At 46.8% G+C, this 57,671-nt stretch carries 55 protein-coding genes (1 of these 55 cut by a window edge); 20 read left to right on the top strand and 35 right to left on the bottom strand.

Translation table 11 applies throughout. The features are described from left to right. From P8H32_RS10075 to P8H32_RS10090, 4 genes are all read right to left on the bottom strand, one after another. Positions 1-606: the 5' portion of a class II aldolase/adducin family protein gene (locus P8H32_RS10075; protein WP_297291237.1), read on the bottom strand. Its footprint begins 183 nt before the window's first position; the window shows 606 of its 789 coding nt (coding positions 1-606); it begins with the start codon at positions 604-606; its stop codon lies off the left edge, out of view. Between the two features lie 165 nt (positions 607-771). Continuing rightward, entirely contained in the window at positions 772-1,545 is a 774-nt protein-coding gene (locus tag P8H32_RS10080; RefSeq protein WP_301089314.1) for a glucosaminidase domain-containing protein, read from the bottom strand. A 61-nt stretch (positions 1,546-1,606) separates the two neighbouring features. Next, the gene (locus tag P8H32_RS10085; protein WP_301089315.1) at positions 1,607-4,099 is read right to left on the bottom strand and encodes an FtsX-like permease family protein; all 2,493 of its coding nucleotides are present in this window, start codon (positions 4,097-4,099) and stop codon (positions 1,607-1,609) included. Next, positions 4,099-4,806 carry an ABC transporter ATP-binding protein gene (locus P8H32_RS10090; protein ID WP_297291595.1) on the bottom strand — a complete coding sequence of 236 codons (708 nt, stop codon included), beginning with the start codon at positions 4,804-4,806 and terminating at the stop codon, positions 4,099-4,101. Before P8H32_RS10090 ends, P8H32_RS10085 begins: the two co-directional genes overlap by 1 nt. 29 nt (positions 4,807-4,835) lie before the next feature. Here P8H32_RS10090 and P8H32_RS10095 point away from each other — a divergent pair, with 29 nt between their 5' ends. Then, complete coding sequence (locus P8H32_RS10095; RefSeq protein ID WP_297291594.1) at positions 4,836-5,495, top strand: arylesterase; 660 nt, start codon at positions 4,836-4,838, stop codon at positions 5,493-5,495. 156 nt (positions 5,496-5,651) lie between these two features. Here P8H32_RS10095 and P8H32_RS10100 read toward each other — a convergent pair whose 3' ends face one another. Together P8H32_RS10100 and recQ are read right to left on the bottom strand one after the other, a co-directional pair. Then, the gene (locus P8H32_RS10100; RefSeq protein WP_301089316.1) at positions 5,652-6,386 is read right to left on the bottom strand and encodes a M48 family metallopeptidase; all 735 of its coding nucleotides are present in this window, start codon (positions 6,384-6,386) and stop codon (positions 5,652-5,654) included. Further along, a complete protein-coding gene (recQ, locus tag P8H32_RS10105) occupies positions 6,383-8,203 on the bottom strand; it encodes a DNA helicase RecQ (protein WP_301089340.1) in 1,821 nt (606 codons plus the stop codon). The genes P8H32_RS10100 and recQ overlap by 4 nt, the downstream gene beginning before the upstream one ends. Before the next feature lie 141 nt (positions 8,204-8,344). On the opposite strand from recQ, the gene bioA reads away from it, so the two are divergent. The 5 genes from bioA (at position 8,345) to fadB (ending at position 16,075) form a co-directional block, all read left to right on the top strand. Beyond that, on the top strand, positions 8,345-9,640 hold the full coding sequence (gene bioA, locus P8H32_RS10110; protein ID WP_301089317.1) for an adenosylmethionine--8-amino-7-oxononanoate transaminase: 1,296 nt from the start codon (positions 8,345-8,347) through the stop codon (positions 9,638-9,640). A gap of 28 nt (positions 9,641-9,668) precedes the next feature. Then, entirely contained in the window at positions 9,669-10,754 is a 1,086-nt protein-coding gene (locus P8H32_RS10115) for an SMP-30/gluconolactonase/LRE family protein (RefSeq protein ID WP_301089318.1), read from the top strand. Positions 10,755-10,866: 112 nt separating this feature from the next. Then, positions 10,867-11,940, top strand: coding sequence for an AraC family transcriptional regulator (locus tag P8H32_RS10120; RefSeq protein WP_301089319.1), 1,074 nt, complete (start codon positions 10,867-10,869; stop codon positions 11,938-11,940). Between the two features lie 155 nt (positions 11,941-12,095). Beyond that, entirely contained in the window at positions 12,096-13,886 is a 1,791-nt protein-coding gene (locus tag P8H32_RS10125) for an acyl-CoA dehydrogenase C-terminal domain-containing protein (RefSeq protein ID WP_301089320.1), read from the top strand. Positions 13,887-13,930: 44 nt separating this feature from the next. After that, positions 13,931-16,075, top strand: coding sequence for a fatty acid oxidation complex subunit alpha FadB (gene fadB, locus P8H32_RS10130; protein WP_301089321.1), 2,145 nt, complete (start codon positions 13,931-13,933; stop codon positions 16,073-16,075). A 29-nt stretch (positions 16,076-16,104) separates the two neighbouring features. Here fadB and P8H32_RS10135 read toward each other — a convergent pair whose 3' ends face one another. The 16 genes from P8H32_RS10135 to P8H32_RS10210 form a co-directional block, all read right to left on the bottom strand. Beyond that, positions 16,105-16,281, bottom strand: coding sequence for a hypothetical protein (locus tag P8H32_RS10135; protein ID WP_297291587.1), 177 nt, complete (start codon positions 16,279-16,281; stop codon positions 16,105-16,107). Positions 16,282-16,517: 236 nt separating this feature from the next. Then, complete coding sequence (locus P8H32_RS10140; protein WP_297291586.1) at positions 16,518-16,958, bottom strand: thioesterase family protein; 441 nt, start codon at positions 16,956-16,958, stop codon at positions 16,518-16,520. A gap of 172 nt (positions 16,959-17,130) precedes the next feature. Further along, the gene (gene der, locus P8H32_RS10145; protein ID WP_297291585.1) at positions 17,131-18,543 is read right to left on the bottom strand and encodes a ribosome biogenesis GTPase Der; all 1,413 of its coding nucleotides are present in this window, start codon (positions 18,541-18,543) and stop codon (positions 17,131-17,133) included. Between the two features lie 40 nt (positions 18,544-18,583). Then, complete coding sequence (bamB, locus tag P8H32_RS10150; RefSeq protein ID WP_301089322.1) at positions 18,584-19,762, bottom strand: outer membrane protein assembly factor BamB; 1,179 nt, start codon at positions 19,760-19,762, stop codon at positions 18,584-18,586. Positions 19,763-19,765: 3 nt separating this feature from the next. After that, positions 19,766-20,491 (bottom strand): tetratricopeptide repeat protein, encoded by a 726-nt coding sequence (locus P8H32_RS10155; RefSeq protein ID WP_297291583.1) that lies wholly within the window; start codon positions 20,489-20,491, stop codon positions 19,766-19,768. A gap of 61 nt (positions 20,492-20,552) precedes the next feature. After that, entirely contained in the window at positions 20,553-21,842 is a 1,290-nt protein-coding gene (hisS, locus tag P8H32_RS10160; protein WP_301089323.1) for a histidine--tRNA ligase, read from the bottom strand. 27 nt (positions 21,843-21,869) lie between these two features. After that, complete coding sequence (gene ispG / locus P8H32_RS10165) at positions 21,870-22,985, bottom strand: flavodoxin-dependent (E)-4-hydroxy-3-methylbut-2-enyl-diphosphate synthase (protein WP_297291581.1); 1,116 nt, start codon at positions 22,983-22,985, stop codon at positions 21,870-21,872. Between the two features lie 25 nt (positions 22,986-23,010). After that, the gene (locus tag P8H32_RS10170; protein ID WP_301089324.1) at positions 23,011-23,868 is read right to left on the bottom strand and encodes a RodZ domain-containing protein; all 858 of its coding nucleotides are present in this window, start codon (positions 23,866-23,868) and stop codon (positions 23,011-23,013) included. Continuing rightward, the gene (gene pilW, locus P8H32_RS10175; RefSeq protein ID WP_297291579.1) at positions 23,861-24,649 is read right to left on the bottom strand and encodes a type IV pilus biogenesis/stability protein PilW; all 789 of its coding nucleotides are present in this window, start codon (positions 24,647-24,649) and stop codon (positions 23,861-23,863) included. The genes P8H32_RS10170 and pilW overlap by 8 nt, the downstream gene beginning before the upstream one ends. A 25-nt stretch (positions 24,650-24,674) precedes the next feature. Beyond that, the gene (gene rlmN / locus P8H32_RS10180) at positions 24,675-25,832 is read right to left on the bottom strand and encodes a 23S rRNA (adenine(2503)-C(2))-methyltransferase RlmN (RefSeq protein ID WP_297291578.1); all 1,158 of its coding nucleotides are present in this window, start codon (positions 25,830-25,832) and stop codon (positions 24,675-24,677) included. 27 nt (positions 25,833-25,859) lie between these two features. Continuing rightward, positions 25,860-26,288, bottom strand: a complete 429-nt coding sequence (gene ndk / locus P8H32_RS10185) for a nucleoside-diphosphate kinase (protein ID WP_297291577.1) — start codon at positions 26,286-26,288, stop codon at positions 25,860-25,862. A gap of 310 nt (positions 26,289-26,598) precedes the next feature. Further along, positions 26,599-27,015, bottom strand: coding sequence for a SufE family protein (locus tag P8H32_RS10190; RefSeq protein ID WP_297292599.1), 417 nt, complete (start codon positions 27,013-27,015; stop codon positions 26,599-26,601). Between the two features lie 50 nt (positions 27,016-27,065). Further along, complete coding sequence (sufT, locus tag P8H32_RS10195) at positions 27,066-27,599, bottom strand: putative Fe-S cluster assembly protein SufT (RefSeq protein ID WP_297292598.1); 534 nt, start codon at positions 27,597-27,599, stop codon at positions 27,066-27,068. A 25-nt stretch (positions 27,600-27,624) separates the two neighbouring features. Then, positions 27,625-27,981, bottom strand: a complete 357-nt coding sequence (locus P8H32_RS10200; protein ID WP_301089325.1) for an iron-sulfur cluster assembly accessory protein — start codon at positions 27,979-27,981, stop codon at positions 27,625-27,627. Between the two features lie 107 nt (positions 27,982-28,088). Then, positions 28,089-29,240: a PilT/PilU family type 4a pilus ATPase gene (locus P8H32_RS10205; RefSeq protein WP_297292360.1), complete on the bottom strand. Its 1,152-nt coding sequence runs from the start codon at positions 29,238-29,240 to the stop codon at positions 28,089-28,091. A gap of 27 nt (positions 29,241-29,267) precedes the next feature. After that, positions 29,268-30,302 carry a type IV pilus twitching motility protein PilT gene (locus P8H32_RS10210; protein ID WP_297292361.1) on the bottom strand — a complete coding sequence of 345 codons (1,035 nt, stop codon included), beginning with the start codon at positions 30,300-30,302 and terminating at the stop codon, positions 29,268-29,270. A gap of 182 nt (positions 30,303-30,484) precedes the next feature. On the opposite strand from P8H32_RS10210, the gene P8H32_RS10215 reads away from it, so the two are divergent. The 7 genes from P8H32_RS10215 to rdgB all read left to right on the top strand — a co-directional run bounded on the left by P8H32_RS10215 (position 30,485) and on the right by rdgB (position 35,645). Further along, positions 30,485-31,171, top strand: coding sequence for a YggS family pyridoxal phosphate-dependent enzyme (locus P8H32_RS10215; protein ID WP_301089326.1), 687 nt, complete (start codon positions 30,485-30,487; stop codon positions 31,169-31,171). A 67-nt stretch (positions 31,172-31,238) separates the two neighbouring features. Then, on the top strand, positions 31,239-32,069 hold the full coding sequence (proC, locus tag P8H32_RS10220) for a pyrroline-5-carboxylate reductase (RefSeq protein WP_297292363.1): 831 nt from the start codon (positions 31,239-31,241) through the stop codon (positions 32,067-32,069). Between the two features lie 40 nt (positions 32,070-32,109). Further along, positions 32,110-32,697, top strand: coding sequence for a YggT family protein (locus P8H32_RS10225; RefSeq protein WP_297292364.1), 588 nt, complete (start codon positions 32,110-32,112; stop codon positions 32,695-32,697). A gap of 34 nt (positions 32,698-32,731) precedes the next feature. Next, complete coding sequence (locus P8H32_RS10230; protein WP_297292365.1) at positions 32,732-33,889, top strand: homoserine O-acetyltransferase; 1,158 nt, start codon at positions 32,732-32,734, stop codon at positions 33,887-33,889. After that, positions 33,889-34,479 carry a methionine biosynthesis protein MetW gene (metW, locus tag P8H32_RS10235; RefSeq protein WP_297292366.1) on the top strand — a complete coding sequence of 197 codons (591 nt, stop codon included), beginning with the start codon at positions 33,889-33,891 and terminating at the stop codon, positions 34,477-34,479. Before P8H32_RS10230 ends, metW begins: the two co-directional genes overlap by 1 nt. A 19-nt stretch (positions 34,480-34,498) precedes the next feature. Further along, positions 34,499-34,936: a DUF4426 domain-containing protein gene (locus P8H32_RS10240; protein WP_297292367.1), complete on the top strand. Its 438-nt coding sequence runs from the start codon at positions 34,499-34,501 to the stop codon at positions 34,934-34,936. 124 nt (positions 34,937-35,060) lie between these two features. Beyond that, entirely contained in the window at positions 35,061-35,645 is a 585-nt protein-coding gene (rdgB, locus tag P8H32_RS10245) for an RdgB/HAM1 family non-canonical purine NTP pyrophosphatase (RefSeq protein ID WP_297292368.1), read from the top strand. On the opposite strand, the gene P8H32_RS10250 is transcribed toward rdgB, so the two are convergent. The 4 genes from P8H32_RS10250 to P8H32_RS10265 all read right to left on the bottom strand — a co-directional run bounded on the left by P8H32_RS10250 (position 35,642) and on the right by P8H32_RS10265 (position 38,792). Continuing rightward, positions 35,642-35,848, bottom strand: a complete 207-nt coding sequence (locus tag P8H32_RS10250; protein ID WP_297292369.1) for a YdcH family protein — start codon at positions 35,846-35,848, stop codon at positions 35,642-35,644. The two genes, rdgB and P8H32_RS10250, sit on opposite strands and share 4 nt — an antisense overlap. Before the next feature lie 78 nt (positions 35,849-35,926). Next, positions 35,927-37,018 carry an adenylate/guanylate cyclase domain-containing protein gene (locus tag P8H32_RS10255; protein ID WP_297292370.1) on the bottom strand — a complete coding sequence of 364 codons (1,092 nt, stop codon included), beginning with the start codon at positions 37,016-37,018 and terminating at the stop codon, positions 35,927-35,929. 343 nt (positions 37,019-37,361) lie between these two features. Then, on the bottom strand, positions 37,362-38,066 hold the full coding sequence (locus tag P8H32_RS10260) for a UPF0149 family protein (RefSeq protein ID WP_297292818.1): 705 nt from the start codon (positions 38,064-38,066) through the stop codon (positions 37,362-37,364). A gap of 78 nt (positions 38,067-38,144) precedes the next feature. After that, positions 38,145-38,792, bottom strand: a complete 648-nt coding sequence (locus P8H32_RS10265) for a riboflavin synthase subunit alpha (protein WP_297292817.1) — start codon at positions 38,790-38,792, stop codon at positions 38,145-38,147. A 109-nt stretch (positions 38,793-38,901) separates the two neighbouring features. Between P8H32_RS10265 and P8H32_RS10270 the strand changes: the two genes are divergently transcribed. From P8H32_RS10270 to P8H32_RS10295, 6 genes are all read left to right on the top strand, one after another. Beyond that, on the top strand, positions 38,902-39,039 hold the full coding sequence (locus P8H32_RS10270; RefSeq protein WP_297292816.1) for a hypothetical protein: 138 nt from the start codon (positions 38,902-38,904) through the stop codon (positions 39,037-39,039). Positions 39,040-39,461: 422 nt separating this feature from the next. Then, positions 39,462-40,301 (top strand): hypothetical protein, encoded by an 840-nt coding sequence (locus P8H32_RS10275; RefSeq protein ID WP_301089327.1) that lies wholly within the window; start codon positions 39,462-39,464, stop codon positions 40,299-40,301. Between the two features lie 395 nt (positions 40,302-40,696). Further along, positions 40,697-42,046: a CmpA/NrtA family ABC transporter substrate-binding protein gene (locus P8H32_RS10280; protein WP_297292820.1), complete on the top strand. Its 1,350-nt coding sequence runs from the start codon at positions 40,697-40,699 to the stop codon at positions 42,044-42,046. Between the two features lie 84 nt (positions 42,047-42,130). Then, entirely contained in the window at positions 42,131-43,060 is a 930-nt protein-coding gene (locus P8H32_RS10285; RefSeq protein WP_301089341.1) for an ABC transporter permease, read from the top strand. A 61-nt stretch (positions 43,061-43,121) separates the two neighbouring features. Then, on the top strand, positions 43,122-43,964 hold the full coding sequence (locus P8H32_RS10290) for an ABC transporter ATP-binding protein (protein WP_301089328.1): 843 nt from the start codon (positions 43,122-43,124) through the stop codon (positions 43,962-43,964). A gap of 58 nt (positions 43,965-44,022) precedes the next feature. After that, positions 44,023-45,267 carry an alginate export family protein gene (locus P8H32_RS10295; RefSeq protein WP_301089329.1) on the top strand — a complete coding sequence of 415 codons (1,245 nt, stop codon included), beginning with the start codon at positions 44,023-44,025 and terminating at the stop codon, positions 45,265-45,267. A 99-nt stretch (positions 45,268-45,366) separates the two neighbouring features. Here P8H32_RS10295 and P8H32_RS10300 read toward each other — a convergent pair whose 3' ends face one another. The 8 genes from P8H32_RS10300 to P8H32_RS10335 form a co-directional block, all read right to left on the bottom strand. Next, a complete protein-coding gene (locus P8H32_RS10300; RefSeq protein WP_301089330.1) occupies positions 45,367-47,154 on the bottom strand; it encodes a sugar phosphorylase in 1,788 nt (595 codons plus the stop codon). A 6-nt stretch (positions 47,155-47,160) separates the two neighbouring features. Next, entirely contained in the window at positions 47,161-48,384 is a 1,224-nt protein-coding gene (locus tag P8H32_RS10305) for a glycosyl transferase (RefSeq protein ID WP_301089331.1), read from the bottom strand. Between the two features lie 15 nt (positions 48,385-48,399). After that, positions 48,400-49,245: a mannosyl-3-phosphoglycerate phosphatase gene (locus P8H32_RS10310; RefSeq protein WP_297291516.1), complete on the bottom strand. Its 846-nt coding sequence runs from the start codon at positions 49,243-49,245 to the stop codon at positions 48,400-48,402. Next, positions 49,238-50,209 (bottom strand): phosphoribulokinase, encoded by a 972-nt coding sequence (locus P8H32_RS10315; RefSeq protein WP_301089332.1) that lies wholly within the window; start codon positions 50,207-50,209, stop codon positions 49,238-49,240. Before P8H32_RS10315 ends, P8H32_RS10310 begins: the two co-directional genes overlap by 8 nt. A gap of 272 nt (positions 50,210-50,481) precedes the next feature. Further along, positions 50,482-52,365 (bottom strand): DNA topoisomerase IV subunit B, encoded by a 1,884-nt coding sequence (parE, locus tag P8H32_RS10320; protein ID WP_301089333.1) that lies wholly within the window; start codon positions 52,363-52,365, stop codon positions 50,482-50,484. A gap of 70 nt (positions 52,366-52,435) precedes the next feature. Further along, positions 52,436-53,017 (bottom strand): YqiA/YcfP family alpha/beta fold hydrolase, encoded by a 582-nt coding sequence (locus tag P8H32_RS10325; protein WP_297292320.1) that lies wholly within the window; start codon positions 53,015-53,017, stop codon positions 52,436-52,438. A gap of 74 nt (positions 53,018-53,091) precedes the next feature. After that, positions 53,092-53,952 carry a 3',5'-cyclic-AMP phosphodiesterase gene (gene cpdA / locus P8H32_RS10330; protein ID WP_301089334.1) on the bottom strand — a complete coding sequence of 287 codons (861 nt, stop codon included), beginning with the start codon at positions 53,950-53,952 and terminating at the stop codon, positions 53,092-53,094. A gap of 123 nt (positions 53,953-54,075) precedes the next feature. Beyond that, a complete protein-coding gene (locus tag P8H32_RS10335) occupies positions 54,076-54,543 on the bottom strand; it encodes a DUF1249 domain-containing protein (RefSeq protein ID WP_297292318.1) in 468 nt (155 codons plus the stop codon). 259 nt (positions 54,544-54,802) lie between these two features. Between P8H32_RS10335 and P8H32_RS10340 the strand changes: the two genes are divergently transcribed. Further along, the gene (locus P8H32_RS10340) at positions 54,803-56,215 is read left to right on the top strand and encodes a TolC family outer membrane protein (RefSeq protein ID WP_297292317.1); all 1,413 of its coding nucleotides are present in this window, start codon (positions 54,803-54,805) and stop codon (positions 56,213-56,215) included. Positions 56,216-56,288: 73 nt separating this feature from the next. Here the strand turns inward: P8H32_RS10340 and waaA are convergent, their stop codons facing one another. After that, a complete protein-coding gene (gene waaA / locus P8H32_RS10345) occupies positions 56,289-57,584 on the bottom strand; it encodes a lipid IV(A) 3-deoxy-D-manno-octulosonic acid transferase (RefSeq protein ID WP_301089335.1) in 1,296 nt (431 codons plus the stop codon). Between the last annotated feature and the right edge of the window lie 87 nt (positions 57,585-57,671).

Genomic DNA, 57,671 nt, shown 5'->3' on the forward strand with positions numbered 1-57,671 from the left:
AAACCACCAGGCCGCCGCTTCAACGGTATCTGCCACAGTTAGCAAGCCATGGTTCTGTAGAATACAGGCCTTTTTGTCACCCAAAGCCGCAGCTATACGGTCTCCCTCGCTTAGGTCCAGTACCACACCGGTAAAATCTTCAAACACCGCATGATCATTATAAAAGGCGCAGGCATCCTGGGTGATAGGATCTAACAAGCGCCCTAAGGTTGACCAGCTCTTGCCATAAATCGAATGGGAGTGAGCCGCGGCAGTGACATCAGGGCGATGCTCATGGATTTTTGAGTGGATGGTAAACGCAGCACCATTGAGCAGCCCTTCACCCTCTATCACCTCACCCAGATGGTTCACCAACAATAACTGCGACATTTTAATTTGCTTAAACGAAACCCCCAACGGGTTAACCCAAAAATGATCAGGACGCTCAGGATCGCGAACGGTGATATGCCCAGCCAAGCCTTCATCAAAACCAAACTTGCCAAACAGCCTGAACGCAGCCGTCAAACGCTGCTTGCAGTGCAGTCGCTCTGCGGCTGGATTATCAAAGGTTTCCGGGCCAAAGTTATTGGATCGGTTCATTACAATATCGCTAGTAATATCAGTCATAATTTTTATACCTGTTCTTCTCTATTAATAAGAAGCTAGCTGACGAAGCTTGATAATCCAGATAGGCCAACTGCAGGACAACCAGGAATTTATTGCCTGTATTATTCGCCTACCTACAGCGACAACAACTCCGCCGGGAAGCCCGCATTACTTAGCCTATGCTTACTACTCAAGGTTATTGATCCTGATCATCTGCTGCAATTCATCCACATAGGCCTCACCGCGACTGGAATACCTGAGCAAGCCCTGGGCTAATAAGTTACCAGAAAATAGCTTATCCTGATTTCGCTTACTGGCCCTCAGGGCGCGCAATTCACGGTAGGCTTGGTTGGTATTAAGGTTATGGATATAGCTTTGTACCGACTGCCGTGGGTTGGCAAATCTGGCCACTTCATGGGAGGCATTTGTATCACGACTGCCAGGTACAATCCCGCAACCTTTTTTAAAGCACCACTGGCCAAATAAATTATTGCCCTTAACCGCAAAACGCGATGTCCCCCAAGCTGATTCGTTAGCTGATTGTGATAGCGCCAAAGAAGGTGGAATAGTATCAACCTTGATCAGTAGATCTTCAATCACAGCGGCATAATCAGCAGAGGCATCTTTTATACGATAAAACCCTGCCAACTCTTGCAACCAGTCCTGCTCATCGCGGGTTAAGTTGTCCACCTTATTTTGCAAACTGGCAAGTTCAACTCGCAAAGCCGTTATACGTTGATTTTCCTGCTCGACCAACGGTAAGACAAAAGCGAAGAAGGCTGATTTTTTTTCTTTGACTTGAGTGTATTGACTAAAGTCAGGAAGCGTTGGCTCACCGATAAAAGCCGTTTTGGGTGCCACATCGGGCAGTGAAGTTTTGTCGACGTTTGATACCAAATAAAAACCGATGGCACACGCTAAAAGAACAACAACAAAGAAAACCTGATTATGGCGAGACATTATCTACCGTCCGTTAGAATGAAGTCGCGATGGTACTGAATTTGCCAGTACCGCTCAACTGTTATATCTCCCTCAAGACTTCTACTGGTGGTGTATTAACCACTTTACGGCAAGTGACATAACCGGCGGTGCCTATGAGTATCGCCCCGAATAAGGGACCAACCAACCAGACCCAGGGATGAAAGACATAATCCATACGCAACAGGTATTCTTGCAAGCCATAGACTGACAATTCAGCCGAGAACGCTGCCAGAAAACCAGCCAATAAACCCAGTGAAGAAAATTCAATCACCAGGCTGCCCAAGACTAATTCTCTTTTTGCACCCAGAGTTCTTAAAACAGCGCTTTCCTGATAGCGGCTATCAAGACTGGCCTGCACACTGGCAATCAATACCAATAAGCCGCTGACAATAATTAGACCCAACACTAATTCAACCGCACTACTGACCTGAGTAATAATGCTACGGATTTGCTTAATCACCGAATCCATTTCAATCACAGTAATAGTGGGAAATTCTCGCAGAAACTGATTTAAAAAATGCTTTTGTCCCGACGGTAAATAAAAGCTGGTCATATAAGTAGCGGGATACTGGTTGAGCAAACCAGGGGGAAACAGCATATAGAAATTAGGCTTCATGGTATCCCAATCCAGCTCGCGAATACTGGTGACTGTTACCACCAGGCGCTCACTGCCAATAAGGAATTCCATTTTGTCGCCAGTATTAATTTGCAAACGCTGGGCCAGATTTTTTTCCATGGAGACTTCCGCCGCGGTAGAGCCTTCGCTCCACCACTCCCCTTCCACAATAATATTATCGTTAGGCAAAGTTTTCGACCAGCTTAAGCTCAGTTCACGATCAAGACTATTTTGCGCAGTAGGGTCAGTCCTGCTGGCACGTTTAGCCACAGTTTCATCATTCACTCGGGTTAAGCGGCCCCTTACCATTGGGTAGATGGGCTCAGTTTCCAATTGGTTCGTAGCCAATAGGGTTCGTAGCGAAGTGACTTCGTGTTTGGCAACATTGACCAAAAAATGGTTGGGTGTACCTTCAGGTAGTTGTACCTGCCACTCTTCGATTAAAGAGCTGCGTATCAATGCCAGCAATAACAACAGCATAATGGCCAAAGAAAAAATCACCGACTGCACCGCATTTTGAAAACCGCGACGACGCATGGAAGCAAGGGCCAAACGCCAACTGCTACCCGCCTGCATACCTACCCTGGCAGTGCCCCGCAGTAAATACCAGGCAAACACACCAACAATCACAAAGGTTAAACCAACGCCAGCCAACACCGCCATAGTCAAGGTGAGGTTGCCGCTATACCAGAACATAAGCAGGCCAATGCCGGACACGCCAATGCCGTAGGTAAGCACATTGCCAAGGCCACTATTAGGCAGGTCCCGGCGCAATACGCGCAGTGGTGAAGCTCCCTGTAAACTTAATAACGGCGGTAAAGCAAAAGCCAGCAAACAAACCAATGCCGTGACTGAACCGATAATAAACGGACGCAGGGTAATCTCCGGCGTTGAAGTTACATCAAAATAGTCCTGCAAAATCAGGATAAACATTTCCTGTATTAACCAGCCAAAAGCACAACCAACTAACAAAGCGATCGTAGCGAGTAACAGTAAATTACCGATATAAATTCTCATTACCCGGGCAGAGGTGGCGCCCAGGGATTTCATTATTGCCACATAGTCATAGTGGCGCTCGCTGTAACGCCTGGCGGCAAGCGCAATGGCGATACCCGCAAGCCCTACCCCCAGTGCCCCCGCCAACAGTAAAAATTGCTCTGCCCGCTGCAGGGACTGGGATATTCCAGGTTGGGTATCTTTAAGGTTTAACCATTTATGGGAAGGCTGCATTTGCCCCTTGACCCATTCCCCATAGCGGGATAATGCGTCGGCCTCACCGGCAAAGAGATAGCGATATTCAACAAGACTACCCGGCTGGACAATATCCGTGGCGGGAATATCCGCAATATTCATCAATACACGGGCGCCCAAAACAAAACCATTGCCACCACGGTCCGGTTCATTAACGACAACTTTGCTGATAAGTAGTTTGGCTTCGCCAACATATAGAGCATCGCCAATTTCAAGGTTCATTAAAGGTAATAAACGAGGGTCTAACCACACTTCCCCCCGGGGAGGTGATGCGGTGGTTTTAATACTGCTACCAAAAGCCTCATCACTGACTTCCAACTGCCCTCGCAGCGGATAATGGTTACTAACCGCTTTAACAGAGGTGAGCTGCATGGTGGCATCTACCTCTTCTCCTGCATACACCATTGACTGAAAGCTTAAGATCTCGGCTTGCTGTAAGCCCTCTCTTTCAGCCTGCTGCAGCCAAAGATTATCAACAGGGGCCGGGCTTTGCAGCACTCTATCGGCAGCGAGAAAGCTGCTGCTCTGGGCGACAATACCCTGCTGTAAACGGTCGGCAAATAGTGAAATACCGGTAACAATAGCCACGGCAAGAACAATGGACGACGCTAATATACCGAGCTCACCGCCTCGCCAATCGCGCCATAATAAACGCAAGGCAAACATTAATTTTGGCCCGAAGCTGAAACTACAACACTGGGTTTATTACGCTTATCGGCAACAATTTCACCGCCCTCTAACTGTATGCTGCGCTGGCAGCGATCAGCTAAACGCTGCTCATGGGTAACCAGCACCAGCGTTGCGCCCTCTTCACGATTGAGCTCAAACAATAGGTCAATCACCTGAGTCCCGGTGGCGGTATCCAAATTACCGGTGGGTTCATCGGCAAATAAAATGTGTGGCTGTGAAGCAAAGGCCCGGGCTAAAGCTACCCGCTGCTGCTCACCGCCGGACAGTTGTTTGGGGTAATGATTAAAGCGATGATCAAGGCCAACACGCTGTAGATATTTTTCAGCCAGACCGCGAGCACCCGCCACACCCTTTAACTCGGCGGGCAACATAACATTTTCTAAAGCCGTTAAACTGGGTAACAACTGGAAAGACTGAAAAACAAAACCCACCAAATCCGCGCGGACCGTTGCGCGCTCATCTTCGGTCAAACTGGTAATATCCCTGCCAGCCAGAGTAATAGAACCCTTGCCAGGAACATCCAGCCCTGCCAATAGTCCTAGCAGGGTAGATTTACCGGAACCGGAAGAACCAACAATAGCCAATGTTTCCCCCTGCTTGATTTCCAGATCAATCCCTTTCAATATGCACAGGGAACCTTCGGAGGTTGCTACGGTTTTTTCAATATTTTGTGCGTTTATCATTACAGTCATCTTAATAATTAAGGTTTGCTATGTTGTTTGCTATGTTGCCAGGTTTCAAACAATTCACTAGAAACGCCATTGTAGCCATTAGCCTGTTCGCTCTAACACTGCCAGTATGGGCTAATGATACCGATAAGCCAGTATCAATTATGGTACTTGGCGACAGTATCAGTGCCGCCTTTGGTATCGCCCGTGAAGATGGCTGGGTTCACCTGCTAGACCAACATTTTATCAACGACCACCCTGAAGCTGACTATGAGGTGATCAATGCCAGTATCAGCGGTGAGACCACCGGCGGCGGTCTGTCACGACTACCTAAGCTATTAGCCAACCATCAGCCTAATATCGTGATTATCGAATTAGGGGGCAACGATGGCCTCAGGGGCTACCCTATCAAGACCTTGCGGGGCAACCTCGACCAATTGGTTAGCCTGTCAAAACAGGCCAATGCCAAAGTTTTAGTGGTCGGGATGCAAATACCCCCTAATTACGGACCTCGCTACACTCAACAGTTTTACGATAGCTTTGCCAAAATAGCCCAAAAATATGATGCTGAATTGTTACCTTTTTTGCTTGAGGATATCGCTTTAATACCCGCTTTGATGCAAAAAGACGGCATTCACCCCACCGCCGTTGCTCAGCCACTGATACTGAGAAACGTATTACCTCATTTGAAGGAATTACTGTAGCTATGGCGTTAAGCTATCCCTAACCCCCCGTCATTCCCGCGCAGGCGGGAATCCAGCGCTGTAGATTTCCGCCTTAGCGGAAATAACAGCCTAAGCATGCAGCCTGGATTCCCGCCTGCGCGGGAATGACAGGGGTGGGGGTAGGTATAGGAGTAGTTACGAAAGGTCTTCAATCAGTAACTCACGTTCACGCCAATCTGGCATCACATGGTCTAACAGGCGGTAAAAGGTCTTACCGTGGTGGAACTCTTCCAAGTGTGATAACTCATGGGTGATCACATAATCAATACACTCAACTGGCATTTTAATCAGTGATAAATTCAATGTAATCTCACCCCTGCTGGAACAACTACCCCAGCGGCGACGCATTTTTCTAACAGTAACCTCCGGCATCACATACTTATCCTGAAACCAGCCTGGAAACGACTCAAAACAGGCGAACAGGCGCTCCTCATAAATCGCTTCCGCCTCCTGCCGATACCAGCGATTCATGGCTTTTTCTATCTGGGCAGGGTTATTTTTATCCCTTACCGACACCACAATAACGCTATCGCTAAAAGATACCTGGGCTCTCGCCCCTTCAATAATATGCAAGGGATAACGCTGGCCTAAATAGGGGTGATACTGACCCTGTTGTAACGTAGGTTCGAGGGCAAGCCTGGCCAAGGCTTCACGGCGTTGTTCAACAATCCAGTCTGAGCGCTGCTCAACAAAATCGACAATCTCATATTTGGGCACCCACTTGGGTGCGCGCACCTCAACCGATGCGTCAGGTAACACATGCAGGGCAATAGTTTTCCTGCGCATCCGTTTAATATGATAATCAAAGGATTGGTCCAGCGATAATTGTTGAGATTGTTGTTGCTGCACTAAACGCTGAAAGAAATTCACGCTAAACCTGCTTCAGCATGACTGCAAATCACATCAATAAAGTCATTGCCGTACTTATCTAATTTGCTTTCACCGACACCAGTAATCGTCAGTAAATCCAACCGCGACATAGGCCTAACTTCCAGCATTTCTTTTAACGTCGCATCATGGAAAATAACATAAGGCGGTACATTATATTCTTCGGCTAAGCGTTTACGGCACTCGCGTAGATCATCAAATAATTGTTGGTGTTCAGGCTTAACCAGTGATTTTTTAGGGGATTTTTTACTGGTTTTTTTCGTCGAAGGCGCTTTAAATTCTTCTTTACGTAAATGCAAAGACTGCTCGCCTTTTAATACTGGCCGACAAATATCGGTCAATTGCAGAGCGCTATAACCTTCAAGATCAACTCGCAATAAACCGCGCACCACCAGCTGACGAACCACTGAGCGCCATTGCGCCTCATGAATATCGCTGCCAATGCCAAAGGTACTCAATTGTTGATGGCCATGCTGTAACACCTTGGCGGTTTCTTTGCCCAACAACACATCCAATACATGCACCACACCAAAACGTTGGCCGGTTCGATAGACGCAGGATAATAACTTTTGTGCTGACTCACTGGCATCCCAGGTTTCGGGGGGGATTTGGCAGTTATCACAATTGCCACAGTGGTCCGGGGCTTCATCAGCAAAATAATTTAATAACACCTGACGCCGACAGCTGGTGACTTCACATAAACCCAGCATCGCATCCAACTTATGCCGCTCAGCCCGTTTAAACTGTTCAGAGCCATTAGACTGCTGCTGCATTTGCTGTAATCGCACCACATCCTGCAAGCCGTAAACCATCCAGGCTTCGGAGGGCAGACCATCGCGGCCTGCCCTGCCCGTTTCCTGGTAATAGGCTTCAATACTTTTGGGTAAATCCAAATGCGCAACAAAACGCACATCCGGCTTATCAATCCCCATACCGAAGGCTATGGTGGCCACAATAATGACACCATCTTCACGTAAAAATCGGCTTTGATGAGTTTCCCGAAGCTGGGGTGACAAGCCCGCATGGTAGGGCAATGCGGTAAAGCCCTGCTGGGTTAACCAGGCAGCGGTATCTTCCACCTTTTTACGGGATAAACAATAAACAATCCCCGCCTCGTTTTTGCGTTGCTGTAAAAACGCCGTTAGCTGCTTACGCGGTGAGGTTTTGTTGGCAATGGCATAGCGGATATTGGGTCGGTCAAATCCACTGATATAGGAATTAGCCTCGGTTAAAGCCAGCCGCTCAATGATCTCCTGCCGAGTGCGCATATCAGCGGTGGCAGTCAGTGCGATTCTGGGAGTCTGGGGAAAACGCTCAGATAACACGCTTAAAGATAAATAATCCGCCCTGAAGTCATGCCCCCACTGGGATACACAATGGGCCTCATCAATAGCCAATAACGCCAACTGGCAACGGCCCAATAAATCCAGCGTACGCTCCTGTACCAAACGCTCTGGGGCGATATAAAGTAAATCCAGCTCCCCAGCTAATAGCTGTTGCTCGATAAAGTTCTGGTCATTGACGGATAAGGTTGAGTTCAAGAACGCCGCCTTTACCCCCAACTGCTGCATAGCATCCACTTGATCCTGCATCAGGGCTATTAACGGGGAAATAATAATCCCGACACCCTCACGCAATAGAGACGGAATTTGATAACACAGCGACTTACCGCCGCCGGTGGGCATAAGGACTAAAGCATCGTGACCCGCGGTGATATGGTCAATAATCTCCGCCTGATGACCGCGAAAGCTGTCATAGCCGTAAAGGCTGTTTAATAGGTCTACTGCGTTTTGCGGCATTGGCGTCTTATTAGTTAAAGTAGGCATAGCGACGGACTCCTTTCCATTGAATTAATCGATATTACTTCCTGAAAGTGATTTAAACAGGCTTCGGCTTTGCCTACAATAGCGCCTCTGATCTTTCTACGGGATGACCCATGCATGAGCGATAACAATACGCTTAGTACCGAACAACTACTCGCTCTTGATAAAGCACATATCTGGCATCCCTATGCCTCTATGATTGATGCGCCGCCGGTTTATCCGATTGTCTCTGCCGAAGGAGTTAGACTGAAAATGGCCGATGGGGCTGAGTTGATTGATGGTATGTCGTCTTGGTGGTCGGTTATTCATGGCTACAACCACCCTGTGCTGAATCAGGCAGCTAAAGATCAACTGGAAGATATGTCCCATGTGATGTTTGGCGGTATTACTCACCCCAGCGCCGTTAAGCTGGCCAAGCTATTGGTCGATATCACCCCAGCTTCGTTAAACAAAGTCTTCTTTAGTGACTCTGGCTCTGTGGCTGTTGAAGTCGCTATTAAAATGGCTATTCAGTATTGGTACTCCGTAGGCCGTAAAGAAAAGCATCAACTGCTCACTCTTAAGAATGGTTATCACGGCGATACTTTTGGCGCAATGGCAACCTGTGACCCAGTAACAGGTATGCACCATATGTTTAGCGAGGTATTGCCCAAGCATCTTTTTGCGGAGAAACCTCGCACGAAATTTGGTGAGGAATTTGATGAAGAGGATATTAGTAGCTTTAAAACCCTGATTGAAGAAAACCATCAATATCTAGCCGCAGTTATTCTTGAACCGATTGTGCAAGGTACTGGCGGGATGAATTTTTATTCGCCGGAATATTTGAAACGGGTACGGCAGCTTTGTGATCAATATGATGTGTTATTGATTGCTGATGAAATTGCTACAGGGTTTGGTCGTACGGGTAAATTATTTGCCTGTGAACATGCCGATATAGAACCCGATATCCTCTGTGTGGGTAAATGTTTAACCGGAGGCTATTTATCGCTAGCCGCAACACTCTGTAACGATAAAGTCACCACCGGTATCTGCGAAGGCGAAGCCAGCGTATTGATGCACGGCCCAACCTTTATGGCCAATCCCCTGGCCACTGCAATTTCTTATGCCAGCGTTCAATTATTATTATCCCAGGATTGGCAATCAGTGGTTAATAATTTAGAAACTCAATTATCAAAAGGGCTTTCACCAGCGAAAGATCTGGATAATGTTGCCGATGTCAGAGTGTTGGGAAGTATCGGGGTGATCGAGCTAAAACAGCCCGTTGATATGGCTGCCATACAGAAGAAACTGGTTGATCGAGGAATTTGGGTACGACCGTTTGGTAAACTGATTTATACCATTCCTCCTTACGTGATTAGCAATGAAGATATTTCCATCCTAACAGCAGGCTTAGTAGACTCGATAGAAAACTAAGCCATCAAAAAATTACAGGAATGTCATTGTGTTAAAAGCCTCCCTGGTCGTTATTACTACCCTATTCACTTATTTATTATTTTGGCCAGTCGCCATAGACCCCGTAAGCTGGGATGCACCGGTCAGTCAGGGCTATACAGGCTCCTTCCAGCAAAACGATCTGCTAAAGGACATAGAAGAAATAGAACTCAGCGATACCCATGGACCTGAAGGCTTAGCCTTAATCAATGGAGAGATCTATATGGCTACCCGTGAAGGCTGGATTCTTCGCTATAATGAAAGTACCGGCGTCATCACCAAAGTCGTTAATACTCTAGGCAGCCCCCTAGGTCTTGCCGTTGATGCTAACAACAATCTAATCATCGCCGATGCCTATAAAGGCCTACTAAGCATGTCATTGGATGGCGAACTCACATTATTAACCAATAGCTACGATGGCCTGCCACTGGAATATATCGATGATCTCGATATCACCGCCGATGGAAAAATCTACTTTAGTGATGCCTCTGGTAAATTTGGCGCAGAAAAATACGGCGGTACTTATCCTTCCAGCTTATTGGATATATTAGAACATGGCGGCCATGGCCGACTGCTGGTTTACAACCCCGCCGATCAAACTACACACGTTGTTATTGACGGTCTTAATTTTGCTAACGGTGTAGCTACTGCGGAAGATAGTAGTTTTGTCTTTGTTGTTGAAACCGGTTCTTACCGGATCCATAAATACTGGCTTCAAGGAGAAAAGGCCGGCACCTCAGATATCCTCATCGATAACTTGCCCGGTTTCCCAGACAATATTGTTCGGGGGCGTGCTGGACGTTTCTGGGTCGGGTTAGTTTCACCACGTAACAAGGAGCTAGATACTATGTCCAGTGTCCCACTTATGCGCAAAATCTTACAGCGACTCCCTAAATCTATGTCGCCAGCTGCACAAGCCTACAGTCATGTATTTGCGATGGATAAAGATGGCAATGTGCTCACATCCCTACAAGACCCCAAAGGCATGTACCACACCAATACCGGAGCCGTAGAAACTGATGATTGGCTCTATATCAGTAGTTTGCATGCAGCTAATTTAGGGCGGATTAGTAAAAAGCGTGCTGGTATTCAGTAGCTTTGTCTATTTACTTCAACTCCAATGAATGGGGGCTATAGCTTGGTAACTACCGCCAAATCCTTTACTATCATCAGATATTACAAAGACTAGAAACAAACCCTGGAACCCTATGGAAAGTACACAACTGACCGTCCCGGCCCACTTCGTTAATACCATGTTAACCATTGCTGCTGATCGTGATTGTAATGTGGAACAGCTATTAGCCGATATTGGTGTTAAGGCCTCTGATATAGACAACGGTACCCCCATTTCAGTACTGCAATACGGCGAGCTTTATCACCATATTATTGAGCTGGTCCAGGACGAATGGTTTGGACTACTCAGTGGCGGCCCTGTCCCCAAAGGCGCGATCCGCCTGTTATGCCAAAGCATTGTTCACTGCAAAGACCTGCAACACGCAATTAATAGAGCGGGTGACTTCTTTGAATTATGCCGCGGCTTTAAAGTGAAACCGATTATTGAAGTGGATGGCGATTATGTCTATTTCAAAGGCAGCAAACTGGACTGTGTAGAGCAGCAAGAGTTTGATGCACTCATTAAAACAACTTCTGCCGCCACTATTCGTTCTACGCTGTCAGCCTGGCATGGCTTTTACAGCTGGGTAATCGGCAAGCATGTTCCCATTGAAGATATTTATTACAGCTTCAGTGACGACACTAATAAATCAGCCACCGACACCAACACCAAAGAAAAATACCGCCACCACTACGGCCATGATTTTATTGGCCACCGCTTCCATAAAAAATATCTTAGCTATCCCATTGTCCAAAATGAGAATAGCGTTGAGGACTTTATGCGCAAAGCGCCCTATTACAGTTTAATTAAAAAAGACCCTGATGAAGGTCTGGCACATTATGTAAAATCCCTATTAGCCAAAAGTATTGGTGAAGACTTCCCCAACGCTATTGAAGTCGCTGACTTTTTTAATATATCGGTAACCACTCTGTATCGCCGGCTTGGTCAGGAAGATTGTAGTTTTCAGCAGCTTAAAAATGAATCCCGCATGGAAGCCGCTATTCACTATTTAAATTGCCCGGATATCAGCACCACCGCCATTTCTGATTTATTAAGCTTTGAAAACCCAAGTACCTTTTACCGTTCCTTTAAAAAGTGGACAGGTCTACCCCCCGGCGAGTATCGCAAACAACTACTGGCTAAAAGCAGCCTGCAAGAATCCGTCTGACCCCTGACCCCTGACCCCTGACCCTGTGGATTTCCGACTTATTTGGTTGATTTTGCAATAATTATTGCTATGAATAGCCATTGTTAAGCCTTTAACAATGGCAGAAGCTATGCCACCTGAAATATTATGTTCTGTATAGCAATGAGGAAGATCATATGAGCCAGTACAAAGCCCCATTAAGAGACTTGGAATTTGTTCGCAATGAGTTACTTGGTTTGGATTCAATCTATGCCAACAACCCACAGTGGAGCGAAGTTAGCAACGACTTATCCAGTGCGATATTGGAAGAGTGCGCCAAGTTTTGTGAAAACGTACTGGCACCACTTAACAGCGTTGGTGATAAACAAGGTTGTACACTTAAAGACGGCAAAGTCACCACTCCTGATGGCTTTAAAGAAGCCTACCAACAGTATATTGACGGTGGCTGGTCTTCATTAGATGCGCCTGAAGAATTTGGCGGTCAGCGCTTACCTAAATCTTTGGCGCTGGCCGTCAGCGAAATGGCCGGTACAGCTAACTGGTCATGGTCTATGTATCCAGGACTATCACACGGTGCTTGTCATACCATCACTGAACACGGCACCGATGAGCAAAAACAAAAGTATCTGCATAAGTTAACTGATGGCTCATGGACAGGCACTATGTGTTTGACCGAGCCTCACTGTGGTACTGACCTGGGCATGCTACGTACAAAAGCCGAACCGAACGATGACGGCAGTTACAATATCAGCGGTACTAAAATCTTTATTTCTTCTGGCGAGCACGATATGACAGAAAATATTGTGCATATTGTTATCGCTCGTCTAGCGGGAGCTCCTCAAGGCACCAAAGGGATTTCACTGTTTATTGTTCCCAAATTTAATGTCAACGATGATGGTTCAATCGGCGAGCGCAATAGTCTTGAGTGTGGTTCTCTGGAACACAAAATGGGTATCCACGGTAACGCTACTTGCGTGATGAATTTTGACGGTGCTAAAGGTTACTTGCTTGGCCCTGAAAACCGCGGCCTTAACTGTATGTTTACCTTTATGAACTCAGCTCGTATCGGCACCGCTATGCAAGGCTTGGCCCACGCTGAACTGTCTTACCAAAACTCTTTAGCCTATGCTAAAGAGCGTTTGCAAATGCGCGCGCTATCTGGCGCCAAAGCACCAGAAAAAGCAGCTGACCCTATTATCGTTCACCCAGACGTTAGAAGAATGCTGTTAACACAAAAAGCCTTTTCCGAAGGCGGCAGAATGTTGATTTACTATATCGCCTTATTTGACGATATGTCTCAACAAGCCAAAGACGACGAAGAGAAAGAACGCTTTGAAAACCTATTGGCCATATTAACGCCTATTGCCAAAGCCTTTATGACCGAAACCGGTTTTGAATCCGCCAACCTGGGTTTACAGATCTTTGGTGGCCACGGTTATATTCAGGAATGGGGTATGGAACAAAATGTTCGCGATAGCCGTATTTCTATGCTGTATGAAGGCACCACTGGCATACAATCATTAGACCTGCTGGGCCGTAAAGTGATTATGACTGGCGGCAAATTGCTGCAAGATCTAATCAGCCCCATTAGTGAATTCTGTGATAACACCACTGATGAAGAAATGGCTGAGTTTATCAACCCGCTTAAGACCCTTCTCGCTGAGTGGCAGACACTAACAGAGCAGATTGGTGTTTCAGCCATGAGCAACCCTGAAGAAATCAATGCCGCCTGTGTAGATTACTTAATGTACTCAGGCTACGTTCTTTACGCTTTCTTATTTGCAAGATCCGCAAAAATATCCAAGGCTAAATTAGCAACAGGCACAACCGAACAAGAGTTCTATGACGCCAAAGTCTATTTAGCTCGCTTCTACTTCCAGCGTTTACTACCCCGTACCGCGTCATTGACTTTAACGATGACCTCGGGTGTAGAGAACCTGTTAGATGATGCTGTAAACCCGTTTTAAACCAGGCCTTACCTATACACACCAATAACCAGGAACTTGTGGTAATGAATTATAAAGGTGAAGCTATTAGCATCGATGTTAATGATAATATCGCAACGCTAACATTTGACTTACAGGGCGAGTCAGTCAATAAGTTTAACCAACTTACCCTCGGCGAATTAAAGGAAGTCAGCCAGCAGCTAAGTCAGGCCAGCGATATCAAAGGCCTGTTAGTTCGCAGCAATAAAGATAGCTTTATTGTCGGTGCAGACATCAGTGAATTTGACGATTTGTTCCAGCTCTCCGAAGAAGAAATTGCAGCGGAGTTACATCAGAGAAGTGCTGTCTTCTCTGTATTTGAAGACCTGCCTTTCCCTACTGTCACTGCCATCAATGGCCTGGCCCTTGGCGGCGGTCTGGAAATGGCATTGACCACAGATTTTCGGGTTATGGACAGCAATGCCAAAATGGGCTTCCCGGAAGTCAAACTGGGTATTACCCCCGCTTGTGGCGGTACCTTTCGTGCACCACGCCTTATTGGTATCGACAATGCCGTTGAATGGATTGCCACCGGTAAAGACAATAAGGCCCCTGCTGCTTTGGCAGCGGGTATAGTTGATGCGGTGGTTGAAGCCGATCAGCTGGATGCTGCGGCTATGGATGTATTACAAAAAGCCCTTAACGGAGACTTTGATATTGCCGCCATCCGCAAGCAAAAAACATCACCATTGCCATTAGACGACATTGAAAACACGATGGCCTTCACTACGGCTAAAGCGTTGATTGGCCAACAGGCTGGCCGCCACCACAAAGCGCCCTTGTATGCGGTAAATACCATAGAGAAATCGTCCAAACTCGGCCGTGATGATGCGATCAAGTTTGAAATCGAAGCCTTCGTTAAACTCAGCAAAATGGAAATCACCAGTAATATGGTCAACCTGTTTCTGAGTGAGCGGGCTCTGACTAAAAAAGCTAAAGGCTATGCCTCTGATAATACACCGGTAGAACGCGCTGCCGTATTAGGTGCCGGCATTATGGGTGGCGGTATCGCTTACCAGTCCGCTTCAACCGGCACGCCAATTATTATGAAAGATATCGCTCAAGCCGGTATTGATATGGGCATGAATGAAGCGGCCAAACTCTTATCCAGTAAGGTTAAACGCGGCCGTTTAACTACCGATAAAATGACTGCAACGCTGAATATGATTACACCGACGCTGAGCTATGATGGTATTGATCAGGCCGACCTGGTTGTTGAAGCTGTAGTTGAAAACGCAGCAGTTAAAAAAGCGGTACTCGCAGAAGTCGAAAGTTTGATTAGTGAAGACACCATCCTGACATCTAACACCTCCACTATACCTATCACTAAACTAGCCCGTGCATTAAAGCGTCCGGAGAACTTCTGTGGCATGCACTTTTTTAACCCGGTACATAAAATGCCATTGGTTGAAATTATCCGTGGCGAAAAAACCAGCGATGCAGCTATCGCCAGAACCGTTAACTATGCACTGGCAATGAAGAAAAAACCGGTAGTGGTTAATGACTGCCCCGGATTTCTGGTTAACCGTATTCTATTTGCCTACTTTGCCGGTTTTGTTTCACTGGTTAAAGAGGGGGCTGACTTTGTGGCAATCGACAGGGTCGCTGAGAAATTTGGCTGGCCAATGGGCCCCGCTTATTTATCGGATGTTGTCGGTATTGATACCGGTGTTCACGCCGGAGCCGTGATGGCCGAAGGCTTCCCTGATCGTATGAGCCAAACCTATAAAACAGCATTACAAGTCATGTTGGAAAATGATCGCCTCGGCGAGAAAAACCACAAAGGCTTTTATAACTATGAGCCGGACGAGCGCGGCAAGTTATGTAAAACTAATGACGAGCCAGCAAAAAAACTACTGGCACCCCATGTCGATGCGCCGAAAGAGTTTAGCGAAGAAGAAATTATCGATCGCCTAATGCTGCCCTTTTGCCTTGAATCTATTCGCTGCTTAGAAGCGGGCATTGTTGACAGTGCTAACGATTTGGATATGGCTCTTATCTTTGGTGTCGGCTTCCCGCCCTTTAAAGGCGGCGCTATCCGCTATGTTGAAAATATGGGGCTCGCCGCGTTTGTTGAAAAAGCCGATCAGTATAAGGAACTGGGGCCTCTCTATTACCCTACTGACACACTACGCGACTTAGCAGCCAATAACGGCACAATGTTTAAATAATCAGCGACACCACAACAGCAACACCACTACTATAACACTACAGGAAGTTTACTAAGCTGCTCCAGGGTTAATTCGCAGAAGTCGAGGACTTCGGCGGTGGTTTTAGCGACGGGAATATTGGCGGTAGTTTGGTGGCTGACTGGGTTGCAAGCGTGCAAAACGCAGGAAACTACAAAAACCAAGCCAGCTAATAGCACTCTATCCATTACTTATCATCCTTTGAGCCACTAACCTCATGTTAGCCTTAATACCTCATCGCTCCCACAGGTCCATCAAAAGGACAATCCAACCGATATAGGTAGTTATACCTAGCTTAGTTAAATAGCACTAAAATGCAAAACATTATTAAGCTCTAATCAAATCAGGGTATATTTAAAAAAATAATAATATGAGTTATCTAACTACTAAACCTGGCCGACTGCGTCATCGCCTATAACTTGATTCAGTCAGTTACAACCGCAGAGACATATGTATCAATAAAAATCTTTGGCATTCGAGTGGGTTTGTTGGTCGATAAATTAATACAAACCAATTGCCACTGCCCACGAAAAAGGGTTTGGCCAGTTTTTTGGTTTATCATTTGAAAACTGCGCTGCATGGTTAAGCGCCCATCACAAGCGGTAAGCCATGTAGCCACTGCAATATCTTCACCCAAAAAGCTCGGGGCAAGATATTGATAGTTGGCCTCATGAATAGCCATGGCAATATTTAACTCGCGGTAATCTTTACCCGTTAAACCCAGTTCAGCAGAATGCGCCCAAGCTATCTGTTCACACCAACCGGTATAGACACCATTATTGGTATGATTAAGATCATCGATATGATGCTGTTCAACTTGTACCGGAAGTATAAAGGACTGAGGGTAGTCCCAGGTTATAGACATTGTATCTCTCTCAGATATGTCATTCTCGCGAAGGCGGGAATCCAGCCTGCATGCTTATGCTGTTATTCCCGCCTTCGCGGGAATGACGGCTGTATATGGGAATGACGGTTGTATATGGAAATGACGGTTGTATATTAATACTACCTGCAATTTGCTGTCTTCTGAATAGAAACTACTTTTTGTTTTTTTGGCTTATGCGCTTGCCAGCCTGGTTTTTTACCCTGGCCTTACGTTCCTGTTGACGCTTGGTGCTACTGGTGTCCTTTTCTGCAAAAGGATTTTCAGTGCCTTTAAATTCAATACGGATTGGTGTGCCAATTAATTTAAGCTCGCGGCGAAAGACTTTTTCCAGATAACGACGGTAGGCATTGGGTACTTTGGCGGTTTGATTACCGTGAATAACAATAATCGGCGGGTTTGAACCACCGGCATGGGCGTAACGTAATTTAATACGGCGACCATTGATCATTGGCGGCTGGTGATCAAACACCGCGCCTTCCAGGATCTGGGTTAGTTTATTAGTCTGCAGACTTCTTATTGAGGATTCATAAGCACTGTCAACAGACTCATACAAATGCCCAACACCTGTACCATGCATTGCAGAAATAAAATGAATTTCAGCAAAGTCGATAAACTGTAAGCGGCGTTCTAATTCATTTTTGACCCATTGTTTATGGTCGGCATCCAAACCGTCCCACTTATTTAAGGCAATCACCAAAGCACGGCCAGCATCGATAGCCTGCCCTAATAAATGCAAGTCCTGGTCCACCAGGCCTTCCTGGGCATCCATCACCAAAACAACCACATTAGCGTCATCAATCGCTTTAAGTGCTTTAACAATGGAAAATTTTTCTACCGCTTCTTTAACATTTTTACGGCGACGTACACCGGCGGTATCAATCAAGGTGTAGGCTTCGCCTTCACGTTCATAATCTATATAGATACTATCGCGGGTTGTTCCGGGATGATCGTAAACAACAACACGCTCTTCGCCTAAAAGGCGATTAACCAACGTTGATTTACCAACATTGGGACGACCTATTATGGCGATTTTGGTGCCGCGTCGCTGCTCGTCTTCCTCATCTACTTCCGGCTTGGGGAAATGCGACATCATATCGTCGATAAGGTTGCGCACACCTTTGCCGTGGGTTGCCGTCATGGGATATAAATGCGGAATACCCAGCTGGTAAAAATCAGCCATGGCAACATTGGGGTCAACGCCATCAATTTTATTGGCGACGTAAAAAACCGGCTTATCGGATTGGCGCAGTTTTTGGGCCAGTACTTCATCGCCAGCAGTTAAACCTGCGCGGGCGTCACAGAGAAAAAATACCGCATCGGCTTCATCAACAGCCTGCATGGACTGCTCTGCCATTGCCGCATCAATGCCCTCTTCTTCCCCTGTAATACCACCGGTATCAATCACAATAAAATGACGATCACCAACTTGGGCATCACCGTATTTTCTATCGCGGGTTAACCCGGGCAAGTTGGCTACCAGCGCATCACGGGTTTTGGTCAGGCGGTTAAACAATGTCGATTTACCGACATTGGGACGACCTACCAAAGCAATTACTGGAACCATAGGGGAATAACCGTTAAAAACTTTTTAGGAATGGGCTGGATTAGAACCAGCCGCTGGATTTTTCTTCTAGCTTATACATGACTAGTTTGCCGCCGTTGGAATAGACCAGCAACATATCGTCGACCGTTTGCAAATCGACCTGAATACCATCGGAATCAACTTTGGTACGGGCTGCGATACGACCATCAACCTGCGATAGGGCATGCAGGTAACCTTCAACATCACCGACTATAACGTAACTGCTAAGTATCGCTGAACCGGTAAGTTTGCGGCGTTCAAGAACGGTTTGTGCCCAACGTGCACCCTGGCCATTCTTTTCGAAAGCAGTCACACTGCCATCTTCACCCACCACATAGATATTACCAAAGCCCAATGACATCCCCGCATAACTGGAGGCATCATTGGCCCATAAGCGGCGACCGGAAGCCGGATCAATAGCAGCAATTTTACCCTGATAGCTCACGGCATAAATTAAGCCGTTGTGTTCCAGCAACGGGGCATCGATATCGATAATGCGTTGAATTTCTGAGTCACCTTTGGCCACTGTCACGCGGGTATTCCAGCGTACCGCACCGGTGTCCAGCTCAAAGCTGATAACGCGGCCATTGGCAAAGCCGGCAATAATGGAGTCCCGATAAATCAGTGGCGTGCTGGTACCACGCAATGTCAGTACTGGCAGGTTGTTACGGAAAGACCACTCGCGCTCACCATCTGTAACGTTTAATGCCAGCATTTGGCCGTCAAAGGTTTGTACATAGACAATGCCGTCTTTCTCTTGCGGGGCTGCTAACACTTCACCACCAAGCTCGATCGACCAAAGTGTCTCACCATCGTCTTTATTCAGTGCCACCACTTCACCAGCAGCTGTGCCTACATAAATAGTATTTTCACCTACGCCAACACCGCCCACTAACAACTGTTCTAAATCAGCGTCCCAAACGGTTTTGCCTGCTTCTACAGTAATCGCTTCAATTTCGCCTTGGGCTGAAGCGACATAAATCAGGTCGCCATCAACTGCGGGGTTAAGCCGGTTAAAAATACCGCCCTGACCATCACCTACTGACGAACTCCAAATCTTATTGAATTTTCTTTCTTCTTCAAAATCCAGCAGCGGTGCCGGGCCTGTTTCCTCTTCACCATCTGTTGAGCTACAAGCTACCAGGGTAAGAGCGATCAGAGATAAAACGACACTGCGAATTATTAGGGCTGCTTGCGCCATTGCTTAGGCTTCCTTATCGGTGCTATCTGTAGTAGCTGTAGTGGCTTCGGCTGGCGTAACAGCTGCATCAGCTTGCGTGGCCAACTGTTGTATTTTCAAGCTTAACAGAGGGTTGCTGCCCGGATTAGTTCCCTGCTGTTCCAGTTCTAACGCTTTTTGATAGGCCAATGCAGCATCGGCGTTATTGCCCTGGGCAACATAGATATCGCCTTTAGCTTCTTCATAGGCGGTGGCATAAGTACCAGTATCACCCTGTAATTGAGCAAGCGCTTCATCATATTGACCTTGGGCTGAAAGCACCCGGGATAAACGCAGTTTGGCTTGCAGAGTAATTTCAGCCGAGGGGCCACTGGCTAATACCCACTGCAGCTCTTGTTCTGCGCCCGTTAAATCTTTGGCATCTACGGCTAACTTGGCCTTATAAAGTGCTGCAAAACGCGCATAGGTAGAGCTGGGGAAATCTGATTTCAGGGTATCTGCCAAATGATTAGCCGTTGCCGTTTGTGTTGCAGTAGCAATACCATTTTGGCCACCGGTAGCCGTTAACAGGTTTTGGTAGATCGCGGAGGCAGCATCCACTTCAGCTTGCTGCTGCTTCTCCCAGCCTTGATAACCAAACACAGCCGCAATAGCAACAATGATAGTCAGCAGTGTCGACTTACCGTTCTCTTTCCACCACTTTTTAAGTGCTTCTACCTGTTCGTCTTCTGTTTGATAGCTTTCAGCCATGATTTACTCTCTTGAATATATTATTTGCAACTAGTCATTATTGTTAATGGGCGCTATTTTATCAGCTCAATCCATTTAATGCTTCCACCAATAACGCCGCTAACTGGTCATTTTTGATGGTTTTCTGTTCAATTTCAGCCCGCAGCCACTTTACGTTGACCACGCCCTCTTCGGCTTCGTTATCACCCATGATTAAAGCGATGGCGGCGCCACTTTTGTCGGCTTTTTTAAACTGGCTTTTAAAGCTGCCACCGCCGCAGTGTAATTGCAGTTTCAGGGCTGGGACTTCGCTGCGTAATTGCTCAGCTAATTGGAAGGCGGCGGCTTGGGCCTTATGCCCTGCCACCACAAAATAAACATCTGGAGCCGCTGTAATCTCTGCGGGTACTTTATCCAGCTCTTGTAACAACAGGCATAGGCGTTCAACGCCCATGGCAAAACCTACCGCTGGAGCGGGTTTACCGCCTAACTGTTCAACTAAGCCGTCATAGCGGCCACCGGCACAGACTGTACCCTGGGCTCCCAGCTTATCGGTAACCCATTCGAAAACAGTTTTGCTGTAATAGTCCAAACCACGAACCAGACGTGGATTAATGGTATAGGTAACGCCCGCAGCATCTAACAGACCCTTTAAAGTATCGAAGTGCTCACGGGAGTCATCATCAAGATAATCCATCAAAGATGGCGCTTGATCGAGAATAGCCTGGGTAGAAGCACTCTTGCTATCCAGAATACGCAGAGGATTACTATCCATCCGGCGCTGACTATCTTCATCAAGCTGTTCAAAATGCTGTTGCAGGTATTCAACCAGAGCTGTGCGATAGTTAGCTCTGGACTCAAGGCTACCAATAGTATTTAGTTGCAGGGTAACGTGCTCACGGATACCTAACTCTTCCCATAAGCGGGCAGTTATCATAATCACTTCCGCATCGACATCCGCGGTGGCTACGCCAAAGCTTTCCACACCGATTTGGTGGAACTGGCGCAAACGGCCTTTTTGTGGGCGCTCATGGCGGAACATAGGGCCGCTATACCAAAGACGCTGCACTTGCTGATTATCCAGCAAACCGTTTTGTAAACAGGCGCGCACGCAACAGGCGGTGCCTTCAGGGCGTAGGGTTAGACTATCGTCATTGCGGTCTTTAAAGGTATACATTTCCTTTTCGACAATATCGGTCACTTCACCAATAGAACGTTTAAACAATTCTGTTTGCTCAAGAATAGGGAAGCGAATTTCCTGATAGCCATAGCGAGTTAATACACCACTAACCGTTGCTTCAAGGTATTGCCATAAGGATGAATCAGTGGGCAATAGATCGTTCATGCCACGTATAGATTGAATTTTTGCCAAGGTATTTTCCGTTATCTAATAGGTTGCCTAGGATTCTTTTACGATCAGGTCTTGTTCCGCCTGCTGTTTGGCCGCGACTTTTTCCCGGATCATAGCTTCAAGGTGATCCACTAAATTATCTTTTTCGACTTTATGGTCTTTATTGCCGTCAACATAAATTAAATGTTGAGGGGTACCACCCGTTAAACCAATATCCGCTTCTTTAGCTTCACCAGGTCCGTTAACAATACAGCCGATAACCGCTACATCTAACGGGGTGGTAATATCTTCTACGCGGCTTTCTAGCTCGTTCATGGTTTTCACTACATCAAAATTTTGTCGCGAGCAGCTTGGGCAGGCAATAAAATTAATGCCTTTGGTGCGCAGTTTTAAGCTTTTAAGAATTTCATAGCCAACTTTAACTTCCTCTACAGGATCTGCCGCTAAAGAAATACGGATGGTATCGCCAATACCATCCATCAGTAACATACCCAAACCTACGGAAGATTTAACGGTACCACCGCGCAGGCCCCCTGCTTCGGTAATACCCAAATGCAGGGGCTGGTCGATTTGCTGGGAGATTTTTCGGTAGGCCGCTACCGCCATAAAGACATCGGAGGCTTTTACGCTAAGTTTAAAGTCTTGAAAGTCCAGGCTATCGAGAATATCGATATGACGCATGGCAGATTCCACCAAAGCATCAGGTGTTGGCTCCCCGTATTTACGCTGTAGTTCTTTTTCCAAAGAGCCGGCATTAACACCAATACGGATGGGAATATTTTTATCCCGCGCTGCATCGATAACCGCCCGTACTTTGTCGTCACGGCCGATATTCCCCGGATTAATCCGTAGGCAATCCACACCGTATTCAGCAACTTTCAAAGCAATTTTGTAGTCAAAATGAATGTCAGCCACTAAAGGTACATTCACTTGCTGGCGAATTTGCTTAAAGGCTTCAGCGGCATCCATAGTAGGCACAGAAACACGAACGATATCGGCACAGGCATCTTCAAGCTGTTTAATTTGCGCCACGGTTGCTGCCACATCACAGGTATCGGTATTAGTCATACTCTGCACAGAAATTGGTGCATCACCACCTACAGCCACGTCACCCACCATAATCTGGCGAGTTTTTCTTCGTTTAATGGGTGATTCCATCTGCATAACGTTTTAGTCTAACCTTTGATTGCTACTCGCCCACCGTTAAACGGGCTGAATCTTTATTCTGATTAACAACTACTGCCACCGGCTCATCGTTATAACTTAAGGTGACACCCGGCGCATAACCTAACAAAACATTAAAGGGGCCAACACCGCTTAGCTCCAAAATCTGATTGGCTTTACGCAAATCAGCAAAAATCATTTTTCCTGTAACATCTTCAACTTCAACCCAACAGTCCTGGGTGAAGGAGAAAATCAGAGTATCCTCTGTATTAAGCTCCAGGACAGGCTCCTGTTGCTTAGCTTGTTCTTCGGCAGCCACAACTGGCTCAGACTGCGGCTCTATATTCTCAGTTACAGCGGGCTCTAGCTCAAGGGCTGGGTCTGGGTCTGGGCCTGGGTCTGGGCCTGGAACAATGTTAACATTATTATCGACCACAACTTCAGGGCTATCAATAACACCCGGTGCTGCATCATCACTGCCAGAGTCAATAATCCACAATACAACAATCACAATAACGACTGCCGCCAAACTCCAGTACGGAACGCTATACCCTTTGGCAGGACGTTGTATTTGTGATTTGGGCCTGGCGGTTGGAATTGGCTCAATAGTCGCTGGACGGCTTTCCTTATAAGATGTGATTAATGGTTCAGGATCAATACCTAACAAAATTGCATAGGATTTCAAATAACCTTTACAGAAAATATCACCATTAAACTGTTGGTAGTCATTCGCTTCCAGGGCTTTAACCTGGCGGGGCAGCAGGTGCAGTTTATCCGCGACTTCACGCACACTTAATCCACTACCCTGCCTTGCGTTGGCAAGGATATTGCCGGGGCCGGGAGTCGAAAAGCCGTCCGTCTTATCCACTACTTGATCAGTCATTGATAAACATTTTCCGGTATTCTAAATACTCTTTTGAACGAGGATATAAGTTCTTTAGTGCCAGAGAGTAACTGGACATCGAGTCCTGGTCAGCAAATTTATCTGCCAGGCGAATACCTAACCATAAAGCTTGTGCAGGCTGTTGCTTCACTTGTGAACGGTAGACATCATAGTACTGCTGGGATTTGGAGAATTGCTCCAGTCGAAAGTAGACATCCGCTAACTGAAATAACAACGGTATATTTGTACGAACCATTAGATGAGCACGATAAAAGGCCTGTTCAGCCTCTGGTAGTCTCTCCAGATGCATATAAGATTTGCCTAAACTGATAAAGGCACTGGAACGCTTTTCGTACAAGGTGTCGGCGACTACAAGCTCTAACTGCTTTACGGCCTCTTTATAACGGCGCTGCTGATAAAGAAATGCGGCATAGTTATTCCTCACTCGGGAGAAATTGGAATCTATTTTGATTGATCTCTTGTAATTATTCTCTGCAAACTCAAACTCGCCAGTATTTTGAAATACCAGTGCCATCGCTTCATAAACTTCTGCGGAGCTATCATCCAGTTCAATTGCGAATTTCAGGTGGCGTTTAGCGGCCTCCCAATTACCCGCGCGAATATAATTACGAGCCAGTGATAAGGAGTACTCAAGCGCTTTTGCATCATCCGCCTTAGTGCCTACACCTCCACGCTCGGTAGTCACACAGGCACTTAACAAAAAAGCCATCAGTGTTACCAGCAAGAAAGCATTAAACCTGCGTGTTATTGATAAATCCATTAAAACCATCCTGTCATTCTGTAGATTAGCGAACATTCAACACTTGAGTATCAGTATAGTTTGCCCTGTGTCTTTCGCTACGTTTAGTGCGATCAGCCACCTGGCCTACTAATTGCCCACAAGCGGCGTCGATATCATCGCCGCGGGTACTACGGACGGTAGTGACAATATCCGAGTCACTAAGAATCTGCCAAAAACGGTTAACCGCATTTTTACTTGGGCGGCGATAGTCCGATAGAGAAAACGGGTTAAACGGAATCAGGTTTATTTTGCAGGGGAAGTCTTTTAACAATGCTACCAATTCCCGGGCCTGGGCCGGGCTGTCGTTAACACCTGCAATCAAGGTGTACTCTACCGTGGTAACACGGTGGGTATCGGATTGTTTGTCCCAATAGCGGTTACAGGCTGCCAATAGTTCGGCAATGGGGTAACGCTTATTGATAGGGACTAATTCGTTACGTAATTCATCATTGGGAGCGTGTAGTGAAATCGCCAGAGAGACCTGGGATACATCGCCTAACTTGTCTAACGCGGGAACTACACCTGAAGTACTTAGGGTAACCCTGCGCTTGGAAATACCGTAACCAAAGTCATCGAGCATGACACTCATCGCATCGACAACGTTATCGAAATTTAATAGCGGCTCCCCCATTCCCATCATTACCACATTGGTAACCACGTTTTTATCAGTGGAAGGAAACGCATCATAGGATTTAATCGCCAGCCAGATTTGGCCAACAATTTCGGCGGCGGTTAAGTCGCGCTGGAAACCCTGTTTACCGGTAGAACAAAAACTGCAATCCAAACTGCAGCCCACCTGAGAGGAAACACATAGGGTGCCTCGGTCGCCATCCGGTATCAGTACGGTTTCAACTAAACTACCTCCAGTAATGCGCATGGCCCATTTTCGGGTGCCATCTTTGGAGGTTTTTTCAGTAACGACTTCAGGCGGACGTATTTCTGCTATCGCTTTTAAGCGCTCACGCAAAGCTTTGCTGACATTAGTCATCTCATCAAAGTCGTCAACACCGTGATGGTGAATCCACTTTAATAATTGCTGGGCACGGAAAGGTTTTTCGCCGATTGAGACAAAAAATGCTTCCATCTTTTCACGCGAAAGCCCCAATAGATTGGTTTTCTCTGTTGGGGCTTTTGGGTTTACTTGCTTTACAGCATCTGTCATTTAGCGTTGTCCGCCTGGTCTTTTAACTTAACCGCGATCGCAAACATCGCTTGAAGCAAAGAAGTACGCGATTTCGCGAGCCGCTGATTCAGGAGCATCTGAACCGTGAACAGCGTTAGCGTCAATAGACTCAGCGAAGTCAGCGCGGATAGTACCGGCGTCAGCTTCTTTTGGGTTAGTTGCACCCATTAGCTCACGGTTTTTAGCGATAGCATTTTCGCCTTCAAGTACCTGAACCATAACTGGGCCAGAAGTCATAAATTCGATAAGCGCTGGGAAGAAAGGACGACCCTTGTGCTCCGCGTAAAAACCTTCTGCACGCTCACGGCTCAAGCGAACCATTTTAGAAGCGACGATGTTCAGACCATTCTTTTCAAAGCGGCTGTAGATTTCACCGATAACGTTCTTGGCGACTGCATCAGGTTTTACGATAGAAAAAGTACGTTCAATAGCCATGTAGGACTCCGTTGTCATTGTGGCATGCCAGCCTGGTGGCGGGCATTAATAAAAAGAAAATCAGGCTTAGGCCTAATACCAAAATTTTGAAGCGCAAATTATACGTGGGTTTACTGGAAAATAGTATTAATATTACGCACTTAGGGATGAAACCTTAGCAAAATTCGTTATTTCCAAACCCTTACTATGTCATTCCCGCGAAGACGGGAACCCAGCCTGTATGCTGCTATTTCCGCCGCGGCGGAAATAGACAGTGCTGGATTCCCGCCTTCGCGGGAATGACGGTAATTTTGTGGTTTGAAGCGGTGTATTAGGCGGTAAGTGCTGCGTTGGCGATTGCCTGAATTCTGGCCACAATCGCCTTGAGACCATTACCTCTGGTGGGGCTTAAATGACGCTCTAAATCCAGCTGTTGAAAGTAATCATCGATATCAAAAGCTGTGATATCGGCAGCACTTTTGTCGTTATAAGCCGCCATCACCAGGGCCAGCAGGCCTCTGACGATATGGGCATCACTATCAACCGTGAAACTGAGAGCAGATTCTGCGGGCTGAACGTCCAGCCAGACATTGCTTTGACAGCCCTTAACCAGACGTTCTGGCGTGCGCAAGGACTCATCCATGGCCGGCAAATCCTTACCCAGATCGATAATATACTTATAGCGCTCTTCCCAATCGTCAAAAAAGGCCAGATCGTCTAGAATTTCATCGGTGGTTGCCAGGCTCATAGGGTTTTTCACTGCTGTTTGTCAGGGGTGCGCATTTTGGAGAAAAGTGCCTAGAAAAACAATCCCGCTTCTAATTGCGCTTCTTCAGTCATCATTTCACGAGACCACGGCGGGTCGAAGACTAGCTCGACTTTGACACTTTTGACGTTGGGGACCTTCGCGCTACGGTATTCAACATCACTGACCAAGACTGGGCCCATGCCACAACCCGGGGCAGTAAGGGTCATATTGATAGCCACTTCCCCACTCGCCTGATCAATCTTAACGCTGTAAATCAATCCCAATGACACCAGGCTAATCGGAATCTCAGGGTCAAAAATACTATCCAGGGCTTCCCACACTTGATCTTCATTGATCTGGCCACTGCCATCATCGGTAAACTCCAGTACTTCAGCTTGCTGGCCAATTGCATCGGCATCGGTGCCATCAATTCGCAACATATTGCCTTGAAAGGTAACTGTGTAATTACCGCCCAAGTCTTGATTGATGGTAACAAACTGACCTTTAGGGATAATCGCCGGCTCACCGGAAGGGACGCGACGTGCGGGACAGTCACGGTTGGTGACCACCATAGATTGCTGCATGTTAGACTCTTGTAGTTGTAGAGAGTTAGGCGATGCTAAAGCTTTCGCCACAGCCACATTCAGCTACAACGTTAGGGTTATTAAATTTCACCACACTGTTTACGCCTTCGTTCACGTAATCAATTTCGGTGCCGCGCAGAATAGTCACAGCATCAGGAGCAACGGCCAAAGTCACTTTTTCATTGGGGTGTAAAACTACATCACCAGGCTCGCTGGCGTCGACCAGATCAAGGACATAAGCATAACCAGTACAACCACTCTCTCTGGTGCTTAAACGCACCAACTTATCATCCGCACTACTTAAAGCGCGCTCGAAATGACGCAAGGCTGTTTCCGTCATAGTGACGGCTTGTGCATTCGGGTCAAAATTTGTAACTGACATAACTTCTCCTACTACTTGCTTTGTTAAACCAAGACTGCCACCTGTCATTCCCGCGTAGGCGGGAATCTACAGTGTTGGGTCCCCGCCTCCGCGGGGACGACGAGGGGTTAGCGGCCGAAGCTTTGGCCCTGATCCTGTTCCGATTCATCTTCCAGCGATAAATCACCAGCGATGGCATCGATTTGCGATGAAGAGTTTTCATCACCCAACTTAATCATTAAGCGTAAGTCATTGGCCGAATCTGCATGTGACAGTGCATCCTCATAAGTGATTTCACCCGACTTATACAATTCATATAACGCCTGATCGAAAGTCTGCATACCCTGCTCGTTAGATTTAGACATTAAATCTTTTAAAGCATGCACTTCACCTTTGCGAATTAGATCCTGGGCTAAAGGTGTATTAATCAAAATTTCCACACAGGAACGGCGACCTTTACCATCCGGTGTTGGAATTAATTGCTGGGCCACCATGGCGCGTAAATTCAACGAGAGATCCATCCATAACTGGCGGTGACGATCAGCAGGGAAAAAGTGCAAAATTCTATCGAGGGCCTGGTTGGCGTTGTTAGCGTGCAAGGTACATAAACAAAGGTGACCAGTTTCAGCAAAGGAAATCGCATGCTCCATGGTTTCGCGAGTACGCACCTCACCAATCATAATCACGTCGGGTGCCTGACGCAGCATATTTTTCAAACCCACTTCAAAACTATCGGTATCAATACCCACTTCCCGCTGGGTAACAATACACCCTTCATGCTGGTGAATATATTCAATAGGGTCTTCGACGGAAATAATATGGCCTTTAGAATTTCTATTACGATGCCCAATCATAGAAGCAAGGGAGGTTGATTTACCAGAGCCCGTTGCACCTACAAAAATTACCAGGCCACGCTTGATCATGGACAAATCTTTAATAACATCCGGCAAGCCTAAATCATCGATGCGTGGGATAGTGGTTTCGATTCGACGCAACACCATACCGGCCAGGTTGCGCTGGTAAAATGCACTAACACGGAAGCGGCCAATGCCTCGGGCACTAATGGCAAAGTTACATTCTTTGTCGCGAACAAAGTCCCCACGCTGGGATTCATTCATTACACCCAATACTGTTTCGCGGGTTTTTTCAGGGCTAAGTGGGCTGGTGGTAACTGGCACTACACGGCCATGCACTTTTATAGACGGCGGTACACCGGCGGTAATAAATAAATCCGACGCCCCCTTGTCCACCATAATTTGTAATAACTTATCAATATCCATTGTAAAACTCCTGAGCCCAACTCGCGGTTAAAAGTTTTCCGGGAATCGAGCTTTCTCGCGAGCAATCTCGCGACTGATTAAACGTTTATCAATTAAATCGGTAAGACACTGATCCATTGTCTGCATACCTACAGAGCCACTGGTTTGAATAGCCGAATACATTTGCGCCACTTTATCTTCACGAATCAAGTTACGAATCGCAGAGGAGCCAATCATAATTTCGTGGGCCGCAACCCGACCGCCACCGGTTTTCTTCAACAGAGTTTGTGCAATCACAGCCTGAAGTGATTCTGACAGCATAGAACGCACCATAGCTTTTTCTTCCGCGGGGAATACATCAATAATACGGTCAATGGTTTTTGCTGCCGAGGTGGTGTGCAAGGTACCGAAAACCAAGTGGCCCGTTTCCGCGGCCGTCATCGCCAGGCGAATAGTTTCCAAATCTCGCAGCTCACCTACCAGGATAATATCGGGATCTTCACGCAGCGCCGAGCGCAGTGCTTCATTAAAGCCATGGGTATCACGGTGTACCTCTCGCTGGTTGACCAGGCATTTCTTGGACTCGTGTACAAATTCGATAGGGTCTTCGATGGTGAGTATGTGTTCGTATTTGTTGTCATTGATATAGTCCATCATCGCCGCCAGCGTAGTGGACTTACCGGAACCCGTAGGACCCGTTACCAGTACCAAACCACGGGGCACCATAGACACATCACGGAACACTTGGCCCATTCCCAATTCTTCCATCGACAACACTTTCGAGGGGATGGTACGAAACACCGCACCGGCACCGCGGTTCTGGCTAAAGGCATTAACCCGGAAACGGGCCACACCGGGCACTTCGAAGGAGAAATCCGTCTCAAGGAACTCTTCAAAGTCCTTGCGCTGCTTATCGTTCATAATTTCATAGATCAAGCTATGAACCTGCTTGTGCTCCATGGGCGGTAAATTAATTCGCCTAACGTCGCCATCCACCCGGATCATCGGGGGCAAGCCCGCAGAAAGGTGCAAATCCGAAGCTCCTTGCTTGGCACTAAAGGCTAACAGTTCAGTAATATCCATAATGATCCTTACAATTAACGTTTTTGAGAAGCCACAGGGCGTTTTAAGTATAATGGAGCTTTGAGATTACGCTTTTATTGCCGGAATTGGCGCAAAGTAACTGTGATAAGAGTCACAGATAACAATCACTTAGCCAAAACAGCTCCCTGTAAAGGCTAGAGAATAAACAGAAAAGCTAAGCCATGTCGCCATCGATTAAATTAAATATAGCAAAGGTCCAGCAACGCATCGCCGAAGCTGAGAAAAAATATGGGCGAAAGACCGATTCTGTGCAATTAATGGCCGTTAGCAAGACCCGTCCTGCATCAATGGTTCGCGCTGCCGCCGAGGCAGGCCTCACTGAGATTGGTGAGAATTACCTTCAAGAAGCGCTGGATAAACAGCGGGAATTGGCTGACCTGGGGCTAACCTGGCACTTTATTGGCCCTATTCAATCCAATAAGACCCGAGCAATCGCCGAGCATTTTGACTGGGTTCATAGCGTTGACCGGCTCAAGATCGCCCAAAGACTCAATGACCAGCGCCCGGAGACTATGGCGCCCCTGAATATCTGCCTGCAAGTCAATATTAGCGGCGAGGAGAGCAAATCGGGACTGCCGCTGGAAGAGCTGGATAGCCTGGCAGACCAGCTTGCCGCTATGCCCAATATTAGTGCGCGGGGCTTAATGGCCATTCCACAGGCTACGGATTCCATCAACGATCAACGGCAGGCCTTTACCCAGCTAGCGGATGCTCTACATCGACTGCAACAAAAGCACCCTACCATGACGACTTTGTCTATGGGCATGTCTAACGATATGGATGCGGCGATTGCTGAAGGGGCCTCTATCGTGCGAATTGGCACCGATATTTTTGGCCCGCGCCAATGACTTTTTAGGCTGCTATACTGCTGCAACAAAAATAGACCAACAACCTGAACTTAATAAGGAAACTGCTTTGTCGACCCCCAAGATTGCATTTATCGGCGCAGGTAATATGGCCTCAAGCATTATTGGCGGACTGGTGGCCAAGGGCTTTGATGCCCAATCAATTACCGCCAGCGACCCTTACCCGGAATCTCTGGCAAATCTGCAAAAGGTTGCCCCGGTCAATATCACCGATGATAACCACCAGGCCGTTGCCAATGCCAATGTGGTAGTACTGGCGGTTAAACCACAGCTAATGAAGCCCATTCTCGAAGATCTGGCCAGCAGCGCCCAGCAGAACAAGCCGCTGATTATTTCCATCGCTGCGGGTATTGAAAGTAGCAGTCTGGATAAATGGCTGGGGGGCAATATGCCAATTGTGCGCTGCATGCCTAACACTCCGGCTCTGGTTCAAAGCGGTGCCACTGCCCTGTTTGCGAATCACAAAGTTAATAGCGAACAAAAAACACTGGCAGACGATATTCTCCGTGCTGTTGGCATTGCACTATGGGTTGAGCAAGAAAGCGCCCTGGATGCAGTGACCGCTGTTTCTGGTAGCGGCCCGGCCTATTTCTTTTTAGTCATGGAAGCCATGCAGGCCGCTGGTGAACAGCTGGGCCTTAGCCCGGATGTGGCCAAACAACTAACCTTGCAAACCGCCCTGGGCGCAGCGCAAATGGCTATTGCCAGTGATGTTGAAACCGGCGAGCTACGTCGCCGGGTAACATCGCCAGGGGGCACCACCGCTGAGGCGATTAAAGTCTTTGAGGATGAAGGCCTGCGGGACACCTTCAACAAAGCTCTAATCGCCTGCCGTGACCGCTCTGAAGAACTGGCTAAAATTATGGATAGCGAAGACTAAACTCTCTTTTTAACAAAAAATTTAATCACAGGAATTTTTTATGGGCGCCTTGCAAGATATCGGCAACTTATTAATCCAGACCTTTTTTAATCTTTATATTCTGGCTCTGTTGCTGCGCTTATTATTACAAATGGCCAAGGCAGACTTTTATAATCCTATCTGCCAGTTTTTGGTGAAAGCAACACAGCCAGTATTAAAACCGGTGAGAGGTTTTATTCCCGGTATTGGCAGTATCGATACCGCCACTCTTGTTGTGGTTTTACTATTGCAAATTATCGCCACCACCTTGCTGGTCGTTATCCAGGGCTACCCGATTCCCAACCCTGTCTCTACGCTGATTTGGGGAGCGCTGGGCACTGTTGGTATGGTGATTAATATTTATTTTATTGCTATCCTGGCTTCGATTATTTTAAGCTGGATAGCCCCGGGGAGTTACAATCCAACCGTTTTATTGCTGCACCAACTTACCGAGCCGGTAATGAAGCCGTTCCGCAAGATACTACCCGCCATGGGCGGTCTGGATCTGTCGCCAATCTTTGTTTTTATAACTATAAATATCTTACAGATTATTCTCAATCATATGGCTGCCTCTGTCGGCTTACCCGTGGCCTATGTTATCGGTATATAATCAGTAATATTTTCAAAAAAAATTGGATCAAAACATGTCAGAGGAATCTGCCAACAATCAAAATAATTCTGTTGGCCTTGTAACGCCTAAAACACATCACTTTGAGCAGCCACTCACGCTGGCCAGCGGTAGAGTGTTGTCGGAATACGATATTGCTTATGAAACTTACGGTGAATTAAACGCTGAAAAGTCCAATGCTATTTTGATTTGTCACGCTTTATCAGGGCATCACCATGCCGCAGGCTTTCATGAGGGCGATAAAAAACCAGGCTGGTGGGACCACTATATCGGCCCAGGCAAACCCATTGATACTAACCATTTCTATGTTATCAGCACCAATAATCTGGGCGGCTGTCATGGCTCAACTGGCCCCACCTCAATTAATCCAGAAACTGGCAAAGCCTGGCAAAAAGATTTTCCCCATATGCGCTGCAGAGACTGGGTTAACAGTCAACGGCAGCTAATGAAACTGTTAGGTATTAGCCAATGGGCTGCGGTGATTGGCGGCAGCTTGGGTGGCATGCAAGCCATGCGCTGGTCACTGGAATATCCCGATGAGTTGCGTCACTGTATTGTGATTGCCTCGGCGACAAAGCTGACTGCGCAGAACATTGCCTTTAATGAAGTAGCCAGGCAAGCGATTAGCTCCGACGCTGACTTCCACGATGGCTATTACATAGACCATAACACTATCCCAAAAAGTGGTTTGCGTTTAGCCAGAATGATTGGCCATATTACTTATTTATCAGAAGATGGTATGGGGCAAAAATTTGGCCGTGAATTAAAGGCCGGCTCTTTTATGCTCGGCTCTGATGATGATGTTGAATTTCAGGTAGAGAGTTATTTACGCTACCAGGGTGATATGTTTTCAGAAGCGTTTGATGCTAATACCTATATTTTAATGACCAAAGCTTTGGATTATTTTGACCTGGCACGCGAATACGGCGACGATGCCGTGGCAGCCTTTAGTCATGCTAACTGCTCATTTTTTGTTGTGTCCTTTACTTCAGACTGGCGTTTTTCCACGCAGCGCTCACGGGAAATTGTTGACGCCCTGGTGGCGGCAAAAAAACCGGTTAGCTATGCAGAAATTGAAGCCGACTTTGGCCATGATGCCTTCCTGATTCCCAACGAGCGCTATAAAAATGTTTTTCATGCCTATATGCAACGTGTTGTGGAGGGCTGCAAATAATGCGCTTTGACTTACAAGTTATCCCCCACTGGATTAAACCGGGCTCCAGAGTGTTGGATCTCGGCTGCGGCGATGGCGAACTGCTTAAAAAACTTGAAGCTGATAAGCAGGTTGACGGCCTCGGTATTGAAATTGATGCGGATAAAATTACCGCCTGTATTGCCAAACGTTTAAATATTGTTGAGCAAGACCTTAACAAAGGTTTGGCTAATTTTCAGGATGACAGCTTTGATATTGTAGTGATGGCACATGCATTACAAACACTGCATGACCCCCATGTGGTCATTGATGAAATGTTGCGAGTGGGCAAAGAGTGTATTGTAACCTTTCCTAACTTTGCCCATTGGTCCTGTCGTCTGCACCTTGGCAGCCAGGGCAGAATGCCAGTTTCCAAATTTATGCCTTACAACTGGTATGACACACCGAACATTCACTTTTGTACCGTCAAAGATTTTGAAGCACTCTGTGCTGAAAATAATATTAAGGTATTGGCTACAACGGTTGTTAGCCATGACAGCAGTGAAAGCTTTTTAGGCACGTTATTACCGAACTTGTTTGGTGTAACGGCGGTTTACCATATCAGTCGATAGTTTTACCCGGGTATTATTTATGTTTCGTCCAGCACTTCTCTTACTCACTTTGCTTTTTGGCAACGCTGTATTTGCACAAACTGAAAGCACCAAAGTATTTGGTGATTACGATGTACACTATAGCGTGTTAAATTCTACTTTTATTACTCCGCAAGTGGCCCAGGCTTACGGTATAGTTCGCGGCAAAGATCGCGCCTTAATTAATATTGCAGTGAGGAAACGGCTAGGGCGCGGTGTAACCAAGGCAAAAAAATCCATAGTTTCCGGCAGCAGCTCTGACCTGATTCATTCGGCAGAACTTCAGTTTACTGAAATCACCGAGCAGGAATCGATTTATTATATTGCCGAGCTGCGCTTTAATAACAAAGAACTGCGTACTTTTACTATTAATATCCAGCCGGATCCAAATATTGCCCCTTACACCTTAAAGTTTAATAAAACCTTATATTTTAATTAATAACCGTCATTCCCGCGGAAGCGGGAATCCAGCCTGCATGCTTATGCTGTTATTTCCGCCAGAGCGGAAATCTACAGCACTGGATTCCCGCCTTCGCGGGAATGACGAGAAGGGAAAATTACCTATGAACAAAGTCGTCCTAGCCAGCAGTAACTCTGGCAAACTAGAAGAATTCCAACAGCTATTAGGTAACTGCGGTTTTGAAGTATTACCCCAGTCCGATTTTAATGTGCCCGATGCTATTGAGGATGGGCTTAGCTTTGTTGAAAATTCTATTATCAAAGCGCGCCATGCATCCAGGCTGACAGGCCTACCAGCGATTGCCGATGACTCTGGCCTTGAGGTTGATGCGCTCAATGGCCAGCCTGGCATTTACTCATCGCGGTTTTCTGGTGAAGGCGCTACCGATCAGCGTAATAATGCAAAACTATTGGCCGAGCTAAAGAATACACCTGAAGCTGAACGCACTGCCCGTTTTCAATGCCTGCTGGTTTTTCTTCGCCATGAAACTGACCCTACCCCGGTTATATGCCAGGGTACTTGGGATGGTCGTATTTTGTTTGAAGAACAGGGGGAAAACGGTTTTGGTTATGACCCTTTGTTTTGGGTGCCTGACCAGAATTGTAGCTCCGCTGAACTGGCGCCGGAGCTTAAAAACCAGATCAGTCATCGCGGCAAAGCAATGCAATTGTTGTTGGCGAGATGTTAGGCATCAAGGTCGGGTATCAACAGGGCTTTGATACGTTCAATATTCTGCTTTAATCGCAGTTTCTGGCGCTTCAGCCGCTGCAATTGTAATTGGTCGATATAGGAAAATTCCTGCAGGCGCATAATCTCCACATCGAGCATACGATGTTCCGTTCGCAAGGTGAGTAGCTGGGAGCTTAGCGATGGGATGTCAGAATTTTCCATGGACGAAAAGTAGCCTGTTCGCCGCCATAACACAACCCTTTAAAACCGTCATTCCCGCGCAGGCGGCAATGACGAAGGTTACGATTGGTCAATCTGGTTATCGACAAATTGTTTTATCGCTTGCTGGCCGGCGGAATCCATTGAGGTGAACTCCAGGCTGCAAAGCACACGCCCATCTCCTTCAACGACTTTAACCACCCTGGCATAGATATCTGTAGTGCCGGCACCAAATAATTGCAGCGAGACTTCCATTTTAATTTCTGCAAAAGGCTCCAGGTCAATGGGGCTAACCATCAGTAAACCGTTATACCCCAGATCCACCACTTCACCTTGAAACTCTTCGCTATCAACCTGCTTGTTGAGAATACGTTGAAAATAACAGGGCATATTGATCGCCACCCGAGGGCTTTTGCGAATTTCCCGACGAGGCACAGTCATTGCGCGGGGCTTGGTCGTACCCATCAGGTCATAGAGGTTTACTGCTTCTTTCTTGCCCTTAACCCTGACTCGGTTTGGCTCGCCGACCAACACAAAGGACTTGGCTATCTGGTAGGTATTTTCGCTAATAAGGATCTGGCCACGCAGGCTCTGCGCTTCAATCCGTGAGGTAAGGTTCACTTCATCACCGATCACCGTGTACTCCCGGTGATGAGCGGAGCCCAGGGACCCGGCCACCACCTGCCCGGTGTTGATACCGATACCCATAAACATTTCTGGCAGTCCCATAGCGAGGTTTTGCTCATTAAATTCAGACATGGCGCACTGCATTTCTACCGCGCAGGCAATAGCGCGCTCTATATCATCGGCGCCGGAATGGGGAGCCCCAAACAGCACCATAATAGAGTCACCCATCAACTTATCGATAGTGCCACCATGCTGCACAATAACATCAGTCATATGGGAAAAATAACGATTGAGTAACTCCATCACCATCATGGCAGAAAAGGTTTCAGCCAGTGCGGTAAAACCACGGATATCAGAAAGAAGAATGGTAACGTTGCGAGATTCAGGGGCTGTATCGTTAATATCGCTTGCCAGCAGCACTTTTTCAATGTTGCCCTGCAGTACCTTTTTGGCGGCACTGCGCTCAAACTCTGTGGGAATACAAGATTGCACTTCTACACAAATTTTCTCTGCTAACTTTTTGTAATCACTACTCTTTTTCAACATGGTACACCTTTACCAATCCTTTTATCCCCTACTTGAGACACGTCTTTCCATGAACTTATTGTTATACCATTTTTAGTAGCACAAACCCAACGGCTAAGGCGTCATTATTCCCCCTGCCACTCCCGCCTTCGCGGATAGCTGTTCGGGATAAATAAGCTGTTATGTCATTCCCGCGCAGGCGGGAATCCAGTGCTGTCAATTTCCGCTTTAGCGGAAATAACAGCATCAACATGCAGTCTGGATTCCCGCCTGCGCGGGAATGACGGTTCTTTTTTGGGGTTTACGGCCTCGTTTAGTTTTGGCTCTCAAGATCCGTGCACCTCCGAAGGAACGAAGGGCTATATCAATGCAGGCAGCACTTGGAAAACACTTCACCACTGCCACAGGGGCAGGCTTCATCGTGGGCAGCGGGTTCCAGTGCAAGGAACAACTGCTCCGCATCAAAGCTCCAGGCCCCCTCGGCCCAAAGGCTGGCCACAGAGGCATAGGTGCCCAGCACTTTCCAGAATAAGTCATAGGCTTCTGGCAGGTGATCGTCGGTCAGCTCCATGCCCTCTTCAAAGCTGAGCTGGCGCGCGTTAATCACATCCGCGAAGGTGGCCGCCAGGCTGAGTGCCGTATCTACATTTTCGCAAACTGTTTGATCGTTTAAATCATCAATAGCAATTAGCCAGAGATCTTCGAGATATTGATGGCCCATTAGCAGGCCTTCACACCATTGGGAGAGTTCGCTCTGCCACAGCTCGGAATAGCGGGCACTAAAGGGTAAAAAACGGCGCTGCCTGGCCATATCGGCAATATGTTCGGACAGGGCAACAACCTGGCGGTAAAAACTACGGGCCTCCTGTTCATTGTCGAACTGGGGCTCATCATTAAACCAGATCAGGTCAAACCATTCACAGGGGCGAATAGTTTCCGGGGAGCAGGCCAGTGCAAACAAAAAGCCCTGTAGCTGGGCATAACTAAGCACCGCTTCGCTGCGCTGCAATTGGGCCAGGCGCTCGCGTAGAGACTGTTCTTGTTCCTTGTCGAAATACGTAAATTCCACGGCGCTACTGTCTACAGCCTACTAATCTTGGGATTGGGTTTACCGGATATTGCCCGTACATACTACTGCGCGACCAGCCTAATGGCTATCGGGCCTTAACGGGTTAATCAGTCCGGGGTTGGCGACCAAAAAGTTTTCTACCGTGTCGACTATGGCTTGGGTTTGTCGGTCAATTTCAAAATTAATCTTATCACCGATTTTTTTCATACCATGGGTGGTTACCCGTAAGGTTTCAGGGATATAGCACACAGTGAGGGTTTGTTCTTCTTTATTGACGGCGGCCACGGTGAGGCTGCAACCGTTTAAACCAACAAAGCCCTTTTCAAACATATATTTCATTTTCCCGGCCGGTATCCGGTAGGTAATAAACTGGTTGTTTTCTGGCTGTTCGATGGCAACTACTTCAGCGGTATTGTCCACATGTCCCGAAATGACATGCCCGCCAATTTCCACACCCTGCCTGGCGGATCTTTCGATATTGACTCTATCACCGGCATTAAGCTCGCCCAGGGTCGTTAATGACAAGGTTTGCTGCATAATATCGAAATAAACTTTGCTCTGTTCAATGGCGGTAACGGTTAAACAAACACCATCTACCGCGACACTGGCACCAATCGCCAAATCCTCTAGTAGCGGCCCGGGCAACTCGATGGTAAAACTGTGTAAGCCCGGCTTGCGCTCAACCTGTAATAACGGGAAAGAGCCCTGAACAATACCTGTAAACATAGATTTTCTCGGTTATATTATGACCCTGGTAATGGCACAACCCGCCATACACCCAGCAGCCGCTATAGTAAAACAATAGGCAGCAAAACCCCAGAGATGGAGAATAAGTATGGATAAAGAAACTCAGCAGATCACCGCCATTACGACATGGCGGTTGAGTTTTCTGTCAATGACAGCTTCCAGTTACCAGGCGCTGTTATTATTCTTATTAGCGGCTTCTGGCCGGGCAGTTAAATCGCCGGGCTAATCACCCGTTTTGTGCCAGCAGTCGCAGCCAACCGGAAATTGATTTGATTTATAGCTGAGAAACATAAGCCAGCAACACAATACCAAAGGCCAATGTTAACAACTGCGGAAAAAAGCTTCCTTTAATCATTATACTCTCCCCTAGTCCCCTAAATTTATAGTTCATAGTGATGAAATGAGCAGACTTATTATTAGTGTTAGAACATTGCTCACACGTTAAGTATAAGACAATTTTGAAAAAGTGCTTTTTAATTCCAGAGGCGGCAATAGACCATTTAGTTATGGCTTAATTCCATTGGGATTGTGGTGAACAGAAGTATATTGGCTGGTGGTGGCGCAGTATTTGCAAACAACCTTTATTGGGCACAGATATTACTAGAACTGTGCATTTTTAGTCCAATACCAAGGCAGAGGCAGCAAATCGTGCACTTAATTGATACCAAACCGTCCCGGATTGAGGCATTGGGCGCCACCTTCAACCAACTCCAGCAGGGTTTAACAACCATAAAATGGTTGTGCCAGCTTACCCAGCTACTGCAACACCATCGTGGGGCCACCATGGCCTACCTCAGTGGTTCGCAGGACTTTCTACTGCAAATTGAGCAGCTGCAGCTAAGCATTGAAAGCGCTCGGTACTTAATCACCGAGCTGAATAACAATAACTACCCGTGTATTCCCCAGGACCAACTAAACAATATCAACAACAACTGGAAAACCATTGCTATTGGCTGGCAACAGGACCAGGTGATGCACAATTTCGAATTTCACAGCCACCTGATTGATTCATGCAACAAACTACTGCGTCTATGTATGATGGAACAGCTAAAGCCGATACTGCTTCACAGCAACAGTAGCCATCAAGCCCTGCTTGAAGAGGTGTTTGTTGCTCTTCCTAACAGCATTGAAAACCTGGCCATGCTCAGGGGCCTAAGCACCAACGTAGCGGTAATAAAAGCCTGCGGCAAAGACAGCCATGCCAAGATTTCATTTTTAATCAAAGAAACAGAACAACAAAACAAAAACCTTGTTCAGGCCGTCAATACCCTAAGCCCTGATAGTTATCTGGTAAAAACTTACCAAAAACCGCTGCATAAGTTTTTACTAACCGTGAAGATGTCAATTCTTGAAAGCCCTGAGGTCACGGCAGACAGCTCCCTGTTATTCACTATGTCTACCGATATTATCGATACCCAATGGCTTGCGGTCAGCCAGGGCATACAACGCATTGAAGACAGTGCCTACCGCGCCCTCATCAAAGCCTGATCAATAAAGGCTGACCAGAAATACCGAAGCAAAAATACCAAGCCTAAAAAGTCTATGCACTTTTTTGGCCCCCCACTGCACCACCCTCTGCCACAAAAATTTTTTTACCCGCGACCCAGCTTTGTGCAAAAACACTACCCGGCTTTATTGTGGAGCGCTTTGTAAAACAATAATAAAAAATGATGCACTCGACCGAAGCAAAAACGCCATTACTTGCACCAAATGCTCCCATAGTTTGTTTTTTTTCTTTATTTATTGTTCTGGCACAGGCATTGCTAAACCTTAGTCAGTGATTTTTACAAAGCAAGCAAACCACTCGCTTGCGAAACAACTAACTAGTGGAGTGAACTATGATCTTTAATAGGAAAAAGTTACCAGGACGATCTTTAGCAGCTATGGCCACCCTGGTGGTCGGCAGCTTTTTTAGCCTGCATAGCAGTGTTAACGCCGAACAGCTGGGCTGGCCGGAAAAAGAAGAGCTGACCTTTGGTTTTATAAAATTAACCGACATGGCCCCCATCGCCATTGCCTATGAAAATGGCTACTTCGAAGATGAAGGCTTGTATGTCACCATCGAAGCGCAGGCCAACTGGAAAGTATTATTAGATGGCGTGATTGATGGCCGGCTGGACGGTGCCCATATGTTAGCGGGACAACCGATTGCAGCCACTATGGGCTTCGGTACCAAGGCACATATCATTACGCCTTTTTCCATGGACTTAAACGGCAATGGTATTACTGTTTCCAATGCCGTTTGGGAAGAAATGAAACCCAATATTCCCAAAATGGCGGATGGCCGTCCGGTTCACCCCATCAAAGCTGACGCCTTAAAGCCAGTGGTTGAAAAGTATAAAGCCGACGGCAAGCCTTTTAATATGGGCATGGTGTTCCCGGTTTCTACCCACAACTATGAACTGCGTTACTGGCTGGCCGCCGGTGGCATTCACCCTGGATATTATGCGCCTCATAAAGGTGATAGCTCCGGTAAGATTGACGCCGACGCCTTATTATCGGTCACACCGCCACCACAAATGCCCGCTACTTTAGAGGCCGGTACTATTTATGGCTACTGTGTGGGCGAGCCCTGGAACCAGCAAGCCGTGTTTAAAGATATTGGTGTGCCGGTTATTACCGATTACGAAATCTGGAAAAACAATCCGGAAAAAGTCTTTGGCATTACCGCAGAGTTTGCAGAAAAATACCCTAATACCACCATTCGTTTAACCCGCGCCTTGATTCGCGCTGCACAGTGGTTAGATGAAAATAATAATGCTAACCGCCCTGCCGCAGTAAAAATCCTTTCCCAGTCTAACTATGTGGGTGCTGACTATGACGTAATTGCCAATAGCATGACCGGCACCTTTGAATATGAAAAAGGTGATAAGCGTGAAGTGCCAGACTTTAATGTGTTCTTCCGTTATAACGCCACCTACCCTTACTACTCCGATGCTATTTGGTATCTGACACAGATGCGTCGCTGGGGCCAGATCGCTGAAGACAAACCTGATAGCTGGTATGTCGATATGGCGAAAAGTGTTTACCGCCCCGACATTTACCAAAAAGCTGCCGAGTCATTAATTGCTGAGAAAAAAGTAAAGGCCGCTGACTTTCCAAACTTTGCAACAGAGACCGGTTTTAAGCCCCCACAAAGCGACTTTATTGACAGTGTCGAATTTGATGGCAGCAAGCCTAATGCCTATATCAACAGCTTTCCCATCGGCCTAAAAAAAGGAGACCTGCTGTAATAGCAGGTAATGAGCATGAATAGTTCTGCAACCGCTCTCAGACAATTATTGACCAATCAGGCCTCAAGCTTTCGATATGCTGCCATGATTAATCATGTACTAAAAAATATGGGCATACCTCTGTTAGGCATTGGCCTGTTTCTTTTACTGTGGGCGGGCGCAGCGCAAAATATTAATACTTCGCTGGGTAAATTTCCTGGCCCCTCTGCCGTCAGCACCCAATTCGTAGCCTTATATAACGAACATGTTGCGGAGCGGGAAAAGGCCGATAAATTTTACCAGCGGCAGGAAAAACGCAACGCTGAGCGTATGGCTAAAGACCCCAGCTATCAAGCAAAAATTCGCGGCTATACCGGCAAGGAAACTTTTCTCGACCAAATTTTTACCAGTTTAATTACGGTTAGCAGTGGTTTTTTACTGGCGGCCATTATCGCGGTTCCCCTGGGTATCGCTATTGGTTTAAGCAAAACGCTCAATATGGCTGTTAACCCGATTATCCAAATTTTTAAGCCCGTGTCTCCCTTGGCTTGGCTGCCATTGGTAACGATGGTTGTCAGTGCTTTATATATAAGCCCTGACCCAATGGTAGCCAAGTCTTTTTTAAATTCGATGATTACCGTGACCCTATGTTGTATTTGGCCAATGGTAATTAATACCTCAGTAGGTGTAGCGGGTATTGATGAAGACCTGGTGAATGTTAGCCGGGTACTGCGTTTACCGGCCTTAAAGCATGTGCAAAAAATTGTGCTGCCTGCAGCTATCCCCATGATATTTACCGGTATGCGTTTATCCCTAAGCGTTGCCTGGATGGTATTAATCGCCGCTGAAATGTTGGCACAAAATCCGGGGCTGGGTAAATTTGTCTGGGACGAATTTCAAAACGGCAGTTCTGAGTCACTAAGCCGCATTATGGCTGCTGTTATCACTATTGGTTTTATTGGCTTTTTACTGGATCGATTGATGTTGCAATTACAGCGTTGGGTGTCCTGGGATAAATCATCGGCACAACGTTGAAAAACCTACTGAAAGCCCCGTTGAAAACCTCATTGAGAATGTATTAAGCAAGGAAAATATTATGAGTTTGTTACTAGATATAAGTCATATCGATATGGAATTTCCTACACCTACGGGAAGTTTTAAAGCGCTGGATGATGTTGACTTAAAAATCAGTGAAGGCGAATTTGTCTCCCTGATTGGCCACTCCGGTTGTGGTAAATCCACTGTCCTCAATATTGTTGCAGGTTTATATCAGGCGACCAAAGGTGGCGTTATTCTAAACGGCAAAGAAGTCTCGGAACCTGGGCCGGAGCGGGCGGTGGTCTTTCAAAACCATTCCTTGCTGCCCTGGCTTAGTGCTTATGAAAATGTAGAACTTGCGGTCAAGCAAGTGTTTGGCAGATCAAAAAGCAGGCGCGAAACCAAAGAGTGGATTGAACATAACTTAAAACTGGTTCATATGGATCATGCGATGCATAAACGCCCCGATGAAATCTCCGGTGGTATGAAACAAAGAGTAGGTATAGCCCGTGCCCTGGCTATGCAGCCGGATGTGCTACTGATGGACGAACCGTTTGGTGCACTGGATGCCCTGACCCGTGCCCATATGCAAGATTCTTTGATGGAGATCCAGGCGGAGCTCAATAATACCGTTATTATGATCACCCACGATGTGGATGAAGCCGTATTGCTCTCTGACCGTATTGTGATGATGACCAACGGCCCTGCAGCAACGGTTGGTGAAATACTCGATATTAACCTTCCCAGACCTCGCAGCCGATTAGACCTGGCGGACAACCCGGAATACAACCGCCTCCGTTCAGAAGTACTGAGATTCCTTTATGAGAAGCAACGCAAAGTTGAACCGTTTACCAACGGCAACAAGCCTGCCGCCAGTAAAAAAGCCGAACAAGCCGCTTAATGGCATAAATTCACCACTCACCCATTATTCAATGTTGATTTAATCTGGAGTAATAACTATGAAACGAACACAAGCCTTTTTAACCCACCGCCAGTCAACCTTTTTGGGGGCATCTCTGCTGGCCTTAAGCACTTTTAGCCCCACAGTTCTCAGTGATGCTATCGCAGAGGCACTAACCAGCGGCACAGCCTATGGCGATTTTCGCATGCGCTATGAGACCGTCGACCAGGACAATGGACTGGATGATGCTGCAGCGCTCACCTTGCGTTCACGGCTGGGTTATAAGACAGGTGCCGCCAATGGCTTTTCTGCAACCATTGAATTTGAAGACTCACGTTCTGTAGCGGGTGTTGATGACTATAACAATACCATTGGCAATGGTGGTGAATACTCAGTGATTGCCGATCCGGGCACTACAGAATTAGATCAGGGCTTTCTACAGTATAAAACAGATACCCTGACTTCAAAGCTGGGTAGACAGGTAATTAAACTCGACAATGTTCGCTTTGTCGGTGATGTTGGCTGGCGCCAGGACAGACAAACGTTTGATGGTTTAAGCTTTGACTATAGCCCCTTAGAAGACCTGACCGTTAAATACGCCTACATTGAACAACGCAACCGAATTTTTGCAGAAGAAAAAGATATTGATTCTAAAGATCATTTGATCAATGCCTCCTATAAAACCGCACTAGGTACCCTTACCGGCTATGCCTATCTGTTAGAAGAAGATACCGATGCTGAATTAGCCTTTGATACTTTTGGTGTTCGCCTTAAAGGCGCTACCAGTACCGGGGATATCAAACTGATGTATACCGCGGAATTTGCTAGCCAGGAAAAATCCAGCCAGGGCGCTGAAGATCTGGAAGCGGATTATATGTTGCTGGAAGGCGGCGCAGTGATTGGCGGCATTACCGCAAAACTGGGTTATGAAGTACTGGGTTCCGATGACGGAAATTTTGGTTTTTCCACACCACTGGCTACCTTACATGCCTTTAATGGTTGGAGTGATCAGTTCCTGGGTACTCCCAATGAAGGCCTGGTCGATGTCTACGCATCCGTTTCCGGTAAATTAGCCGGCGGTAAGTGGGTTGTTGCCTACCATGACTTCTCAGCCGATGAAGACAGCGATATCAGCGATGACTTTGGTGATGAGATTAATATTTCCTATGGCAAAAAATTTGGTAAACACTATTCAGCGGGTATTAAGTATGCAGCCTATAGCGCTGACGATGCCGCCAATGGTGGTGCTAAAAACTATGTGGATACCGATAAAGTCTGGGTTTGGGTAGGAGCCAAGTTCTAGGATTGGTGGAATATATTCCACCCTACAACTGCCGTCATTCCCGCGCAGGCGGAAATACAGCCTGCGTGTTTATGCTGTTATTTCCGCTAAAGCGGAAATCTACAGCACTGGATTCCCGCCTACGCGGGAATGACGATCGCTCTCAGTCACCAAATTGGTCAACCAGACCGTTTGATAAGGGCTAAGCTTTAACCGCCCTTCCAAGTCTTTTAATGTTTCTCCACTTAACAAATCTTTCCACTGGTCAGTACCAATTAAATTAATATCCGCCAGGTTAATCAATTGCTCGCTGCGGGTAACATTGCTTAAACAAAAAATACTTTGCTCCCGCTGAATGCTTTGCCGCCAAAAGGCAAATACACCGGCGCCTAAATGCAGGGTAAATTGAGTGGCGTTGGGATGGAAAGCCGGTTGTTGGCAACGCAGGCGTAGGGTCTCTGTCAGGGATTCGAAAATTTTCTGGTGATGTCCATCACTATCCAACAGCGCTTTATGCAAAGAATCTTCTTCCCATATATGCCGGTTAATAGCCCGGTTATGTCCAGTATTTTCCAATTTGGCATAATCATTTTCTGTAGCGATAAAACTATGAATATACATAGCGGGAATACCTTCCAACGCCATCATTATTAAATGGGCACAGATAAACCGTTGACTCTGCAAGTGGTCGGGGCCGCCATCCATCGTGCCCTTTAAAGCATCATATAAGGCAATATTAATTTCATAGGCTTTGTCCACCCCTTCCCGTGATTTGCGGTAAGTCACTTTGCCGCCAAATTTCTTAATCGCCGCAACCATTTCCTCGCGGTGCTTATCATCGACCAAACCATCCAGGGGTCGCAGGCCAATACCATCATGGGAGGCCATAAAATTTAAATAGGCAGTGCCTGCCTGGGCCGGAGGCATACTCATCATCCAGGTTTTTAAATGTCTGCAGTCACCGCTGAGCAAGGTATATAACAATAACGGCGGCAGGGAAAAGTTATAAATAATGTGCGCCTCATTAGCATTGCCAAAGTAGGTCAGGTTTTCACGGTTGGGCACATTGGTTTCGGTGATAATAATGGCATCAGGGGTGTGATGCTCAATCAGGGTTCGCAGCAATTTGATCACCTCATGGGTTTGCTGCAAATGAATACTTGGAGTGCCCACCTCTTTCCAGAGAAAAGCCACCGCGTCAATACGAAATATTTTAACGCCACGCTCCAGGTAATGACGGATAATATTAACAAACTCTTTCAGGACTTTTGGATTTTTAAAGTTTAAATCCACTTGGTCTGCACTAAAGGTACACCAGACAAAACGCTCCCCGTCGGCGGTATCAACACGGGTTAATAACGGTGAGTTTCTTGGCCTGACCACGGCACTAAGATCATCTTCGAGGCGGGCCTCAAAAAAATAATCCTTGCCCGGGTCAATCCGCTTCTTAAAATTATCAAACCAGCGGCTACGGGCCGACATATGATTAATCACCAGGTCGGCCATTAATCGGTAATCATCGGCAATGGCCGTAATATCTTCCCACTCCCCAAGCGATGGATTGACCATTAGATAGTCCATTACTGAAAAACCATCGTCGGAGCTATAAGGGAAAAACGGTAAAATATGCACGCTATTGATAGCATCTTTTAAATGCTGGTCAATAAAACGCTTGAGGGTTCTTAGCGGCTTTTCATTATCCTTAACAACGCTATTGCCATAGGTAATTAAAACACTGTCGGATTGATCCCAAAGGTTGCGATGGGGCTGGGGAGCGGGGCTTTCGGGTTCAATGCCCATGGCAACAATAAGTTGACCCGCCAACTGAGCAAGATTGTGCTGTGGATATAATCCCGAAAGATGCTCGACAATACGACGTTGTAACTCTGGTTTCTTGTGGTTTGACATATTTTTCTACTGGCCAAATTCCTGGCTATCTTCTTCAACGGCCGTTCTAAGTTGTTCCAATATATCAGGAACCGCACTAATCACTCGGTTCCAACTGGGGATAAACGGTGTATCCATCGGCTTTTCCAAAAAGTAATCTCCTGCACGCATTACATTTTGGGCAAATAATTCTACTGCCTGTTCTTCACTGTGACGATCATGCTTAAGGCCATTGATCAGGGCATCGTTGTGATAGGTTTCTATAAAGTCCAGCGCCACGCGAAAATAGGTGGCTTTAATAGTGCGGAATTTTTCGGTAGAAAATATTTCACCATTGGTAGCCAGCTTTCTAAAAATCGCCTTGGCGATATCGGTACTCATTTTCGACAGCCCCTGCTCCACATCAGTTAGCGACAGGTCCTGATGTTTATGGTCGTAGACATCGGCTATATCTACCTGACACAAACGGTTGGTGGAGTAGTTGCGCTGCATTTCCGAGAGCACCCCGACTTCCAGCCCCCAATCACTGGGTATCCGTAAATCATTAATCACATCGACACGCATTGAAAACTCACCGGCCAATGGGTAGCGAAAGCTATCCAGAAATTCAAGAAAGTCGCTATAACCACAGACCTTTTTTAATGCCCGCAATAATGGCGTAACAAATAAGCGACTGACACGGCCACCCATTTTATTATCGGCTATACGCGGATAAAAACCTTTGCAGAATTCATAACTAAATGTCGGGTTGGCCACTGGATAAATCAGCCGCGCCAATAATTCACGGTTATAGGTGACAATATCACAGTCATGCAGGGCCACCGCATCAACCCGTTTTGAAGCCAGGGTATAGCCGTAGCAATACCAGACATTTCGACCCTTGCCCATTTCCGTGGGTGCAAGACCCAGGTCCTGCAGCTTTTTATCAATCGCCATTAAACGCGGGCCATCATTCCACAGTATGCGATGACGCTGGGGCAAACCGGAAAAATAGTTGACCGCATGTTGGTATTCATCGCGATTGGCTCTATCCAGGCCAATAACAATTTCGCTTAGATAATCAACTTGCTTTAGCTCTTCAACAATATTGGCCAGCGCTTCGGTTTGCAGTTCAGAATACAGTGATGGTAATACCAGGCCCATGGGGCGCGACTTTTTAAAGCGGTTTAATTCTGCTTCCAGATCCTCGAGGGGACGTTTGGCAATATTATGTAAGGTGGTGATCATCCCATTTTGATGGAAATCTGCCATGGTGTTCTCCAGGTATTATTCTATTGATGCCATTTGTATTGATGACTGTATTGTGCTGAATAATGGCAGCAATCGATCCATTGCCGCCTGCCAACCGGCCGGGCCTGCCAGCTCGGTTTTAATCACTTGTTTAGCGCCGCTTATATCGAGATGGCCAGAGTGTTTTGATGGTATCACTACAGCAATGTCTGCTGCGTTTAACATCGCTTCATCGTTGGGGCTATCACCAAGGGCGATAACACACTGAGAGCCACCATAAAATTTACAGAGCCATGCCATGGCTTCAGCTTTATTAACCGCGCTGCTGACGGTGATAAAACGGCCACCTTGCTGTGCAATCAACTGATGTTGTTGCAGTTGTTCAATAAAATGTTGCCGGCTATTTTGGCTGCCCTGCCATAATAAGGGCTCACTAAAATTTCGTTCCAGAGCCAGGGCAGATTGTTTTAGATCCAGCCCGGTAAGGTCGCTAATGGCAGGCGCATCACAATCGGCAAAACCGGTAAATTGATAGCCCTGCTCTGCTCGCAGGCGATGTAAAACGTCCAGTATTTCTTGTCTTGGTCTGGCGAAAGCTTCGCAGTGATAGTTTTCAATATTGCCTTGATCGCCGTGCTTCGGCGGTAGATAAACGGCGGCTCCGTTTTCACAAATAAAGGGTTGCTTAATAGTCAGCTGCTTTTGTAAATGGATAATTTCTGTGGCTGTTTTACTGGTATTAATAATTAGCGGGATAGATTTTTCTGCAATCGTGTTTAATGCCTGCTGCGCCGCGGTAAAACTATAATCATCGTGATCCAGTAATGTACCATCAAGGTCGGTGAAAATTATGGGGCTGCCAGAATAATTCATACTACTCATCTACCAAGCCATTTACCAAGCCATTTACCAAGCCACTAGCAGAATCAATACCGTGTTGTTGATTTAAATAAAAAACCACATCGGCCCGCTCAGGCAGGGTGTGTAATTGATGCAGGGTCAACCTTTCAAAATGCTGAATAAAACGCATCAGATGCTGCTGGTCCATAATGTCATTGGGTTGATCGGAACAGTAATTCTGCTGCAGTTTTTTCTCCTGCAAGCTACGCCACTGATAGACCGACGCCATATCGGGCACCTTTAACATGACCAGATAGTCAATCAGGCCAAACCATTGCTGATAGTTTTCTGCAAGACACTGATTTACATAGCCTCGCCACAGTGACAAGCTATCTTCATTTTTTTCCAATTCATTAATCGGTTGTTTTAATTGCTCAAAAGATTGGGGTAAGGCACCTACACACCAGCCTTCCAATAAAATAATATCGACGGGCTCCTGTTGCAGCGGCCATTGATTAACGGGCACGCCATCATCCAGGGCTTTATCGAACTGAGGCAAAGGAACAGCTTTACCTTCTATTAAATCCTTTAGGGTTTGCAGCGCCAACGCAACGTCATGGGTACCCGGCACCCCCCTGGTGGCCAGTAGTGGATGAATGTCTTTGGCTATTTGCTGACGCTGGGATTTACCCAGATAAAAATCATCCTGCGATACAGCCACCACGGAACACTGCTGACTGGATTGCAACAATAATTTTAAGAATAAGGAAAAGGTACTTTTGCCAGAGCCCTGGCCACCATTAATCGCCACTACCATGGTTTTGTTTAACTTCTGATGCTCTCTGGCGATCTGCCGACTCAGTGGCTCTATATAGCTTTCCACCAGCTGCCAATAATCCTGCGGCAACTGCTGCTGTTCTATTAGCTGGCTAATATCATCTCGAATATCACTGATCTTCATCCTTCTATCCATATCAATATCTGCGCCAACATGAAAAATTTGCACAATTTTAGGTCAAAAGCTAGCCGGTTATTTTTTATCTCTGACAAAATATGAATAATATCAATGAGTTATACGCAGGAAAGGTGTTCCAAAAACTATCATAGCGGGGGTCAATTTTTTATAAGAGACACGCTGAAGAATAAATAAAGCTTGCAGCTTGTATCTTCAGCATGGCCATATTGCACTAGAAGGGTGCAAAGCATCATTTTGGCGCAACGGTTTCAGGACAAGGAGAACAAAATCAACATTTTTATGCGCATAAAAAAGCCCCTGCCTTACACCTCAGCCAAATTCCCTTTCTCTTCCAACCAGCCCTTGCGGTCAGAAGCGCGCTTCTTAGCCAATAGCATATCCATCATCTGGTTGGTTTCATCACCGGATTCGATGGTTAAACGCACCAAGCGACGAGTATCACCACTCATAACAGTTTCACGTAATTGCAGCGGATTCATTTCACCCAAGCCTTTAAAACGCTGCACACCGATTTTGCCTTTTTTCTTTTCGGCTTCTATGCGGTCGAGAATACCTTGTTTTTCACCTTCGTCGAGGGCGTAAAAAACTTCCTTTCCAATATCAATACGATACAGCGGTGGCATGGCAACAAACACATGACCGGCTTGTACCAGCGGGCGAAAGTGACGAACAAATAAAGCGCAAATTAACGTGGCGATATGCAAACCATCGGAATCCGCATCCGCCAGAATGCAGATTTTGTGATAGCGCAAACCGGAGAGGTCATCAGAGGCGGGATCAACACCGATGGCCACGGCTATATTATGCACTTCTTCTGAGGCCAGAATTTCTTGTGAGTCAACTTCCCAGGTATTTAGAATTTTCCCTCGCAGGGGCAAGATTGCCTGGTATTGACGATCACGGCCCTGTTTGGCAGAACCACCCGCCGAATCACCCTCTACCAAAAACAGTTCGCCGCGCTCGGCATCATCACCGGAACAGTCTGCCAGTTTACCGGGCAATGCTGGGCCGGAGGTGATTTTTTTGCGGGCCACTTTTTTTGATTTTTTCATTCGCGACTGTGCATTGTTAATACACATATCGGCTAATTTTTCTGCGTCTTCGGTGTGCTGGTTTAACCACAGGCTAAAGGAGTCTTTGGCAACTCCGGAGACAAAGGCCGCCGCTTCACGGGAACTTAAACGCTCTTTGGTTTGGCCGGAGAATTGTGGGTCCGCCAATTTGGATGACAGGATAAAACAGCATTTATCCCAAATATCATCAGGGGATAATTTAAGGCCCCGGGGTAATAAATTGCGGAATTCACAAAATTCACGCATGGCATCCAGCAAGCCGGTGCGCAGACCGTTAACGTGGGTTCCACCCTGGGCGGTTGGGATCAGGTTAACGTAAGACTCGGTGGTTAGCTCGCCACCTTCCGGCAACCATTGCACGGCCCAATCGGCACCTTCATTGCTACCAGCAAAGTTACCAATAAAAGGTTCAGCCGGCAGTGTTTCCCAGCCTTTGGTGCTGGCCATCATATAGTCTTGCAAACCATCTTCGTAGTACCACTCTTCCTTTTCACCGCTGGCTTCATCTTTAAAGGTGACTTTTAAGCCAGGACAAAGCACGGCTTTGGCGCGCAATACATGGCGCATACGGGAAATGGAGAATTTGGCAGAGTCAAAGTAACTGGCATCCGGCAAGAAGCGGAGGCTGGTGCCGGTATTGCGTTTACCGCAGGTGTCCACCACTTTCAGGTCTTTGGATTTTTCGCCGTCTTTGAATTCCATTTCATAGACTTCACCGTTGCGGCGGATATTGATCTCTAACACTTTGGATAAGGCGTTGACTACAGAAACACCCACACCGTGCAAACCACCGGAAAACTGATAGTTATCATTGTTAAACTTACCCCCTGAATGCAGGGTAGTAAGAATGACTTCAACGCCGGGCTTTTTCTGCTCGGGGTGCATATCAACGGGCATACCACGGCCGTCGTCGGTACAGCTTAGTGAGCCATCTTTATGGATAACCACATCAATTTGCCGGGCGTGGCCCGCCAGCGCCTCATCGACACTGTTATCGATAACCTCTTGGGCCAGGTGGTTGGGGCGAGTGGTTTCAGTGTACATACCGGGGCGTTTGCGCACTGGGTCAAGGCCGGTTAAGACCTCGATGGATTCAGCATTATAATCAGACATTCAGTATTCTTAGGCTCTTTATTAAGTAACTCTGGGTCCCCGCCTTCGCGGGGATGACAAGCAGTTTTTGTTATTCGACTAATTCTAAAAACTTAAACGCTTCAGGTAAATGATTTTCAAAACCCTGGAAGCGATGGTCACCCCCCTCTTCTACTGCTTGCGGGCAACCGTGATAGTAACTAACTGCTTTGCGGTAATCGAGAGTTTCATCGCCAGTTTGCAATAAAACTTTTAGCCGCTCGGGACGGGTGATGGGCTGCACCTCTAATTGATGCAGTTCTTTTATATGACTTTCGTCCAGAATAAATGTCTCGCCGGTATAGGGGTTGGTATTTTCACCAAGCACACCACTGATTAATTCATAGGGTTTGACAGCGGGGTTAACCAGTATGGCTTTAAGGCCAAATTCTTCCGCCAGAGCCGTGGCCATAAAACCACCCAGTGAGCTGCCAATCAGGGCGATTTGCCTGCCGCTGTTGGCCTGCACCAGCTCCTGCAATTGCTGGTACGCCTGCATGGGGTAGTTAGAAAGACCCGGCGTAATCTGCTCAACGGGAAGTTGTGCGCTATTGATATACTGCTGTGTCTCTTGTGCCTTAATGGACTGCGGTGAACTGAGAAAACCGTGGATATAGATTAACAGCGATTGCATGCAGGTTAAGCGCCTTTATATTAAAGCGCGAAGCATACCCGCAGGGTGGAATATATTCCACCAGATAGAAGTAGTTAATAACCGCTGGAATGCTCGTAATCGATATCAAACTCAACGCCGGTGACGCGGGAAATGCCGGTATCAATAGCACCATCGGCATGCAGAGACAGCCAGCGGTAGCCCGGGTTAAGCCGCGCCAGTTTAAAGTCGGGGCTGCTGGCCGCAAACTGGATACAGCTTGAAGGGGTGGCCATCAAGCTAACACTATTACGCTGTTGGTCAAGCTCTTGGTGGATATGCCCCCAGAGAATCCCGCGCACAGATGAGAACTGATCAACCAGCGCAAAAAAAGCATCCGCATTGCGCACCTGCTGGCCATCTAACCAATCGCAGCCAATGGGGATGGGATGGTGATGCATACACAGCAGTACGTGTTCGGCCTCGGTGGTTTCAAGGCAGTGTTGTAAAAACTCTAATTCCCCAGCGCTGAAGTTGCCGCCTACCTCACCGGGCGTGGCGGAATTCAGCATAATGATCTGCCAGTTACCCACCTCGATATTCCGGCCCAGGGCTGGATCACCGGCAAAGGTTTGCTGCATGGCGGGCAAGGCATCGTGATTGCCCGGCAGCCATAAGATATGGGGGGCCAGATGACCGGTCAGTTGCTGGAAGCGGAGATAGGAAGCGGGTGAACCACCGTTGGAAATATCCCCGGTGGCTAGCAATAACTCAGCAGATGGGCGCTCGGCTTCAATCAAATCAATCACATGGGCCAGGCTTTGATCGGTATCCATACCCAATAACTCCTCACCCGGCTGGCCGCCAAGGTGGGAATCGGTGATTTGGACCAACTCTATAGGCCGTTCTGTGTTGTTACGCTCGATCCGCAAGGTGTGCCTCTGATCACTGTTTCGTCGTTGAAGTCGCTTTGACAATAACTAACCTGAGGCAAGCTATTGATATTTCCCTATTTAACGACTGAAGCACAATAAAATCCAGTAACTATTCCCACTCCGGGGGCATAATCCAATGATGTCACTCGTTTAATGGCCGAAAACTCACAAGGACTGGAAGCACAACCCGCTATCATCCAATGCATGTCCATATTTTAGACAGTGACTCAGCCATTCACCGAGAAATAGGTTGAGTTGAATTTTTTCGTCCTGCTGGAACATCTTTTCATTGGGATATTCGTAGCTGGCATGAAGGGCGCGATGGGCATCATAGGAAACTACTTCAGCCATTTGGGCATCGTGGTAGACACGCAGGGAAAAGCTGGGGGCGGTAGTCCAGGGCTTTTTACCCTGGGCTGAAGGCAATTGGCTGATGTCCACCATCGTGGTGTATTTGCAGCGCTCGGTAACATCAATACGAATTTGCGCTGGCTGGCCACCGCTTAGCTCAACACCAAACAGGCGTTGGTCCATGGTGGCCATATCTGGCAGCAGCTGCATTATGCGGGCATAATTTGCCTCGCACTCTGCCATTTGCCCTGCCAAATCAACGGTGTATTTCTTTTTTAGCATATACGATGCAGGATTATAATCCGGCCTACTGTAGGGTGGATTACAATCCACCATTAACATTCAAGTCATCAAAACAAAGTCTAGCAGTTTTGTACTGCCGCGGCCTTAACAAAACAACATTGGCCAACTTAATTAAAATGTAGCGCTTATTCACCCTGTAAAGTAGGGCTTTGTGAAGCAGTTTGCTACACTTAGCGCAAAATTGAGCTCACTAACTGAGCCTAGAATAGAAAGCGCCACTTCATCTAAGGATTAATCAATGAAACGTTTGATACACCCTCTGTCATTGGCTATTGCATTATATACAGGCAGTACGCTCACCTATGCTGATACGTTAGCAGATATATACGAGCAAGCCCTGCAAAACGATCCAAAACTCAAAGGCGCTGAAGCGACCTACCGGGCTAATATTGAAACGCAAGAGCAGGCATTTTCCAGTTTGCTACCACAGATTAATGCGTCGGGAGAATATCGTGAGAGTGACACGACCGATGTGAGCAGTGGTTCGACCTTCGCAGGTCTGGATAGAGACGATGATACTGAATCAGGCCGCACCACATTAAACCTAAGCCTTAATCAAACTTTATTTGATTTATCCGCATGGTTCAAATTTCAGCAAGGTAAAGAGATTACTAAACAGGCTGCAGCCCAATTAGCCTATGATCAACAGGATGTCATCGTCCGTGTTGCAGAAGCCTACTTTGATGTTCTGCGGGCGCTCGACAATCTTGAAGCTTCAAGAGCTGAAGAAAGAGCGACTAAACGCCAATTAGAACAAATTCAGCAACGTTTTGATGTTGGTTTAATCGCTATTACCGATGTGCATGAAGCTCGTGCAGTTTATGATTCAACGGTGGTTGCGCGCTTAACGGATGAAGGTAATTTGGGCACTTCATACGAATCCCTGACTGTACTAACCGGCCAGAGCCATGAAAACTTATGGCTGTTAAATAAAGATTACCCGGTGGTTGACCCCGACCCCAAATCCCGCGATGAATGGGTACAGTTTTCCTTAAAAAATAACAATGCTTTAAAAGCTTCTTTGTTTGGCATGGAAGCTGCCAAAAAAAATGCCTCCTCTAAAAAGATGGGCCATGCTCCTAAACTAACGGGCAATATCACTTACACTGACTTTGAAGAAGACGGTGACAGCATTAATAACATCGATGATACGGTAAGAAATTTTGAAACAAAGTCTGATGGTTACGCCTGGAGCGTTAGATTATCCGTTCCACTTTATTCCGGTGGTGGCGTTAGCGCCCAGCGTCGTCAGGCTTATGAGAAATACAATGTCGCCCTACAAAATAAAATCGAAACCCAGCGCAGTGTTATTCGCAATGCCCGTGCATCACATATCACTGTAGTGACCGATGTGCAGCGAGTAAAAGCACGCCAACAGGCGATTGTCTCTACCAGCAGTGCACTAGATGCCACCGAAGCGGGCTACGAAGTGGGCACGCGTAATATTGTTGATGTACTGCAAGCCCAGCGTTCTTTATTTGCGTCTATACGCGATTATTCTAACTCGCGTTATAACTATGTCATCAATATGTTAAAACTGAAACGTGCAGCGGGGACATTAACACCACAGGATGTTTACGATATTAATAAGTGGATGGTTGAGCCAGGCGCATCTACAGTTAGCCAGTACCAAAAGTATTTAAGCGAATAACTGCCCCGTCATTCCCGCGAAGGCGGGAACCCAGGCTGCATGCTTATACTTTTATTTCCGCTGAAGCGGAAATCTAAAGCGCTGGATTCCCGCCTTCGCGGGAATGACGGTTCTTTTCTATCTCTAATATCAATCTATCCAATGCCCCGCGGTTTTCTTCTACCACCGCTTTAGCATTAGCGCCCATCTCGTTTCGTAGTGATTCAGACTGCCCGAGCAGTAACAATTTTTCTGCCAAAAGATTAGCATCACTAACCATCAATAAAGCAGAACGCTGCTGTAATAAACGGCTAGCTTCGGCAAAATTAAAATCACTCTCACCAGTGATGATAGGTAGCGACCAGGCCGCAGGCTCTAACATATTATGGCCACCGGAATTAATCAGGCTGCCGCCGACAAACACCATATCGGCGCAACCACAGAGTAATAACAACTCACCCATGGTGTCGCCTACTAATACATTTGTTGCTGCACTGACGGTATCGTTGTTTGAACGGCGTGCAACAGAAAACCTTTGCTCACAAAGATTAACCACTTGGTCAAAGCGTTCGGGATGTCGAGGCACAATAATTAATAAAGCATCAGATATCTTTTCTATCACCTGCTTAAACGCATCAAGAATAATTTCATCCTCACCTTGATGGGTGCTGGCAGCCATAATAATTAAACGCTGGCCGTGATTGCTCCACTGTTGTTTAAGCGGTTCTGCCTTTGCTATTAACGCCTTATCAATCACCACATCAAATTTAATACTGCCGCTAACTTCGACTTTATTTTCTGCTAAACCCAGGGCCAAAAACCTATCCGCGTCTGCCTTATTCTGGGCTACCACTTTGCTTAAGTTATTTAACATCGGCCCCGTTAACCAACTTAAACGCTGATACCCCGCCGCTGATTTTTCAGACAAGCGCGCATTGGCCAATACCACTGGGATGGAAGACTGGCGACAATAGTGAATGGTATTGGGCCAAAGTTCCGTTTCCATAATTACTAACAGTTTGGGTTGTACGCGGGTTAAAAACCGCTGGATAGCACCGGGTAAATCATAGGGTGCATACACATGAAAAACCGAATCACCCAATAAGGCCTTTACTCGATCAGAGCCTGTGGGGGTCATGGTGGTCACCACGATCGCGGCATCGGGGTATTGCTGTTGCAGACGTTTAATAAGGGGAGCGGCAGCAATGGTTTCTCCCACCGAGACAGAGTGTACCCAGATGGTATTGTTAAGCTTGGGGGCGATAAAAAAACCAAAGCGCTCGGCTATACGCTGGCCATAAGCCGGCGCCTTACTGGCACGGTAGGCTAAGCGTAGCAGGATCAGGGGCGTGATCAGGTAAAAAAACACACTGTAGAGGTAACGAGCCATAGAAACCTGGGGCTTATAAATAAGATTAATAAATGGGGTTTATAAATAATGCCGTGAAGCATAGCGATTTAACTGGGCAGTGACCAG

Origin of the sequence: Oceanicoccus sp., from assembly GCF_029238675.1 — a bacterium.
In the GTDB taxonomy this organism is placed as follows: domain Bacteria; phylum Pseudomonadota; class Gammaproteobacteria; order Pseudomonadales; family Dasaniaceae; genus Oceanicoccus.

Coding starts and splice junctions, on each gene's coding strand:
- P8H32_RS10140 (WP_297291586.1), bottom strand. CDS start 16,958: ATGTCTATAACCTGGGACTACCCTCAGTCCTTTATACTTCCGGTACAA.
- P8H32_RS10230 (WP_297292365.1), top strand. CDS start 32,732: ATGTCAGAGGAATCTGCCAACAATCAAAATAATTCTGTTGGCCTTGTA.
- sufT (WP_297292598.1), bottom strand. CDS start 27,599: ATGCAGCAATCTATGGTGGTCACCAACCGTGACTGTCCCGCACGTCGC.
- bioA (WP_301089317.1), top strand. CDS start 8,345: ATGAGCGATAACAATACGCTTAGTACCGAACAACTACTCGCTCTTGAT.
- P8H32_RS10305 (WP_301089331.1), bottom strand. CDS start 48,384: ATGGCAGATTTCCATCAAAATGGGATGATCACCACCTTACATAATATT.
- P8H32_RS10080 (WP_301089314.1), bottom strand. CDS start 1,545: ATGTCTCGCCATAATCAGGTTTTCTTTGTTGTTGTTCTTTTAGCGTGT.
- P8H32_RS10300 (WP_301089330.1), bottom strand. CDS start 47,154: ATGTCAAACCACAAGAAACCAGAGTTACAACGTCGTATTGTCGAGCAT.
- fadB (WP_301089321.1), top strand. CDS start 13,931: ATGAATTATAAAGGTGAAGCTATTAGCATCGATGTTAATGATAATATC.
- P8H32_RS10155 (WP_297291583.1), bottom strand. CDS start 20,491: ATGGCTGAAAGCTATCAAACAGAAGACGAACAGGTAGAAGCACTTAAA.
- P8H32_RS10280 (WP_297292820.1), top strand. CDS start 40,697: ATGGCCACCCTGGTGGTCGGCAGCTTTTTTAGCCTGCATAGCAGTGTT.
- P8H32_RS10340 (WP_297292317.1), top strand. CDS start 54,803: ATGAAACGTTTGATACACCCTCTGTCATTGGCTATTGCATTATATACA.
- P8H32_RS10255 (WP_297292370.1), bottom strand. CDS start 37,018: ATGTTGAAAAAGAGTAGTGATTACAAAAAGTTAGCAGAGAAAATTTGT.
- P8H32_RS10270 (WP_297292816.1), top strand. CDS start 38,902: ATGGATAAAGAAACTCAGCAGATCACCGCCATTACGACATGGCGGTTG.
- P8H32_RS10095 (WP_297291594.1), top strand. CDS start 4,836: ATGTTGTTTGCTATGTTGCCAGGTTTCAAACAATTCACTAGAAACGCC.
- P8H32_RS10200 (WP_301089325.1), bottom strand. CDS start 27,981: ATGTCAGTTACAAATTTTGACCCGAATGCACAAGCCGTCACTATGACG.
- P8H32_RS10250 (WP_297292369.1), bottom strand. CDS start 35,848: ATGGAAAATTCTGACATCCCATCGCTAAGCTCCCAGCTACTCACCTTG.
- P8H32_RS10085 (WP_301089315.1), bottom strand. CDS start 4,099: ATGTTTGCCTTGCGTTTATTATGGCGCGATTGGCGAGGCGGTGAGCTC.
- P8H32_RS10295 (WP_301089329.1), top strand. CDS start 44,023: ATGAAACGAACACAAGCCTTTTTAACCCACCGCCAGTCAACCTTTTTG.
- pilW (WP_297291579.1), bottom strand. CDS start 24,649: ATGGATTTATCAATAACACGCAGGTTTAATGCTTTCTTGCTGGTAACA.
- P8H32_RS10290 (WP_301089328.1), top strand. CDS start 43,122: ATGAGTTTGTTACTAGATATAAGTCATATCGATATGGAATTTCCTACA.
- waaA (WP_301089335.1), bottom strand. CDS start 57,584: ATGGCTCGTTACCTCTACAGTGTGTTTTTTTACCTGATCACGCCCCTG.
- P8H32_RS10225 (WP_297292364.1), top strand. CDS start 32,110: ATGGGCGCCTTGCAAGATATCGGCAACTTATTAATCCAGACCTTTTTT.
- rlmN (WP_297291578.1), bottom strand. CDS start 25,832: ATGACAGATGCTGTAAAGCAAGTAAACCCAAAAGCCCCAACAGAGAAA.
- P8H32_RS10215 (WP_301089326.1), top strand. CDS start 30,485: ATGTCGCCATCGATTAAATTAAATATAGCAAAGGTCCAGCAACGCATC.
- P8H32_RS10120 (WP_301089319.1), top strand. CDS start 10,867: ATGGAAAGTACACAACTGACCGTCCCGGCCCACTTCGTTAATACCATG.
- P8H32_RS10205 (WP_297292360.1), bottom strand. CDS start 29,240: ATGGATATTGATAAGTTATTACAAATTATGGTGGACAAGGGGGCGTCG.
- P8H32_RS10335 (WP_297292318.1), bottom strand. CDS start 54,543: ATGCTAAAAAAGAAATACACCGTTGATTTGGCAGGGCAAATGGCAGAG.
- P8H32_RS10325 (WP_297292320.1), bottom strand. CDS start 53,017: ATGCAATCGCTGTTAATCTATATCCACGGTTTTCTCAGTTCACCGCAG.
- P8H32_RS10310 (WP_297291516.1), bottom strand. CDS start 49,245: ATGAGTAGTATGAATTATTCTGGCAGCCCCATAATTTTCACCGACCTT.
- P8H32_RS10125 (WP_301089320.1), top strand. CDS start 12,096: ATGAGCCAGTACAAAGCCCCATTAAGAGACTTGGAATTTGTTCGCAAT.
- P8H32_RS10265 (WP_297292817.1), bottom strand. CDS start 38,792: ATGTTTACAGGTATTGTTCAGGGCTCTTTCCCGTTATTACAGGTTGAG.
- recQ (WP_301089340.1), bottom strand. CDS start 8,203: ATGCCGCAAAACGCAGTAGACCTATTAAACAGCCTTTACGGCTATGAC.
- der (WP_297291585.1), bottom strand. CDS start 18,543: ATGGTTCCAGTAATTGCTTTGGTAGGTCGTCCCAATGTCGGTAAATCG.
- P8H32_RS10190 (WP_297292599.1), bottom strand. CDS start 27,015: ATGAGCCTGGCAACCACCGATGAAATTCTAGACGATCTGGCCTTTTTT.
- ndk (WP_297291577.1), bottom strand. CDS start 26,288: ATGGCTATTGAACGTACTTTTTCTATCGTAAAACCTGATGCAGTCGCC.
- bamB (WP_301089322.1), bottom strand. CDS start 19,762: ATGGCGCAAGCAGCCCTAATAATTCGCAGTGTCGTTTTATCTCTGATC.
- P8H32_RS10285 (WP_301089341.1), top strand. CDS start 42,131: ATGATTAATCATGTACTAAAAAATATGGGCATACCTCTGTTAGGCATT.
- parE (WP_301089333.1), bottom strand. CDS start 52,365: ATGTCTGATTATAATGCTGAATCCATCGAGGTCTTAACCGGCCTTGAC.
- P8H32_RS10240 (WP_297292367.1), top strand. CDS start 34,499: ATGTTTCGTCCAGCACTTCTCTTACTCACTTTGCTTTTTGGCAACGCT.
- ispG (WP_297291581.1), bottom strand. CDS start 22,985: ATGCAGATGGAATCACCCATTAAACGAAGAAAAACTCGCCAGATTATG.
- metW (WP_297292366.1), top strand. CDS start 33,889: ATGCGCTTTGACTTACAAGTTATCCCCCACTGGATTAAACCGGGCTCC.
- P8H32_RS10210 (WP_297292361.1), bottom strand. CDS start 30,302: ATGGATATTACTGAACTGTTAGCCTTTAGTGCCAAGCAAGGAGCTTCG.
- P8H32_RS10135 (WP_297291587.1), bottom strand. CDS start 16,281: ATGGATAGAGTGCTATTAGCTGGCTTGGTTTTTGTAGTTTCCTGCGTT.
- P8H32_RS10170 (WP_301089324.1), bottom strand. CDS start 23,868: ATGACTGATCAAGTAGTGGATAAGACGGACGGCTTTTCGACTCCCGGC.
- P8H32_RS10090 (WP_297291595.1), bottom strand. CDS start 4,806: ATGATAAACGCACAAAATATTGAAAAAACCGTAGCAACCTCCGAAGGT.
- rdgB (WP_297292368.1), top strand. CDS start 35,061: ATGAACAAAGTCGTCCTAGCCAGCAGTAACTCTGGCAAACTAGAAGAA.